This is a genomic window from Bradyrhizobium sp. SZCCHNS1050, from assembly GCF_032484785.1.
Classification (GTDB): domain Bacteria; phylum Pseudomonadota; class Alphaproteobacteria; order Rhizobiales; family Xanthobacteraceae; genus Bradyrhizobium.
Window position 1 is genome coordinate 455862 of record NZ_JAUETR010000002.1, and the last position, 57372, is coordinate 513233.

At 65.6% G+C, this 57372-nt stretch carries 50 protein-coding genes, 1 tRNA gene and 2 pseudogenes (2 of these 53 running past the window's edge); 29 read left to right on the forward strand and 24 right to left on the reverse strand.

The window, feature by feature from the left end; translation table 11 throughout:
• Positions 1-59, reverse strand: the beginning of a protein-coding gene (gene nthA / locus QX094_RS26445; RefSeq protein WP_316167989.1) for a nitrile hydratase subunit alpha. Its footprint begins 589 nt before the window's first position; the window shows 59 of its 648 coding nt (coding positions 1-59); the start codon lies at positions 57-59; its stop codon lies off the left edge, out of view.
• Between the two features lie 278 nt (positions 60-337).
• Here nthA and QX094_RS26450 point away from each other — a divergent pair, with 278 nt between their 5' ends.
• Positions 338-1798, forward strand: coding sequence for a GH1 family beta-glucosidase (locus tag QX094_RS26450; RefSeq protein ID WP_315711917.1), 1461 nt, complete (start codon positions 338-340; stop codon positions 1796-1798).
• Positions 1799-2040: 242 nt separating this feature from the next.
• The gene (locus tag QX094_RS26455; RefSeq protein ID WP_316188345.1) at positions 2041-2982 is read left to right on the forward strand and encodes a hypothetical protein; all 942 of its coding nucleotides are present in this window, start codon (positions 2041-2043) and stop codon (positions 2980-2982) included.
• Between the two features lie 82 nt (positions 2983-3064).
• On the opposite strand, the gene QX094_RS26460 is transcribed toward QX094_RS26455, so the two are convergent.
• The gene (locus QX094_RS26460) at positions 3065-3886 is read right to left on the reverse strand and encodes a hypothetical protein (RefSeq protein WP_315711919.1); all 822 of its coding nucleotides are present in this window, start codon (positions 3884-3886) and stop codon (positions 3065-3067) included.
• 323 nt (positions 3887-4209) lie between these two features.
• On the opposite strand from QX094_RS26460, the gene QX094_RS26465 reads away from it, so the two are divergent.
• From QX094_RS26465 to QX094_RS26490, 6 genes are all read left to right on the forward strand, one after another.
• The gene (locus tag QX094_RS26465) at positions 4210-5064 is read left to right on the forward strand and encodes a DUF2167 domain-containing protein (RefSeq protein WP_315711920.1); all 855 of its coding nucleotides are present in this window, start codon (positions 4210-4212) and stop codon (positions 5062-5064) included.
• A complete protein-coding gene (locus QX094_RS26470) occupies positions 5061-5786 on the forward strand; it encodes a site-2 protease family protein (protein WP_315827605.1) in 726 nt (241 codons plus the stop codon). The genes QX094_RS26465 and QX094_RS26470 overlap by 4 nt, the downstream gene beginning before the upstream one ends.
• Positions 5787-6096: 310 nt before the next feature.
• The gene (locus QX094_RS26475; protein ID WP_316188346.1) at positions 6097-7329 is read left to right on the forward strand and encodes an ABC transporter substrate-binding protein; all 1233 of its coding nucleotides are present in this window, start codon (positions 6097-6099) and stop codon (positions 7327-7329) included.
• A gap of 75 nt (positions 7330-7404) precedes the next feature.
• The gene (locus QX094_RS26480; protein ID WP_316167986.1) at positions 7405-8280 is read left to right on the forward strand and encodes a branched-chain amino acid ABC transporter permease; all 876 of its coding nucleotides are present in this window, start codon (positions 7405-7407) and stop codon (positions 8278-8280) included.
• Positions 8281-8282: 2 nt separating this feature from the next.
• Positions 8283-9212 carry a branched-chain amino acid ABC transporter permease gene (locus QX094_RS26485; protein ID WP_316167985.1) on the forward strand — a complete coding sequence of 310 codons (930 nt, stop codon included), beginning with the start codon at positions 8283-8285 and terminating at the stop codon, positions 9210-9212.
• An 8-nt stretch (positions 9213-9220) separates the two neighbouring features.
• Positions 9221-10690 (forward strand): ATP-binding cassette domain-containing protein, encoded by a 1470-nt coding sequence (locus tag QX094_RS26490; RefSeq protein ID WP_316167984.1) that lies wholly within the window; start codon positions 9221-9223, stop codon positions 10688-10690.
• A 56-nt stretch (positions 10691-10746) separates the two neighbouring features.
• On the opposite strand, the gene QX094_RS26495 is transcribed toward QX094_RS26490, so the two are convergent.
• Positions 10747-11475, reverse strand: coding sequence for a hypothetical protein (locus tag QX094_RS26495; RefSeq protein WP_316185064.1), 729 nt, complete (start codon positions 11473-11475; stop codon positions 10747-10749).
• 558 nt (positions 11476-12033) lie between these two features.
• Between QX094_RS26495 and QX094_RS26500 the strand changes: the two genes are divergently transcribed.
• From QX094_RS26500 to QX094_RS26510, 3 genes are all read left to right on the forward strand, one after another.
• Positions 12034-13062: a TRAP transporter substrate-binding protein gene (locus tag QX094_RS26500; protein ID WP_316185062.1), complete on the forward strand. Its 1029-nt coding sequence runs from the start codon at positions 12034-12036 to the stop codon at positions 13060-13062.
• 75 nt (positions 13063-13137) lie between these two features.
• Positions 13138-15024 (forward strand): TRAP transporter large permease subunit, encoded by a 1887-nt coding sequence (locus QX094_RS26505; RefSeq protein WP_316185061.1) that lies wholly within the window; start codon positions 13138-13140, stop codon positions 15022-15024.
• 28 nt (positions 15025-15052) lie between these two features.
• On the forward strand, positions 15053-16696 hold the full coding sequence (locus tag QX094_RS26510) for an acyl-CoA synthetase (protein ID WP_316185059.1): 1644 nt from the start codon (positions 15053-15055) through the stop codon (positions 16694-16696).
• A 130-nt stretch (positions 16697-16826) separates the two neighbouring features.
• Here QX094_RS26510 and QX094_RS26515 read toward each other — a convergent pair whose 3' ends face one another.
• Positions 16827-17456 carry an antibiotic biosynthesis monooxygenase family protein gene (locus QX094_RS26515; protein ID WP_316185058.1) on the reverse strand — a complete coding sequence of 210 codons (630 nt, stop codon included), beginning with the start codon at positions 17454-17456 and terminating at the stop codon, positions 16827-16829.
• Between the two features lie 179 nt (positions 17457-17635).
• Here QX094_RS26515 and QX094_RS26520 point away from each other — a divergent pair, with 179 nt between their 5' ends.
• Positions 17636-18793: an IS481 family transposase gene (locus QX094_RS26520; protein WP_315759740.1), complete on the forward strand. Its 1158-nt coding sequence runs from the start codon at positions 17636-17638 to the stop codon at positions 18791-18793.
• 115 nt (positions 18794-18908) lie between these two features.
• Here the strand turns inward: QX094_RS26520 and QX094_RS26525 are convergent, their stop codons facing one another.
• From QX094_RS26525 to QX094_RS26550, 6 genes are all read right to left on the reverse strand, one after another.
• Positions 18909-19706 carry an MBL fold metallo-hydrolase gene (locus QX094_RS26525; RefSeq protein ID WP_315751560.1) on the reverse strand — a complete coding sequence of 266 codons (798 nt, stop codon included), beginning with the start codon at positions 19704-19706 and terminating at the stop codon, positions 18909-18911.
• Positions 19703-20494: a TatD family hydrolase gene (locus QX094_RS26530; RefSeq protein ID WP_315827614.1), complete on the reverse strand. Its 792-nt coding sequence runs from the start codon at positions 20492-20494 to the stop codon at positions 19703-19705. Before QX094_RS26530 ends, QX094_RS26525 begins: the two co-directional genes overlap by 4 nt.
• Positions 20494-22569, reverse strand: coding sequence for a methionine--tRNA ligase (metG, locus tag QX094_RS26535; RefSeq protein WP_316175406.1), 2076 nt, complete (start codon positions 22567-22569; stop codon positions 20494-20496). Before metG ends, QX094_RS26530 begins: the two co-directional genes overlap by 1 nt.
• Positions 22570-22639: 70 nt before the next feature.
• Positions 22640-23680, reverse strand: a complete 1041-nt coding sequence (locus QX094_RS26540; protein ID WP_316175408.1) for a DNA polymerase III subunit delta' — start codon at positions 23678-23680, stop codon at positions 22640-22642.
• Complete coding sequence (gene tmk / locus QX094_RS26545) at positions 23677-24357, reverse strand: dTMP kinase (protein WP_315827617.1); 681 nt, start codon at positions 24355-24357, stop codon at positions 23677-23679. Before tmk ends, QX094_RS26540 begins: the two co-directional genes overlap by 4 nt.
• 4 nt (positions 24358-24361) lie before the next feature.
• Complete coding sequence (locus QX094_RS26550) at positions 24362-25621, reverse strand: D-alanyl-D-alanine carboxypeptidase family protein (protein ID WP_316175409.1); 1260 nt, start codon at positions 25619-25621, stop codon at positions 24362-24364.
• A 179-nt stretch (positions 25622-25800) separates the two neighbouring features.
• Between QX094_RS26550 and QX094_RS26555 the strand changes: the two are divergent.
• Positions 25801-26749: pseudogene (locus QX094_RS26555) on the forward strand (alpha/beta fold hydrolase).
• Here QX094_RS26555 and QX094_RS26560 read toward each other — a convergent pair.
• The 4 genes from QX094_RS26560 to QX094_RS26575 all read right to left on the reverse strand — a co-directional run bounded on the left by QX094_RS26560 (position 26746) and on the right by QX094_RS26575 (position 29088).
• Positions 26746-27222, reverse strand: a complete 477-nt coding sequence (locus QX094_RS26560) for a GNAT family N-acetyltransferase (protein ID WP_315711946.1) — start codon at positions 27220-27222, stop codon at positions 26746-26748. The pseudogene QX094_RS26555 and the gene QX094_RS26560 sit on opposite strands and share 4 nt — an antisense overlap.
• A 55-nt stretch (positions 27223-27277) precedes the next feature.
• The gene (locus QX094_RS26565) at positions 27278-27826 is read right to left on the reverse strand and encodes a phage tail protein (protein WP_315711947.1); all 549 of its coding nucleotides are present in this window, start codon (positions 27824-27826) and stop codon (positions 27278-27280) included.
• A 62-nt stretch (positions 27827-27888) separates the two neighbouring features.
• The gene (locus QX094_RS26570; RefSeq protein ID WP_315711949.1) at positions 27889-28416 is read right to left on the reverse strand and encodes a phage tail protein; all 528 of its coding nucleotides are present in this window, start codon (positions 28414-28416) and stop codon (positions 27889-27891) included.
• Positions 28417-28545: 129 nt separating this feature from the next.
• Positions 28546-29088: a phage tail protein gene (locus QX094_RS26575; RefSeq protein WP_315711950.1), complete on the reverse strand. Its 543-nt coding sequence runs from the start codon at positions 29086-29088 to the stop codon at positions 28546-28548.
• A 1002-nt stretch (positions 29089-30090) separates the two neighbouring features.
• Here QX094_RS26575 and QX094_RS26580 point away from each other — a divergent pair.
• Entirely contained in the window at positions 30091-34521 is a 4431-nt protein-coding gene (locus tag QX094_RS26580) for an IPT/TIG domain-containing protein (protein ID WP_315711951.1), read from the forward strand.
• Positions 34522-34721: 200 nt separating this feature from the next.
• Complete coding sequence (locus tag QX094_RS34615; protein ID WP_409977884.1) at positions 34722-34808, forward strand: LEPR-XLL domain-containing protein; 87 nt, start codon at positions 34722-34724, stop codon at positions 34806-34808.
• Between the two features lie 149 nt (positions 34809-34957).
• Here the strand turns inward: QX094_RS34615 and QX094_RS34620 are convergent.
• Together QX094_RS34620 and QX094_RS26590 are read right to left on the reverse strand one after the other, a co-directional pair.
• Positions 34958-35518: pseudogene (locus QX094_RS34620) on the reverse strand (septal ring lytic transglycosylase RlpA family protein); the annotation flags it as partial.
• Between the two features lie 333 nt (positions 35519-35851).
• A complete protein-coding gene (locus tag QX094_RS26590) occupies positions 35852-36106 on the reverse strand; it encodes a hypothetical protein (RefSeq protein ID WP_315711953.1) in 255 nt (84 codons plus the stop codon).
• Between the two features lie 339 nt (positions 36107-36445).
• Here QX094_RS26590 and QX094_RS26595 point away from each other — a divergent pair.
• Positions 36446-36535, forward strand: a tRNA-Ser gene (locus QX094_RS26595).
• A 603-nt stretch (positions 36536-37138) separates the two neighbouring features.
• Here the strand turns inward: QX094_RS26595 and QX094_RS26600 are convergent.
• Entirely contained in the window at positions 37139-38470 is a 1332-nt protein-coding gene (locus QX094_RS26600; RefSeq protein WP_315711954.1) for a hypothetical protein, read from the reverse strand.
• A 357-nt stretch (positions 38471-38827) separates the two neighbouring features.
• Complete coding sequence (locus QX094_RS26605) at positions 38828-39472, reverse strand: Spy/CpxP family protein refolding chaperone (RefSeq protein WP_315712622.1); 645 nt, start codon at positions 39470-39472, stop codon at positions 38828-38830.
• A gap of 469 nt (positions 39473-39941) precedes the next feature.
• Between QX094_RS26605 and QX094_RS26610 the strand changes: the two genes are divergently transcribed.
• The 6 genes from QX094_RS26610 to QX094_RS26635 all read left to right on the forward strand — a co-directional run bounded on the left by QX094_RS26610 (position 39942) and on the right by QX094_RS26635 (position 45980).
• Positions 39942-41282 carry an ABC transporter substrate-binding protein gene (locus QX094_RS26610; RefSeq protein ID WP_315711956.1) on the forward strand — a complete coding sequence of 447 codons (1341 nt, stop codon included), beginning with the start codon at positions 39942-39944 and terminating at the stop codon, positions 41280-41282.
• 124 nt (positions 41283-41406) lie between these two features.
• Positions 41407-42342, forward strand: coding sequence for a sugar ABC transporter permease (locus QX094_RS26615; RefSeq protein WP_315711958.1), 936 nt, complete (start codon positions 41407-41409; stop codon positions 42340-42342).
• On the forward strand, positions 42342-43253 hold the full coding sequence (locus QX094_RS26620; protein ID WP_315711960.1) for a carbohydrate ABC transporter permease: 912 nt from the start codon (positions 42342-42344) through the stop codon (positions 43251-43253). The genes QX094_RS26615 and QX094_RS26620 overlap by 1 nt, the downstream gene beginning before the upstream one ends.
• A gap of 19 nt (positions 43254-43272) precedes the next feature.
• Positions 43273-44373, forward strand: coding sequence for a sn-glycerol-3-phosphate ABC transporter ATP-binding protein UgpC (locus tag QX094_RS26625; protein ID WP_315711961.1), 1101 nt, complete (start codon positions 43273-43275; stop codon positions 44371-44373).
• 28 nt (positions 44374-44401) lie between these two features.
• The gene (locus tag QX094_RS26630) at positions 44402-45400 is read left to right on the forward strand and encodes a hydroxyacid dehydrogenase (protein WP_315711963.1); all 999 of its coding nucleotides are present in this window, start codon (positions 44402-44404) and stop codon (positions 45398-45400) included.
• 193 nt (positions 45401-45593) lie between these two features.
• The gene (locus QX094_RS26635) at positions 45594-45980 is read left to right on the forward strand and encodes a hypothetical protein (RefSeq protein ID WP_315711965.1); all 387 of its coding nucleotides are present in this window, start codon (positions 45594-45596) and stop codon (positions 45978-45980) included.
• A 124-nt stretch (positions 45981-46104) separates the two neighbouring features.
• Here the strand turns inward: QX094_RS26635 and QX094_RS26640 are convergent, their stop codons facing one another.
• Positions 46105-46620 (reverse strand): DUF1993 domain-containing protein, encoded by a 516-nt coding sequence (locus QX094_RS26640; RefSeq protein ID WP_315711967.1) that lies wholly within the window; start codon positions 46618-46620, stop codon positions 46105-46107.
• A gap of 84 nt (positions 46621-46704) precedes the next feature.
• On the opposite strand from QX094_RS26640, the gene QX094_RS26645 reads away from it, so the two are divergent.
• Together QX094_RS26645 and QX094_RS26650 are read left to right on the forward strand one after the other, a co-directional pair.
• Entirely contained in the window at positions 46705-47496 is a 792-nt protein-coding gene (locus tag QX094_RS26645; protein WP_315711968.1) for a transporter substrate-binding domain-containing protein, read from the forward strand.
• Positions 47497-47568: 72 nt separating this feature from the next.
• Complete coding sequence (locus tag QX094_RS26650; protein WP_315712623.1) at positions 47569-47961, forward strand: hypothetical protein; 393 nt, start codon at positions 47569-47571, stop codon at positions 47959-47961.
• A gap of 908 nt (positions 47962-48869) precedes the next feature.
• On the opposite strand, the gene QX094_RS26655 is transcribed toward QX094_RS26650, so the two are convergent.
• Entirely contained in the window at positions 48870-49889 is a 1020-nt protein-coding gene (locus QX094_RS26655) for a 1-aminocyclopropane-1-carboxylate deaminase (protein ID WP_315711969.1), read from the reverse strand.
• A gap of 145 nt (positions 49890-50034) precedes the next feature.
• On the opposite strand from QX094_RS26655, the gene QX094_RS26660 reads away from it, so the two are divergent.
• Together QX094_RS26660 and QX094_RS26665 are read left to right on the forward strand one after the other, a co-directional pair.
• Entirely contained in the window at positions 50035-50511 is a 477-nt protein-coding gene (locus QX094_RS26660) for an Lrp/AsnC family transcriptional regulator (protein ID WP_315711971.1), read from the forward strand.
• A 91-nt stretch (positions 50512-50602) separates the two neighbouring features.
• Positions 50603-51475 (forward strand): DUF2147 domain-containing protein, encoded by an 873-nt coding sequence (locus QX094_RS26665; protein ID WP_316188347.1) that lies wholly within the window; start codon positions 50603-50605, stop codon positions 51473-51475.
• A gap of 77 nt (positions 51476-51552) precedes the next feature.
• On the opposite strand, the gene QX094_RS26670 is transcribed toward QX094_RS26665, so the two are convergent.
• Together QX094_RS26670 and QX094_RS26675 are read right to left on the reverse strand one after the other, a co-directional pair.
• The gene (locus QX094_RS26670; protein ID WP_008965351.1) at positions 51553-51960 is read right to left on the reverse strand and encodes a cupin domain-containing protein; all 408 of its coding nucleotides are present in this window, start codon (positions 51958-51960) and stop codon (positions 51553-51555) included.
• Positions 51961-52008: 48 nt separating this feature from the next.
• Positions 52009-52707 carry a ribonuclease activity regulator RraA gene (locus QX094_RS26675; RefSeq protein WP_257164758.1) on the reverse strand — a complete coding sequence of 233 codons (699 nt, stop codon included), beginning with the start codon at positions 52705-52707 and terminating at the stop codon, positions 52009-52011.
• A gap of 247 nt (positions 52708-52954) precedes the next feature.
• On the opposite strand from QX094_RS26675, the gene pxpB reads away from it, so the two are divergent.
• The 3 genes from pxpB to QX094_RS26690 are packed head-to-tail and all read left to right on the forward strand — an operon-like array spanning position 52955 to position 55535.
• On the forward strand, positions 52955-53686 hold the full coding sequence (pxpB, locus tag QX094_RS26680; protein WP_316188443.1) for a 5-oxoprolinase subunit PxpB: 732 nt from the start codon (positions 52955-52957) through the stop codon (positions 53684-53686).
• A complete protein-coding gene (locus QX094_RS26685) occupies positions 53683-54717 on the forward strand; it encodes a biotin-dependent carboxyltransferase family protein (protein WP_316188348.1) in 1035 nt (344 codons plus the stop codon). The genes pxpB and QX094_RS26685 overlap by 4 nt, the downstream gene beginning before the upstream one ends.
• Before the next feature lie 50 nt (positions 54718-54767).
• On the forward strand, positions 54768-55535 hold the full coding sequence (locus tag QX094_RS26690; RefSeq protein WP_316188349.1) for a 5-oxoprolinase subunit PxpA: 768 nt from the start codon (positions 54768-54770) through the stop codon (positions 55533-55535).
• Between the two features lie 6 nt (positions 55536-55541).
• On the opposite strand, the gene QX094_RS26695 is transcribed toward QX094_RS26690, so the two are convergent.
• Complete coding sequence (locus QX094_RS26695; RefSeq protein WP_316188350.1) at positions 55542-55691, reverse strand: hypothetical protein; 150 nt, start codon at positions 55689-55691, stop codon at positions 55542-55544.
• A 159-nt stretch (positions 55692-55850) separates the two neighbouring features.
• On the reverse strand, positions 55851-57372 hold the 3' portion of the coding sequence (locus QX094_RS26700; RefSeq protein WP_316188351.1) for a sulfite reductase subunit alpha. The gene runs 80 nt beyond the window's last position; the window shows 1522 of its 1602 coding nt (coding positions 81-1602); its start codon lies off the right edge, out of view — the gene reads right to left on this strand; the stop codon is at positions 55851-55853.

Sequence of the window (57372 nt, forward strand, 5' to 3'; positions counted from 1 at the left end):
TCCGAGTGATCGTGCGGATGGTCGTGATGGTGGTCGTGATGGTGGTCGTGATCCGTCATGGCACAACCATAGGCGTAATCCGGCACCGCTGTCGAGCCGAGGACGTTACAAACCGACGGTGCGAGCAGTCGCGTTTCAACGCCGCCGCAGCCGTGCGGCGGTCACAATGCCGAGCGCGGCGCCGTCGGTCATTGACGCGCCGATTCCGGACGCAGATGTGATCGAGGCCGCTCCCTTGCCGCCACCTCGGGCTGTTCAAATCGGAGCGCAGATATGGTTCGTAATGCTTTCGCCGTCCCGATCGGGCACGATAGCAACAGAGGTTTGAGGTTCATCAATGCCGAACGACGTCTCCCGCCGTGATCTTGCAAAGCTGGCCGGGCTGGCCGCCCTCGGGGCGGCCAATGGCCCGGCGCAAGCGGAGGAGGGCGCGGTGAAGGAGGATGCCGGGCGGCGGTTTCCCGCCGATTTCGTGTGGGGGACGGCGACGTCGTCGTACCAGATCGAGGGCGGGGCCACGGCCGATGGCCGTGGGCCGTCGATCTGGGACGTGTTCACGCATTTGCAGGGCAACATCGAGGACGGCAGCACCGGCGACGTCGCCTGCGATCACTACAACCGCTACAAGGACGACGTGCGGCTGATCAAGGAGCTCGGCTGCCGGGCCTATCGGTTCTCGATCGCCTGGCCCCGGCTGTTTCCCGACGGGGGGCTGACTCCCAATCCGAAGGGCCTCGACTTCTACAACCGCCTCGTCGACGAGCTCCTGGCCAACGGCATCACGCCGTACGCAACGCTGTATCATTGGGATCTGCCGCAGGCGCTGCAGGACCGGGTCGGCGGCTGGCTCTCGGTCGACACGGCCAGGGCCTTTGCGCACTATGCGGGCTACGTCGCCGAGCATCTCGGCGACCGTGTGAAGACCATCTTCACCATCAACGAATGCGGCCGCTTCGTTCCGTTCGGCTATGGCCTCGGCGTCGACGCGCCCGGGCTGAAGCTGCCGCAGCAGCAGGTCAACCAGGCGCGCCATCACGTGGCGCTGGCGCACGGTCTCGCCGTCCAGGCCATCCGCTCCGGCGGACGCGCCGGCATGCGCGTCGGCATGGCCGAGAACATCACGGCCTGCCTGCCGGCGATCGACACGCCGGAGAACATCCGCGCCGCCGAGATCGCGACGCGCGAATTGAATGCCGGCTTCCTCAACGTCATCCTCGAGGGGCGCTACACGGAGGGTTTCCTGGCGTGGTCCGGCAAGGATGCGCCGAAATTCACCGCCGACGAACTGAAGATCATTTCGGCGCCGGTCGATTTCGTCGGCCTCAACATCTACGCGCCGCAAGCCTATGTCGTCGCGTCGGACCGCGCGGCCGGATTCGACGTGCTGCCGATGCCGTCCTCGTTCCCGCACATGAGCTCACCCTGGCTGCTGGTCGGTCCGGAGACGGCCTATTGGGTGCCGAAGCTCGCCGCCAAGATCTGGAATCTCCAGACCATCTACATCACCGAGAACGGCACCTCCTCGGACGACAAGCTGACCGCCGATGGCAAGGTCCACGACCTCGACCGCGTGATGTATCTGCGCAACTATCTCGCCCAGCTGCAGCGCGCAACGTCCGAGGGCGTGCCCGTGAAGGGCTACTTCCTGTGGAGCCTGCTGGACAATTTCGAGTGGGTGTTCGGCTACAAGCAGCGCTTCGGCATCTATCACGTCGACTTCGACACCCAGGTGCGCACGCCCAAGCTCAGCGCGTCGTACTACCATCACGTGATCAGCCGCAACGCCGTGAGCGCGTGAAGCGCCGCGACGCCACCCGGGGTCCCGCCGGGCGCGGTCCGCGCCATTCAGGCGGCCGATGTGCCGTCGGCATCCGACGCATTGAGTGTCGGCGCGCCGGCCTTCACGTCGCGATTGCAAATCCATGATGCGGAAAGCACACCTCGTGCGACTCTTTTGCGCGCATGCCGTTTTCGTGGCGAAAGCTGGCTGCAGATGACGTAAACCGGCAATCTGCCGGCCCCTCAAGCGAGTTTTCCAGCATGCAAGTTTCCGTTGTTTGTCCGCCAGCCGTCCGCGCGGGCGTTCTGTTCTGCGTCCTCGGAGTGATCGCTGGCTCCAGCGCCTGGGCCCAGGGAGCCGCGAACGATGCGGCCAAGCCCGCCACGGAGCAGTCTGCCGCGCCGACGGCCGAAAAGCCCGCAGAGTCCGAGCCGAAACCCGCGGTTGCTGAAACCAGGCCCGCCGAGCAGCCCTCGGATGCCGCCGGCAAGCCTGCGGCCGAGCCCGAGAAGACGGCCGAGAAGCCCGGCGAGCCAGCCGCTGCGGACACCAAGCCCGTTCAGGCCACAGACAGCGCGAGCCAGCAGCGGGTGGACAAAGTATCAACCGAAAAAGCCGCGACGGATGCTGCGGCCGAGAGCAAGCCAGCCGAGGCCAAATCCGAGACCAAGGTCGAACCGAACTCCGGCGCCGACGTCGGCCAGAAGCCGGCCGTGACCGAGTCGAAACCGGCAGAGCCCGCTCCGGCCGTTCAGCCCGCCGCCGTCGCCAAGGACGCGCCCGCGCCGGAGAAAGCCGAAGAGAAGGCTGCGGAGAGCAAGCCCGCAGCCGCTGCGCCCGCCGAAAAGCCGGCTGCCGCCGCCGAGGTGAAGCCCGCGGTTGCGCCGGCCGAGCCCAAGACATCCGCGCCGCCGGCCGCAGCTTCTTCCGCGGCCACGCCGGGGAAGGCGGCTGCGAAGCAGGACACCGCGTCCCCGTCGGCCAAGCCCGGACGGCACGGCCACGCGCATGCCCAACATGCCGAGGACGACACCAAGCCCGCCAAGCGCGAGCAACGCGTCCGCAAGCCCAAGAGCGAACAGAAGAGCGAAATGAAGCGGGAGGCGAAGAGGCGGGGTGTGAACTGCAAGAGCTTCCGCACCTATGACGCGGAGAAGGGCATCTACCGCGGCTACGACGGGCGCGTTCACACCTGCTCGTAACGGACCGATAAGGGGCCGATCGGCAAGCGCGCGGATCGGCGGCGGCCAAGACCGCCAACGGTGAGCACGGCCGATCACACCATCAACGCGGCATCGGCGGCTGAATGCCCGAGGTGTTGCGGGTAAAGAGTGTCCCGAACGTCGAGCCCTGCGGCTGCGCCGGCTGCGGCCGGGCCATTCCCGTGGTGGTCCGCTGCTGCGGCGTCACGATGATCTGCTGGGGCGGGCCTGGGGGGACCGTGCCGCGTGCCTGCACCGACTGGTTGGACATTCGTGACACCAGACGCATCAGCTGATCCTGGCCGGCTTGTAGCTGCTCGATGGCGCGGGTGTGATCGCGGCTGGCCTGATCCTGCGTCGACTTGATCTGTTCGATGCCCTGCTGCAGATCGGCGATGTCACGCGCCATCCTCTGCATCAACGTCGCGGGCTCGCGGGGGCCGGTGGTGTCTTCCGCTCCCCTCAGCGAGGCATTCGACATCATGGCATCCTCGCTACCCTGCTGGGCTGACGCCTCGTCCTGCGGAGCTTCGCTGGCGCCCGGCATCCAACGGTCCATCAGCGAGGTGCCGGCGTCGCGCTGCGACCAGGCGACCGAGCCACCGACCAGCACGACCAGCAGAGCGAGACCCACGGCGTTGCGCCCGCGCAGCCTGCCGAGCGGTGCCTTCATCCGCGCCCAGCGGCTGGCCCCGGCGTCTGCCGCCCCGCTCGTGCTCGCTGCCGCCGCGGCATCCGCCGCCACGCCGGGCCTCTCGATCGCCGCGAGCCGCGTATCGATCCGGGTCAGCACCTCACGCAGGACCCGCCGGTACAGTTGATCATAGCTTGTCTTCTCGGGCTTCCCAGGGGCGAGGCCGATCTCGCTCTGATCAATCTGTTGCACGTTCTGTGTGGACTGCATTGCTGATCCCCAAACCCTTGGCCCGCCGCCGACGCCGATGTTCTCTTTGAATTTTCAAACGTGACTCGACCCGCCGCTTTGGCCGAAAGCAAGACAGCGTCGTGACGAGGAGGGGGCCTTTTCGGACCATCTCTCCCTCGCTGCAGCGCCAGTCGATCGCTTCGAGAGGCCTGAATCGCCCTCTTGTTGCGCGCTGCCGAGCCTCCGAGGTACTATCCGACCGATGTTCTTGGGGGGGGGTGGGGCCGGTGCAAAGCTTGATTGTCATTGCGCGCGCAATGTTGTGCGCAGCGTTCGTCGTCCTGTCCGCTCACGCGCAGGCCGTGCCTCTGGATGAGGCCACGCGCAAGGCTGAACTGATGGCGGCCTGGCAGGCGGCGAGCCAAGCGGGCACCGACGGACCAAGCGACATCGTGCTGATCGACCAGGGCACGCTGAAGCTGCCGGCCGACTACTTCTACGTCCCGAAGAACGAAGGCCTGCGGGTCCTTCGCGCGCTCGGCAACGTCGTCAACGACGCGACCTTCGTCGGGCTGGTCGTCGGCAGACGCCAGAACGACGACTGGATGGTGGTGATCAAGCACATCAAGGAAGGCTACATCAAAGACGACGACGCCAAGAGCTGGAACGCGGACGATCTGCTGAGCAACCTCCGCGCCGGCGCCGACGAGGCGAACAAGGACCGTGCGGCGCGCGGATTTCCGGAAATGGCCGTGGTCGGCTGGGTCGAGCCGCCGGCCTACGACGCCACGACGCATCGTCTCGTCTGGTCGCTGCTCGCCAAGGAGAAGGGCCAGCCCGACGATGCGCCGAAGAACGTCAACTACAACACCTACGCACTCGGGCGTGACGGCTATTTCAGCCTGAACCTCCTGTCCGGCTCGGAGCGGATCGCGGGCGACAAGGCGGTGGCGCACGAGCTGCTGTCCGATCTCTCCTACAATGCCGGCAAGCGTTATGAGGATTTCAGCGCCAGCACGGATCGGATCGCCGAATATGGATTGCTGGCGCTGGTCGGCGGCGTTGCCGCGAAGAAGCTCGGGCTGCTGGCGCTGGCCGGTGCGTTCGTCCTGAAGTTCGCCAAGATCATCATCTTCGCCGTCGTCGGCGCCGGGGCCGCTGTCATGAACTTCCTGCGCCGCAAGCCGCGCGGCGACAACGCGGGCGGGCCGACGTGAAGGCTCTCCTGCTGATCCTGTTCTCCGGCCTGAAATGGGGGAAGCTCGCCATGAGCGGCGGCACGATGCTGCTGTCGCTGGTCGTCTATGCCGGCATCTGGGGCTGGCGCTATGCGGCCGGCTTCATTGCGCTCCTGTTTGCCCATGAGATGGGACACTACGTCGCCGCACGTCAGCGCGGCCTCGACGTCGGCGCTCCCGCCTTCATCCCGTTCGTCGGCGCCTGGATCGCGCTCAAGGAGCAGCCGGTCGACGTCGAGACGGAGGCCTATGTGGCACTCGCCGGTCCGCTAGTCGGGACCGCGGCCGCGCTTGCGGTCTATCTGTGGGCGCGATCGGACGACAGCAATCTGCTGCTTGCGATCGCCTATTCCGGCCTGTTCCTCAACCTGTTCAACCTGCTGCCGATCTCGCCGCTGGACGGCGGCCGCGTCACCAGCGTGCTGAGTCCGCGCATCTGGCTGCTTGGCGTTCCCATGCTGCTGGCCTTGATGCTCTATCGGCCGAGCCCGATGCTGATCATCATCGCCATCCTCGCAGCCCCGCAACTGATGAAGGCCTGGCGCTACGATCCCGGCGCGCCCGAGAACGTCGCCTATTATGGCACGACGCTGCAGACGAAGCTCGAATATGCCGGGACTTATCTCGCGCTCGCGGCGCTTCTCGCCGTCATGACCTACGACGTGCACGAGATGCTTGGGCACGTGCGTCAGTTTGGCTGAGTTGAGGTTGCCGCTTCAGTCGAGAAGCTTCATGTAGGTCAAAGGGCACCGCCTCGTCGTAAGGGATCGCCTCGTCGTAAGGACGTGGCCCTCTTCAACTCGGAATATCCGCTGCTGCAATGCAGCGGATATATTTGGGCGGCGCGCAGGAACCATGCAGTCCTGTAAGACATTCCGTGAGCCATGAGCGCGGCGCGCTATCACAATGCGCTGAGCGCAGAGCACGTCTCGGGATGTTCCCTTGCTCACTGGCATGTGGGAGACCAAAGTCGAGCCTGCCCGTCAGAGGCATAAGGATTCGGGAGGTTTCATGATTTCGCTCAAGTCCATCTTGCTTGCGAGCTGCGCAACTGCGCTCGTCTCCTCGGCCGCCTGGGCCGCAGACCCGATCAGGATCGGTGTCATCTCCGAGGCACAGGCCGTCGCCGGCTCGTCGATCGCACCCGCAGCGCAATTGGCCGCCGAGGAGATCAACGCCAAGGGCGGCATCGACGGGCGCAAGATCGAGATCGTCGTCTACGACAATCACTCCTCCTCGGCGGAATCGGTGCGGGCCTTCCAGCGCGCCGTCAGCGAGGACAAGGTCAACGCGGTCATCGCGAGCTACATCTCCGAGGTCGTGCTGGCGCTGGAGCCGTGGGCAGGGCGCCTCAAGACGCTGATGATCACGCCCGGTGCCGCGTCCGACGTCATCACCCAGAACATCGCCAAGAACTACGACCAGCTCAAATACACCTTCCACGGCTATCTGACCTCGACCTCGTTGGCCGGCCTCGTCTGCGACGCGGCCAAGGACCTGCTGGTCGAGCCCTACAAGATGAAGACCGCGGTGATCATGAGCGAGGACGCGGCGTGGACGACGCCGCTCGACGCCGGCTACGAGAAATGCCTGCCGGAGATCGGGCTCAAGGTCGTCGACCACATCCGCATGTCGCCTGACACCACCGACTTCACGCCGATCTTCAACAAGATCGAGGGCCTGAAGCCGGACGTCATGATCACCGGCATCTCGCATGTCGGCACCCAGCCGACCGTGCAGTGGAAGAGCCAGCAGGTGCCGATCCCGATGTTCGGCATTTCTTCGCAGGCGACCAACTCGACCTTCTGGAAAGACACCAACGGCGCCGTCGAGGGCGTCATGTACAATGCCGTGTCGGGACCGGGCGTCGCGGTGACGCCAAAGACGCTGCCGTTCGTGGAGGCCTATCAGAAGAAGTTCGGAAACTTCCCGTCCTATGCCGGCTACACCTCCTATGACGACGTCTACATGATCGCGGATGCGATCCATCGGGCCGGCGGCACCGATCCCGACAAGATGGTCGAGGCGATGGAAGCGACCGACTATGCCGGGACGATCGGCCGCATCGCCTTCAAGCCGAAGGGCGACCCGAACCCGCACGCGCTGCGGACCGGGAAAGGCTACATCACCGGGCTGATGCTGCAATGGCAGAACGGCAAGCAGGTCAACGTCTGGCCCAAGGAGCTCGCCGCCGGCACCGCCACCTGGCCGTCCTTCATCAAGCTCAAGGCGGCCAGCAACTGACGCATCGCGGGCCGCTCCTTCAAGGAGCGGCCCATTTTCTTGGTGCCTCAGTCTGACGTTGCAGGTCGATTTTCGATGCTTTTCTGGCAGATCTTGATCGATGGCTTTGCCATCAGCGCGCTGTATGCCCTCGGCGCGACCGGCTTCACACTGATCTTCGGTGTCTCGGGCGTGCTCAACCTTTCCCACGGCGCCATCATGGTCGGCGCCGCGGTTGCAGCCTGGGCTGCCGCCAGCGAATTCGGTGTCGGGCCCTACACCGGCGCGCTGATCGGAATCCTCGCCGGCTTCATTTTGGCCTTCGCCACCTACTTCATCGCCGTCAGGCCGATCCAGCGCTCCAAGGTGATTGCTGAATCGGAGAAGGAGATCTTCATCCTGACCGCGACGCTGCTGTGGGGCATCATCATCCAGGAGGCGATCGCATATTTCTTCACCAACAATGCCAAGACCGTGCTGCCGATCGTCGAGGGCGTCACTACGGTGTTCGGCGTGCGCACGCCACGCAACGAATACTTCACCGCCGTGATCTGCTGGGTCGCCATCGGGCTGTTGTGGTTCCTGGTCAACCGCACCAGGCGCGGCAAGGCTGTCATGGCGGCGTCGATGAATCCGCGCGGCGTCACCTTGCTGGGCATCGAACTATCGTCGATCTACCTCACCGTCTGGGCCATCTACGGCCTGCTGGCGGGGGTGGCCGGCATCCTGCTCGGCATGTTCTTGGGGGTCAGCTCCTACAGCGTCGGGCCGCTGACGGCGAGCGCGTTCTCGATCGTCGTGCTCGGCGGCCTCGGCAGCGTGTCGGGCTCGCTGATCGCGGCCTATGTGGTCGGCTATCTCGAGACCGGAACGGCCTATCTGATCTCGCCGGCCTACCGGACGATTCCGGCGCTGCTGCTGCTCGTCGTCGTCATGTATCTGCGCCCGCAAGGGCTGTTCGGACGGAGGTGAGCATGCCTGCATTCGGTACGTCGCGGCTGTTCTGGATCGCGCTCCTGACCGTGATCGTGGCTCTGGTCCTGCCGACCTACGTCTCAGGCTACGTCCTCGGGCTGCTGACGGTCGCGTACTACACGGCCGTGTTCGCGATGTCCTGGGACCTGCTGTTCGGCTTCGCCGGCGAGGTCAATTTCGGACCGACCTTCCTGATCGGCGTCGGTGCCTATACGGCCGGCATTCTCGATGCGCACTTCTCGCCGGGCCTGTCGATCTGGCTGTGCATCGCCGCCGGCGCCCTGGCGGCGGTCGTCGGCGGCGTCGTGCTGGCGCTGCCGGCGCTGCGCGTCAGCGGGCCGTATTTCGGCCTGACGACGCTGGTCGCCGTGCTGATGCTGCAGAACTTCATCGTCGTCGCCGCGGGGCTGACCGGCGGCGAGATCGGCCTCGCCGTGCCGGACGTGATCTCGATCGATGCCAAGACCAACTACTGGATCGCGCTCGGCTTCATGCTGGTGAGCGGTGCGATCCTGTTCGGCTTGTCGCGCAGCGCCATCGGGCTGATCCTGCAGGCGAGCGGGCAGGACAAGATCCAGGCCGGCGCGCTCGGCTTCAATGTCACCAAGCACAAGCTCGCCGCCTTCGTCGTCAGCGCGTTCTTCTCCGGGCTCGCCGGCGCACTGATGGTGTTCTACATGGGCACCGCCTCGGTCTCGACCTTTGTCGATGTCGGCGTCGGCGTGCAGATCATCATCGCCGCGGTGCTCGGCGGCCGCCGCACCGTCATCGGCGCCGCGATCGGCGCGATCTTCCTGATCGGCATGGGCGAGCTGCTGCGGCCGCTCGGCGAGCTCGCAACCCTGATCGTCTCGGTGATCGCGCTCGTGGTCATCCTGTTCTTCCCCGACGGCTTCCTCGGCATGATCAGGGGAGGGGCCAAGGCATGACGCAAGGCATGAGCAGCGCTCCGATGCTGGAAGTCAGCGGCCTCACCAAGCGCTTCGGCGGCCTCGTCGCCGTCAAGAATCTCAGCTTCTCGATCCATCCCGGCGAGATCCTCGGCCTGATTGGGCCGAACGGCTCGGGGAAGTCGACCGCAATGAAGAGCGTCATGGGCGTCGAGCGGCCGACCGCGGGCTCGGTCAGGCTCGACGGCATCGAGCTCGCCGGCCTGCCGTCGCACCGCATCGCGCGCATGGGCGTGGGGCTGGTGTTCCAGCATTCGCGGCCGCTGGCGCGCCAGACCGTGCTGGAGAACATCAAGGTCGCGCTGCTGCCGGACAAGCTGACGCGGCTGTTCGCCGACAAGGACGTCGATGCGCGCGCACGCGCGATCGCCGAGCGCGTCGGCCTCGGCAGCGTCATCGACCGGCGGCCGCCGACGCTGGCATTTGCCGACCTGCGCCGGCTCGAGCTCGCCAAGGCTGTCGCGCGCAGCCCGAAGCTGGTGCTGGTCGACGAGCCTTTCGCCGGCCTCACGGCGTCCGAGGTCGCCGACTTCTCCGAGCTCATCCGCGAATTCCGCGACGACGGCCACGCGGTGCTGCTGGTCGACCACAACGTCAAGAGCGTGTCGGCGCTGGTCGACCGCGTGCTGGCGATGTATCTCGGCGAGAAGATCGCCGAGGGCAGGGCGACCGAGGTGATGCAGGACGAGACCGTCCGCCGGGTCTATCTCGGCGGCGCGCTGGTCTCGACCGCGCGGCCGGAGGCGAGCTTCAAGGACGTCACGCCGGCGCTGCAGGTCGACAAGGTCGGCGTGCTCTACGGCAAGGCGCAGGCGCTGCAGGACGTTTCGCTGCACGTCCATGAGGGCGAGTTCGTCTCGGTCGTCGGCCTCAACGGCGCCGGCAAGACGACGCTGTTCAACGCGATCTCGGGCCTAGTGCCGTATTCGGGCGACGTGAAGTGGGCAGGGCGCAGCCTTGCCGGCGGCACGGCGGCGCAGATCGCCCGCTCAGGCATCGTGCAGTGTCCGGAAACGCGCGAATTGTTCGGCGACATGAGCGTGCGCGAAAATCTCGAGCTCGGCGGCAATGCGCTGTCCGACGCCGAGCGTGCCGAGCGGCTCGAATGGCTGTTCGGGCTGTTTCCGATCCTCAAGTCGCGGCAGCCGCAGCTGGCGCGCACGCTGTCCGGCGGCGAGCAGCAGATGCTGGCGATCGCGCGCGCACTGATGATGAAGCCGAAGCTCCTGATCCTCGACGAGCCGACGCTCGGACTTGCACCGGTGATCCTGGAGACCTTGTCGAAGGCGCTCGATCGACTGCGCGAGACCACCAAGATCACGGTGCTGCTCGGCGAACAGAACGTCACCTTCGCGCTCCCGCACGCCGACCGCGTCTACGTGCTGGATCATGCCAAGATCGTCTGGGAAGGCCCGCCGGATCGGTTCGAGGCCGAAGCCGCGGCGAACTATCTGTGAGGGGCAGGGAGCAGGGGCATCCCTGCTCCCTGCCCGGATCTCTCATGAGTTCGGAGCTACGGGAAACGAGGCGGGCGCGCCTGTGGCGGCCGGGGCGCTAGGCGCGCCGCGGCGCCGACGGTCGTCGGCTCGGTCTTCGCTGCGCGGAACGCGCGAGCGAGCTGGTCCTGGCTGGCCTGCAGCTGTTCGATCGCCCTGGCGTGATCGCGGTTGGCCTGTTCCTGGCCGGACTTGAACTCCTGAAACCCGCTCTGCAGTTCGGCCAAGTCATGCGCGATCTTGTCGATCAGCGGCGCGACGTCCCGGTCGGGAGCAGACGGCACGTCATGCTCCGGCGTAGCCTCCGCCATTGCGGAGGATGGATCGCTGGCGCGCGTTGAAGTCGATGATGACGTCTCCGGTGTTGGTGAAACGGCTGGTGATGGTGAGGCAGGGGCCGTCTCGGCCGCACTCGATCCGTTCGCCGCCGTCTCCAGTGCCACCGGCGGATTCGCCGCCTGAGCGTTCTCACGCCGGATGGATTGAACCGCCGCTTCGATCCGGTCGGTGACGGAGGTGATGGTCTCGGTATGGTCCCGCGCCAGGGTGATGGCAGCGCCGATGAGCCCGGCCGAGGCCATCAGCGTGATCATGGCCCGCAATACGGGCCGGCGCCGGGCCGGAGGAGGCGTTTCCACGTGCTCGCTGCCTGCAGCGGGTTCGACAGCCTCGACCGCATCAGCAGCGGCCTGGGCCTCGATGTCGGCGATCCGCTGATCGATACGTGCGCGCACCTCGGCCAGCACCCGCTGATAGATCTCCTCGCAGACAGCGTCGTCAGGCGGCAGCGCGACATCACCCGGATCAACTTCCTTCGACGTCGACTGAACTGGCATGTCTTCGGATCCCATTCACGATACGCCCGTGCCCAATCCTGAAGGATGCGGTTTTGACCTCTGGGCTTTGACCAAACGAAGACTGCGGGGTGACGAGGCGGGGGCGATTTCGCACAGGCGCCGACGTGCGCTGGGCGGGCCGATGTGCGGCTTCCACCGTCCATGGCCAATTCGCATAAGGTATATTATGGAATATTTATATGCATAGGGAGTTCAATGACTTGGCGCCAAATCCTCGAATTTGCGGCAGCCGCGGGCCCTTCAGAACCCCCGGCCAGCCCGAGCTGACGGGCCGTTCGCCGTGGCCGAGACTCGCGCTGCGCATGACCTGCTGCGAACGCCGATATTGCTGCTGCGGCCCATCGCTGCAATAAGCGCAGATGACGTCGCTGATGTCGCTGGATTCGTCTGGCGATGCTTGCGGCGGCGCGATGCAACAAGAAGAAGCTTCTCCAGGGAGAAACGAGCATGAGCCTGTCACGACGCGCGCTGTTGAAGGCCTCCGCGGCGACAGCCGTACTGGGTGGAATTGGCACCGTCGCAGCGCCGCATGTGGCGCGTGCGCAGAGCGCCGAGTTCACCTACAAATACGCCAACAACCTGCCCGACTCCCATCCGCTCAACGTCCGCGCCAAGGAGATGGCGGCGGCGATCAAGGCCGAGACCGCCGGCAAGTTCGACCTGCAGATCTTCCCGAACAACCAGCTCGGTTCCGACACGGACATGCTGAGTCAGATTCGCTCCGGCGGCGTCGAGTTCTTCACGCTGTCCGGCCTGATCCTGGCGACCCTGGTGCCGGCCGCGTCGATCAACGGCATCGGCTTCGCGTTCCCGGACTACGACACGGTCTGGAAGGCCATGGACGGCGATCTCGGCGCTTACGTGCGCGGCCAGATCAACAAGGCCGGCCTGGTGGTCATGGACAAGATCTGGGACAACGGCTTCCGTCAGACGACGTCGTCGACCAAGCCGATCAATGGGCCCGACGACCTCAAGGGCTTCAAGATCCGCGTGCCGGTGTCGCCGCTGTGGACCTCGATGTTCAAGGCGTTCGAGGCCGCGCCCGCCTCGATCAATTTCAGCGAGGTCTATTCGGCGCTGCAGACCAAGGTGGTCGAGGGCCAGGAAAACCCGCTGGCGATCATCTCGACCGCCAAGCTCTACGAGGTGCAGAAATACTGCTCGCTGACCAACCACATGTGGGACGGCTTCTGGTTCCTGGCGAACCGCCGCGCCTGGGAGGCCGTGCCGGTCGACATGCGCACGATCGTCGCCAAGCACATCAACGCGGCCGCCGTGAAGGAGCGTGAGGACGTCGCCAAGCTCAATGCCGGCCTGCAAGCAGAGCTCGCGTCGAAGGGCCTGACCTTCAATCAGCCCAACGTCGCGCCGTTCCGCGACAAGCTGCGTACCGCCGGCTTCTATGCCGAGTGGAAGGGCAAGTATGGCGACGAGGCCTGGGCGCTCCTGGAAAAGGCCGTCGGCAAGCTGTCGTAACCTCGAGCGTGGTCCGGAAGCGTGGGACCGGTCATGCTCAAAACAAGAATGACGTAGACGCGTTCGGGTGACGTCATGGCGCATGCCGAGTTCACGGAAATTGCGATCAGCGAGGTGGTCATCGAGATCCCTCGCCGCCGGTCCTGGCTCGATGGCTTGGACGCCCTGCTGGGTCTCCTGGTCGAGATCCCAGCCGCGCTGCTGGTCGTGGCCGAGATCGTCATCCTGTTCGCGGGCGTCGTGGCGCGCTACGTGCTGCACCGGCCGCTGATCTGGTCGGACGAGCTGGCCTCGATCCTGTTCCTGTGGCTCGCGATGCTCGGCGCTGCGGTTGCGTTCCGCCGCGGCGAGCACATGCGGATGACGGCAATGGTGGCGCGCGCCAGCCCCGGCTTGCGCGCCTATCTCGATCTGGTCGCGACGAGCGCGGCGCTGGCGTTCCTGGTCATGATCGCCTGGCCGTCCTGGGAGTACGCCTACGAGGAAAGCTTCATCACGACGCCGGCGCTGCAGATCGAAAACATCTGGCGCGCCGCCGCGCTGCCGGTCGGTATCGGACTGATGGCGCTGTTCGCCCTCATCCGTCTCGCCCGCACGGCCAGCGTCAGGACGATGCTGCTGGCCGTCGTCTCCGTCGCAGCCATCATCGCGCTGTTCTGGGTGGCACAGCCGCTGCTGAAGCCGCTCGGCAACATCAACCTCGTGATCTTCTTCGTCGGCGTGGTCGGCTTGTGCGTCTTCGCCGGCGTGCCAATCGCGTTCGCCTTCGGGCTCGCGATCTTCGGTTATCTGGCGCTGACGACGCGCACGCCGCTGATGGTGCTGGTCGGGCGCATGGACGAGGGCATGAGCCATCTCATCCTGCTGTCGGTGCCGCTGTTCGTCTTTCTCGGATTGCTGATCGAAATGACCGGCATGGCCCGCGCCATGGTCGCGTTCCTGGCGAGCCTCTTGGGTCACGTCCGCGGCGGGCTGCATTACGTGCTGGTCGGCGCGATGTATCTCGTCTCGGGCATTTCCGGCGCCAAGGCGGCCGACATGGCGGCGGTCGCGCCGGTGCTGTTTCCGGAGATGAAGGCGCGCGGCGCCAAGCCCGGCGATCTCGTCGCCCTGCTCGCCGCCACCGGCGCACAGACCGAGACCATTCCGCCGAGCCTGGTTCTGATCACGATCGGCTCCGTCACGGGCGTGTCGATTGCGGCGCTGTTCACCGGCGGCCTGCTGCCGGGCGTGGTGCTGGCGATCACGCTGTGCGCGCTGGTGTGGTGGCGTTACCGCAACGAGGACATGAGCGGTGTCCGCCGCGCGACCGGAGCCGAGATCGGCAAGGCCTTCATCGTCTCGCTCCCTGCCCTGGCCCTGCCCTTCGTGATCCGCGCCGCCGTCGTCGAGGGCGTCGCGACGGCGACGGAGGTTTCGACCATCGGCATCGTCTATGGCGTGCTGGCGGGCCTGCTGGTCTATCGCCGCTTCGACTGGCGCCGGCTGATGCCGATGCTGATCGAAACGGCGGCGCTGTCCGGCGCCATCCTGCTGATCATCGGGACGGCGACCGGCATGGCCTGGGGCCTGACGCAGTCCGGCTTCTCACACGCGCTGGCGGCGGCGATGACCGGGCTGCCGGGCGGCCCGGCGACGTTCATCGCGGTCTCGATCGTCGCCTTCACGATCCTGGGCAGCGTGCTCGAGGGCATCCCGGCGATCGTGCTGTTCGGCCCGCTGCTGTTTCCGATCGCGCGTGCCGTCGGCGTGCACGAGGTGCATTATGCCATGGTGATCATCCTGGCGATGGGCATCGGCCTGTTCGCACCGCCGTTCGGGGTCGGATATTACGCCGCCTGCGCGATCGGCCGGGTCGATCCCGCGGAGGGCATCCGCCCGATCTGGGGCTACCTGCTGGCGCTTCTCATCGGCCTCGTCATCGTTGCGATTTTTCCGTGGATTTCGATCGGGTTCCTGTAAACTCCTCACATCGCAAGGGAGGGTGGTGATGAGCACGAACCAGTATCAGCTCGGTCTGGGCAAGACGCCGGCCAACTACGTGCCGCTGACCCCGCTCAGCTTCCTGGCGCGCAGCGCGGCCGTCTATCCCGACCACGTCAGCACGGTCTATGAAGGCCGCAGCTTCACCTGGCGCCAAACCTATGACCGCTGCCGGCGCTTCGCGTCGTACCTCGCGGGCCGCGGCATCGGCGTTGGCGACACGGTGGCGGCGATGCTGCCGAACATCCCGGCGATGAACGAGGCGCATTTTGCCGTGCCGATGGCCGGCGCCGTGCTCAACACGCTCAACATCCGCCTCGACGCGCCGTCGATCGCGTTCCAGCTCGATCACGGCCAGGCCAGGATCATCCTGGTCGATCCGGAGTTCTCCGGCGTGATCAGCGAGGCGCTCAAGCTGATGAGCGGCCCCAAGCCGTTCGTGATCGACGTCGACGACGCTTCCTATGACGGCGGCAGCCGCATCGGCGAGATCGAGTACGAAGCCGCCGTCGCCTCGGGCGATCCGCTGTTCGCGCCGCGCCGTCCGGCGGACGAATGGGACGCGATCGCGATGAGCTACACCTCGGGCACCACAGGCAATCCCAAGGGCGTCGTCACCCATCACCGCGGTGCCTATCTGAACGCCGTCAGCAACATTCTCGCCGGTGGGCTCGGCCAGCATCCGGTCTATCTGTGGACGCTGCCGATGTTCCACTGCAACGGCTGGTGCTTCCCCTGGACCATGGCGGCTGCGGCCGGCGTCAACGTCTGCCTGCGCAAGGTCGAGCCGACCAGGATCTTCGAGCTGATCAAGACCCACGGCGTCACCCACATGTGCGGCGCGCCGATCGTCTACAACGTGCTGATCAATGCGCCCGACGCGCCCAAGGGCAAGCGCGACAAGCCGGTGGTGGGGCTGATCGCGGGCGCCGCGCCGCCGGTCGCCGTGCTCGAAGGTGCCGAGAGCATCGGCATCAAGCTGACGCATGTCTACGGCCTGACCGAGGTCTACGGCCCCGCCTCCGTCTGCGCCGAGCAGCCGGGCTGGGACGACCTGCCGGCCCCCGAGCGCGCCCGGCTGAAGCGGCGCCAGGGCGTGCCCTATCCGTTACAGGAAGCCGTCACCGTGCTCGATCCGGAGACGATGCAGGAGGTGCCGCGCGACGGCGAGACCATCGGCGAGGTGATGTTCCGCGGCAACATCGTCATGAAGGGCTATCTCAAGAACGAGAAGGCGACGCAGGAGGCCTTTGCCGGCGGCTGGTTCCACACCGGCGACCTCGGCGTGCTCGACGAGCACGGCTACGTCATCATCAAGGACCGCTCCAAGGACATCATCATCTCCGGCGGCGAGAACATCTCCTCGGTCGAGGTCGAGGACATCCTCTACAAGCACCCGGCCGTGCTGTTCGCCGCCGTCGTCGCCAAGCCCGATCCGAAATGGGGCGAGGTGCCCTGCGCCTTCATCGAGCTGAAGGACGGCGCGCAGGCGACGGAAGCGGAGATCATCGCCTATTGCCGCAGCCACATGTCCGGATTCAAGACGCCGAAGGTGGTCGTGTTCGGCCCGATCCCGAAGACGTCGACGGGCAAGATCCAGAAATTCCTGCTGCGCAACGAGGTGAACTCGGCGAACGCGATCTCGGCGTAGGTGCCCATGAGTAGCCCATGAGTAGGGCGGGTTAGCGCCTTGGCGCGTAACCCGCCGTCCATGACGCCAGAATGGCGGATTACGTTCCGCTAATCCGCCCTACGCACTGCGCTCGCAATGACGAAAATGATCACGAGCCCCTGCTCTTCTCCGGATAATATTGCGGCGCTTCGCGGCGGTCGTACATGCCGTAGTCGCGGGTGACTTCGACGACGCGGATGTTGTCGGCGCCGGGTTCGGTGAGCAGGCGCGTGCTCATGGCAATGCCCCTAGCTTCGTCCGGCAGTTCGATGAGATGCGCGAAGCGTCCTTCCCGGTAGACGCTGGAGAAGCTCGCGACCGGTAGGTCCTTCACGCCGCTCAATTGCGGGGCCGCCGTCTCGACGGCTAGCACATACGTCGGCGCCCGCCGCTTCGGATCATTGTAGGTGCCTCGCCGCTCCGGCTGCCAGGCGGCCTGCCCTGGCCTGATTTCGTGGACCAACTCGGCGATACGCAGGCGATAGTCCGAGAACACCTTGTCGCGGCCGAGGGTCTGGATGTCGTGATGATGGGCATGGACGCGCCAGGCGGTCATGGCGCCCTCGTCCTGCCAGATCTGGTAGGACAGGATCAGATTGTCGCGCGACAGGCTCCGGAAGCGGTCGAGGAACAGGCAGCCGCCGAGCGCATCGAGCTCGGGCCGCAGCGCCGCGGCGAGTTGCAGATACTGGTCGAGGCGGCCCGGCTTGACCTCGACCTCGAAGAACAGCGACAGCATGGCAGCGTCTCCGTGTTTTTGGACGTCGGCTGAACTTCAAACGCGGTGGCCATCGCAGCCGGCCGCGCACGGTGGTCATTGCGAGCGGAGTGTTCAGCCCGGAGACATAGCTGACGGGTGTTCGGGGAGATGGTTGACACTTCAAAATCGGCTCGATTCGTCAAGCAGAGGGGCGAGCGATGCCGTGGCGAGAGGTGTCTGTCATGGACCAGCGACGAGAGTTTGTGATGCTTGCCAAGCAGGAAGGGGCGAACCGGCGGGAGCTGTGTCGGCGGTTCGGCATCAGCCCTCAGACGGGCTACAAATGGATCCAGCGGCATGACGCTGGGGACACGGCGCTGGCGGATCGGTCGCGGCGGCCTCATCGAAGTCCGGAGCGCACCGCGGCTGCGACCGAGCAGCAGATCGTCGCATTGCGCGATGCTCACCCGGCCTGGGGCGCGCGCAAGCTCGCACGGTGTCTTGAGCGTGATGGTCAAGCTGTCCCGGCGATATCCACCGTGCACACCATCCTGCGCCGCTACGATCGAGTGGTCGAGCCTGCAGGCACGCCCGGACAGCCCTACACGCGGTTCGAGAAGGATGCGCCCAATCAGCTGTGGCAGATGGACTTCAAGGGGCACAGTGCGCTGGAGAACGGTGTGTCCTGTCATCCGCTGACAGCGTTGGACGATCACTCCCGCTTCTCGTTGTGCCTGGCGGCTTGTGACAACGAGCGCGGCTCTACGGTCAAAGGACATTTGGAGACGACGTTCCGCCGTTATGGACTGCCGGATGCGATGTTCGTCGACAATGGTGGCCCCTGGGGATTTACCCTCGAAGACCCCTGGACCGCGTTGACGGTCTGGCTTCTGAAGCTCGGCGTTCGAACGATCCACAGCCGGCCCTACCATCCTCAGAGCCGCGGCAAGAACGAACGCTTCCACCGTAGTCTGAAGGCCGAGGTGTTTGCCTTCAGGCGCTACCGTGATCTTCCCGATGTCCAGCGGGCACTCGACGGATGGCGCTCTGTCTACAATCTCGACCGGCCGCACGAGGCCTTGAACTTCGACGTGCCGGCAAGCCGCTATCAACCGAGCCAACGTGCGATGCCCGACCGGCTTCCGATCGTCGAATACGACGAGGGTGAGAGCATCCGTTCCGTGTCGAGCACGAAGGCCTACGTCAGTTTCGAGGGGCGGCTCTGGAAAGTCCCGCAAGCCTTCCGAGGTGAGCGGCTGGCTATCCGGCCACTCAGTGCCGACGGAAAGTTCGGAATTTTCTTTGCCGCACATCAGATCGCAGCGATTGATCTGCGCGACCCCAAAACTGTCAACTATGTCCCCGAACAGGTGTAAGCTATGTCTCCGGGCTGAACAGGAGCGAAGCAATCCAGAGTCATTCCGACGACTCTGGATTGCTTCGTCGCCTTCGGCTCCTCGCAATGACGGCCTTGGCCGACGGACGAATGCCCTACCCGAGCTCCAGCCGCATCCCGTCATAGGCCGGCACCACGCCCGCCGGCAGGCTCTGGCGCAGCACCTCGTAGTCGAGATCGGCGGTCATGTTGGTGATGACGGCGCGCTTCGGCTTGAAGCGCTCGATCCAGGCGAGAGCGTCGTTGACCGAGAAATGGCTCGGATGCGAGGCAGGGCGCAGGCCGTCGACGATCCAGAGGTCGAGATCCTCCAGCGCGCCCCAGCTCTCCTCGGGGATGTCGTTGAGGTCCGGCGTGTAGGCGGCATCGCCGATGCGATAGCCGAGCGCGGGGATGTTGCCGTGCTGGACCAGGAACGCCGTCAGCTTCAGCTCGCCGCCCTTGCCTTCCACCGCCTGGGTCTCGCCCGCCTCGATCGCGTGCTGGGTCAGGATCGGCGGATAGTCGCTTCCCGGTGGCGAGATGAAGCAATAGGAGAACCGGTGCATGATGTCTTTCGCGGTCGACTGGTTCAGGTAGACCGGAATGCGCCGGCGCTGATGCATCACCACCGAGCGCAGATCGTCGATGCCATGGGTCTGGTCGGCATGCTCGTGCGTCAGGAATACCGCGTCGATGTGATCGACGTTGGTGTCGATCAACTGCTCGCGCAGATCCGGCGACGTGTCGATCACGACCCGCGTGACGCCATGGGCTCCGCGGCGCTCAGCCAGAAGCGAGCAGCGCCTGCGGCGGTTCTTCGGGTTGTTGGGATCGCAGGCGCCCCACCCCAGCGCCGGGCGCGGCACGCCGGCCGAGGAGCCGCAGCCGAGGATGGTGAGCGTCAGCGTCATGCAGCCTCCTTTGGCCGCGGCACCTTGGAGAACAGCTTGAAGAAGGTCTCGGTGGTCTGGCGCGAGAATTCCTCGAACGAGACGCCGCGGGTCTCCGCCAGCACCTTCGCCGTCTCGACGACGTAGGCCGGCTCGTTGCGCTTGCCGCGGAACTTGCCGGGCGCGAGATACGGCGCGTCGGTCTCGACCATGATGCGGTCGGCCGGCACCTCGGCGGCCAGCGCGCGAAGTGCGTCCGACTTCTTGAACGTCACGATGCCCGTGAACGAGATGTGCAGTCCGAGGTCGATCGCCTTCATCGCCAGCTCACGCCCGCCGGTGTAGCAATGCAGCACGGCTTGGAAAGGTCCGCGCGCCATCTCCTCCTCGAGGATGCGGCTGCACTGCTCGTCCGCTTCGCGGGTGTGGATCACCAGCGGCAGGCCGGTTTCGCGGGCGGCTGCGATATGCGCGCGGAACCCGCGCTCCTGGGCGTCCTTCGAGCCGTGATCATAGAAGTTGTCGAGTCCGGCCTCGCCGAGCGCAACCACCTTGGGGTGATCGGTCAGCGCGATCAGCTCCTCGGCCGGAATGCCGTCCTCCTCGTCCGCATTGTGCGGATGGGTGCCGACCGAGCAGAACACGTTCTCGAACCGCTCGGCGATGGCGAGCAGCTCAGGAAGCCGGCGCACCCGCGTCGAGATCGTCACCATGCGGCCGACGCCGGCGGCGGCGGCACGCGTGACGATGCCATCCAGATCCTCGGCGAAATCCGGAAAATCCAGATGGCAATGGCTGTCGACCAGCATCACGCCGCCGTCGGCTCGATATAGCGCGGGAACACCGCCTGCGGCGCCGGCAGCTGCGTGCCAGCCGCAATCCGGACGTCGCCGCCGAGTCGCGCAAAATTCCGTTCGTCCTCGGGAATGCCGAGGCTGTCGAGCAGCTTTGCCGACGCGGCCGGCATCACCGGCTGGGTCAGGATCGCGACCTGACGGATCACCTCGGCGGTGACATAGAGCACCGTATGCTGGCGCTGCGGATCGGTCTTCGCCAGCGCCCACGGCGCCTCGCCCGCGAAATAGCGGTTGGCCTCGGCCACGACCGACCAGACCGCATTGAGCCATTGGTGGATCTGCTGCGTCGCCATGGCCTTGCGCGCCGCGCCGATCATCGCATCGGCCTCCGCCAGGATCGCCTTGTCATTGGCCGAGAACTCGCCGGGCTCCGGCAGCACGCCGCCGAGCTGCTTTGCGATCATCGACAGCGAGCGCTGTGCGAGGTTGCCGAGGTCGTTGGCGAGATCGGCGTTGATGCGCGCGACGATCGCCTCGTGATTGTAGTTGCCGTCCTGGCCGAACGGCACTTCGCGCAGGAAGAAATAGCGCAGCTGGTCGACGCCATACTGGTCGGCGAGATTGAACGGATCGACGACGTTGCCGACCGATTTCGACATCTTCTCGCCCCTGTTGAACAGGAAGCCGTGAGCATAGACCCGCTTCGGCACGGGCACGCCGGCCGACATCAGGAACGCCGGCCAGTACACCGCATGGAAGCGGATGATGTCCTTGCCGATGACGTGCACGTCGGCCGGCCAGTACTTCCAATTGGCATCGTCCTCGTCGGGGAAGCCGACGCCGGTGATGTAGTTGGTCAGCGCGTCGACCCAGACATACATCACGTGCTCCTCGTCGTGAGGCACACGGACGCCCCAGTCGAAGGTGGTGCGCGAGATCGAAAGGTCCTTCAACCCGCCCCTGACGAAGCTGATGATCTCGTTACGGCGCGCATCCGGCCCGATGAAGTCGGGCTGGCTCTCATAGAGCGCGAGCAGCTTCTCCTGATAGGCCGACAGCCGGAAGAAATAGCTCTTCTCCTCGACCCACTCCACCGGCGTGCCCTGCGGTCCGCGGCGGACGTTGTCCTCGCCGACGACGGTCTCATCCTCGGCGTAATACGCCTCGTCGCGTACCGAGTACCAACCCGCATAGCTGTCGGCATAGATGTCGCCATTCTCGCGCATGCGGTTCCAGATCGCCTGGACGGAGCGATGATGCGCGGGCTCGGTGGTGCGGATGAAGCGGTCGAACGAGACGTTCAGCCGCTCGTCCATCTCGCGGAACCGGCCGGCATTGCGGGTCGCGAGTTCGGACGGCGTCATGCCCTCGTTCTGCGCGGTCTGCACCATCTTCAGACCGTGCTCGTCGGTGCCGGTCAGGAAGTACACGTCCTTGCCGTCGAGCCGCGCAAAGCGCGCGATGGCGTCGGTCGCGATCGCCTCATAGGCGTGGCCGATATGCGGGTTGCCGTTGGGATAGGCGATCGCTGTCGTGACGTAGAAGGTGTTCTTGTCGACGGGAGCTGCGGCGACCTGCGCTACGATCTCGTCGATCTCGACGACCACGGCCTCGACCTTCGGCTTGCGGGGTGCCTTCGGCTTCGCGGCGCGTGGCGGCTTCGGCGCTTCAACGATGGCCGGCGCGACCTTCTTCGGTGCAGCCGGCTGTTTCGGAGCGGCGGGCTTTCTCGCGGCCGAAGGCTTGTTCGTTGCTGCCGCGGGCTTGGCGGCCGTCTTCTTGACCGGCGCTGTGGCGGGCTTTGCCACGGCCTTCTTGGCCGGAGCCTTCACAGCTTTCTTGACCGCTTTCTTGGCGGCGCTCTTCGACGCTTTCTTGGCCGCGCTCGCCGCCGGGGCTTTGCCCTTGGCTTTCGCGGGCGCCGTCTTGGATTTGGCGGTCTTTTTCTTGGCGTCCTTGTCCTTCGCCGCCTTCGCCTTGGCCGCGCTGGCCTTGCCCTTCGCGGGCGCCTTGGCGGCAGCCTTCTTCGCGCCGCTCTTGCTCGCGGGCTTGCCCTTCTTCACGGTTGTCTTGCTGGCCTTGGCCACGGCAGATTCCTCTTTGACGACGTCGGTCGACGGATTGATCCTGATGATCCCGGGATGATGGTCGGCGCGGTTACCGCGTGGCTTCGGCGAGCATCCCGAACACCGAGAAAACCAGCGGTTTTCGCTCCAGATTATAGGATTCGGTGTCGCGCGCGGCGCGGACGATCTTTTCCCATACCTCCGCCAGCCGTGCAAGGCGCGGCAGTTCCGCGTTGGGATCTGCGGCGCGCAGCCGCTCCGCCACCCAGCGCTCGATGCTGTCGAGGAAGCTCGCCAGCGCGACGCGGTCGCTGGTGCCGAGCGCATCGCCCAGGGCATGCAGCTCGCCCGGGTCGATCCGAGGCAGGCTCGCGAGCAGCGCGGCGGTCCGGGTCTGCAGCTGCAGCCCGTCGCCGCCCAACAGCATGAGGGTCCGGGCGACGCTGCCCTCGGAGGCCCTGGCGGCCTCGCGCAGCGCCGGATCGGCTCCGTCCATTCCGGTGGCCTCGGCCGCGGCGCTGACGACGTCGTCGGTGGACAACGCCCGCAGCGCCAGCCGGCGGCAGCGCGACTTGATGGTGGCGAGCACCCGCGCCGGGGCGTTGCTGACCAGCAGGAACAGCGACTGCTGCGGCGGCTCCTCGAGGATCTTGAGCAGCGCGTTGGCGGCGTTCGGATTGAGCTCGTCGACGGTGTCGACGATGCACACCCGCCAGCCCTCGACCGCCGCCGTCGATCCGAAGAACGAGATCGTCTCACGGGTCTCGTCCACGGTGATGACGGTGCGCAGCACGCCCTTGTCGTTGGCCGAGCGCTCCAAGGTGAGCAGCCCGCCATGAGCCTCCGAGGCGATCAGGCGCGCGACGTGGTCCTCCGCGTCGACGTACAACGAATCGGCACCGCGCACCGCGTCCGAGGCAGGATCGCGGTGGGCCAGCACGAAGCGCGCCATGCGGTAGGCCAAGGTGGCCTTGCCGATGCCTTGTGGGCCGCCGATCAGCCAGGCATGCGCCATCCGTCCGCTGCGGTAGGCGGACAGCAGCGCCGCCTCGGCGTCGCGATGCCCGAACAAGGCGGTGGTTTCGCGTGGATGGCGGACCGCGATCTCCGGCTCGACCTTGCGTGCGCTCATGACGCCGCCGCCACTTCCGTGAACAGGCGCTCGCGCACGGCGTCCCAAACGAGCTGCGAGACCGTTTCCGCGCTCGCCGTAGCGTCGATCAGCACGCAGCGCCGGGGATCCTCGGCCGCGATCTTGTGAAAGGCGTCGCGCAGCCCCTTGTGGAACTTGATGTCTTCGCCTTCGAACCGGTCCGGGGTTCCGGCGCCGCGCCGCGCCCCGGCACGCTGCAGACCGATCTCGACGGGAACATCGAGGATGAGGGTCAGATCCGGCTTGAGGTCGCCGATCGTGACCCGCTGCATCGCATTGAGCACGTCCGGCGCGACCTTCCCCTGGCTGCCCTGGTAGGCCCGGGTCGAATCGAAGAAGCGATCGCACAGCACCCAGCTGCCCTGGTTCAGCGCCGGCAGAATCACGTTGCGGACATGGTCGTCCCGCGCGGCCGCGAACAGCAGCGTCTCGGCCTCCGGGCCCAGCAGCTTGCCCATGCCCGACAGCACGAGGTGGCGCATGATCTCCGCGCCCGGCGATCCCCCGGGCTCGCGGGTCAGCACCAGGCGCACACCCTCTTTCTGCAGATGGTCCGCCAGCATCTTGATCTGCGTCGATTTTCCGGCGCCCTCGCCACCCTCGAAGGTGACGAATCGGCCGCGGCCAGGACCACGTTTCAAAGCTGCTTCCGCCATGTCTCTAGAGCTTCTCGGCCCCGGCGCGGAACATCCCGATCACGAGCTCGCTGACCCCATCGATCGCACGCCGCATCGTGGATCCCCTGCTCACCGCCTCCGCAGCATAGACAGGGGCCTCCATGGCGATATTGGGGCCGCGCCAGACCCTGACAACCCCGACCTTCTGCCCGGGCTCGATGGGAGCCCTGACCGGGCCGCTGTAGACGATGCGGGCGATCAGCTTGTCGCCGCCGTTCTTCTGAACCATGACCTTGACCGGCACCGGGCTCGACAGCTTGACCGAGCGGCTCTCGCCGCCGAACACCTTGGCATAGCCGATCGGCTGCTCCGCGGCGAACAGGGTGCGGGTCTCGAAATTGCGGAAGCCCCATTCCAGCATCTTCTTGGCCTCGGTGGCGCGGTCCTCGGAATCCTCCAGGCCATTGACGACCACGATCAGCCGCGTGCCGTTCTGCACGGCCGAGCCGACCATGCCGTAGCCGCCTTCCTTGGTGAAACCGGTCTTGAGGCCGTCGGCGCCTTCCATCGCGTTCAAGAGCGGGTTGCGGTTCTGCTGGCGGATCTTGTTCCAGGTGAACTCCTTATCGCCGAAGATCTTATAGAACTCCGGGAAATCCAGGATGATGTGCCGGGCGAGCATGGCGAGCTCGCGCACCGTCATCTTGTTGCCGGGATCGGGCAGCCCGTTGGAATTGGCGAAGGTCGATTTGGTGAGGCCGAGCTCGCGCGCCCGCTTGGTCATGTAGTCGGCGGCGAAGATCTTCTCGTTGCCGGCCATGCCCTCGGCAAGCGCGATGCAGGCGTCGTTGCCGCTCTGGATGATCGCGCCATGCAGGAGGTCGCTCACCGACACCTTGCTGTTGAGCGCGGCGAACATCGTCGAGGTGCCGGAGGGCGCCCCGCCCCGGCGCCAGGCATTCTCGCTGATGCGGTATTCGTCGTTGAGCTTGATCGTGCCCTCCTTGACGGCGTTGAACACCACCTCGGCGGTCATCAGCTTCATCATGCTGGAGGGCGCCCGCAGCTCGTCCGCGTTCTTCTCGAACAGCACACTGCCGCTGTTGGCCTCGATCAGGATCGCGGTCGGCGCATCGCCGTCGAAGCCGCCATCCTCCTTGCGCGCGCCCTGGACGCTCTGGTTGGCGGCGTACAGCGCGCCGCACCAGCCGACGGCAACCGCCACCGTCAAGGCGATGAGCGCACGCGTCGCCCGTCCGGACGTGAAACCGGAGCGGCGCAGCGGTAAGGTCATGAAATTCATCGGCTAAGCTCTGGAGCGCACTGGGATTCTAGCAGTTGCAGGGGACGCAAACAACTCGGCAATCCCGCGGATGCGTCCGCTGTCCCGTGGATTTGCACGGCCCGTCGCGCGGTGCGATAGGTCGAGCGCCGGCAATCAACACGGCCAACTCGAAAATCGAGCGATCGAGGGTGGAAACAGTGTCATCGACGCGGATCATCAAGGCCAACGGAATCAAGCTGTTCGTGCGCGAACAGGGCGGAGGCCCCCTCGTGGTGCTGTGCCACGGCTGGCCCGAACTGTCTTATTCGTGGCGGCACCAGATCCCGGCCCTCGCCGCCGCCGGCTATCGCGTCGTGGCGCCCGACATGCGCGGGTTCGGCCGCTCGCAGGCGCCTGAGGATATCGGCGCCTATACCATCTTCGACACGGTCGGCGACATGGTCGGACTGGTCGGGGCGCTCGGCGAGCGTCAGGCCGTCATCATCGGCCACGACTGGGGCGCGCCGGTGGCCTGGCATGCGGCGCTGTTCCGTCCGGACGTGTTCACGGCCGTCGCGGGCTTGAGCGTCCCTCCCCCGTTTCGCGGTCGCGCCCGGCCGCTCGACACGCTCAGTGCCGGCGGCATCGAGAACTTCTACTGGCAGTATTTTCAAACGCCCGGCGTGGCGGAGACGGAGCTCGAGCGTGACGTGGCGCTGACGATGCGCACGATGCTGGCGCGCGGATTCTCCGATCCGCAGTCGCTGTTCGTCGCACCGGACAAAGGCTTTCTCGGCGACGTCGCCCCCGATCTGCCTTTGCCTGCGTGGCTGAGCTAGGACGATCTGGCCGAGTTCGTCGCGGCTTACGGCGCCTCCGGCTTTCGCGGTGGCCTGAACTGGTACCGCAACATCGATCGCAACTGGGAGCTCACCGCGCCGTGGCAGGACGCGCAGATCCGCCAGCCGTCGCTGTTCATCGCCGGCAGCGCGGACGCCGTCGTCACCGGGCTGATCGGCGCCAAGCCAGGACATGGCGCGAGTTCTGCCGGATCTGCGGCGCAAGCTGATCATCGAGGGGGCCGGGCACTGGATCCAGCAGGAACGCTCTGCCGAGGTGAATGCGGCGCTGATCGCGTTCCTGCGCGAGGTGGCTCCTGCTCGCTAGCGCGCGAGCGGCAGCTCCATCATGCGATGCGACGCCATCGCCTCGTCCGCCACATCGCGGAACCCCAGCCGCACGTAGAACCGGATCGCGTCCTCATTCGTCGTCGCGACCGCGAGCGAGAGCACGTCGGCGCCCTGCTCCCGTGCCGCCGTTGCGACCGCCTGCATGATCTCGCGTCCGACACCGGCGTTGCGCGCGCCCGGCAGCAGCGCGAGATCGACCACGTGCCATCGCGACGCCGCGCGGTCGAGCAGCAGCCGCCCGACCGGCGCGGCATCGCGGAGAATGATCAGCGACTGCGCTGCCGGACATTGCGCCGCGTGGCCCGCGACCTGGGCGCGATATTGCTGCGCCAGCACGAGATCGAGCATCGCCGGCGGCAGACCGGCCGCGGCGAGCTGCGCACCTCTGACGGAGCCAAATAGGTCGCGCAGGAACGGCTCGTCGGCGGTCTCGGCGGGCCGCAGCCGCAAGCGAACATCCCGCGAGACGAGCTCGCTCCCGGTCGTCACTCCGAGCCTGCTCGGCTCAGGAGTTGTTGAACGACGGGAAGATACCCGCATAGCAGATGCACCAGATCAGTGCCTGGGTCGGCTGCATGTTGTCGTGCGGGATGCTCTGCCCGGTCAACGCCATGGCGTTCGGTGCGAGCGTGGTGGTGCTCGGCAGCGGCACGAAACCATTGAAGATGGGATCGATGGCGGCCATGGTCCCGGCCGTTCCCGGACCAGGCGCCGCATTTGCGGCCGTCTTGCTCCCCAACTGCAGACCGTGGGTGTGCGCCGCCATCTCACTAGTGATCAGGCCGACCGTGCTGCTCCCGATCGATTCGCCGATCACGCGTGGCTGAAGGCCCGGACCGTCGCCTTGACTGTTGGTGATGCAGCCGCTGAGGTTGGGGAGTTGAAAATTGCTGGTCCCATTGCCGCCGAAGGCGGTGCCGATCAACGCGAACAGGGGTGTGAATCGCTGGATCGGCACCAACTGGCCGAAGCATGGCAGCCAAGCCTGGTTGAAGCCCTGAGCAGCAAAGGTAAACGGGAAGGCCTGGATTTCGCCGATATACGGGTCCGACACGTGGTCTCTCCTCAAATCCAGTGAAGCGTGAAATCTGCCGACGCGCGTAGGACGAGGCGCGATCAGCCCGATGACGGAAAGATGCCGGCGAAGCAGATGCAGTAGTTGCCCACGACCGTTGGCATGATGTTGTTGTGCGGCAAACTGTTGCCTGCAAGCGCGACGCCGGCCGCCATCGTCTCATACGGCGCGGCGTCTGCTGCCGGCGCGTACAGATTTCCGGCCGACGCCGTCGCCAGGTGGACGGTCGCACCCGGCGTCTGCGTTTCCGCCGTGACGGTCGACGACATCAGCGCGTGGCTATGCGCGGGCATCTCGTTCTCGATGAGAACGTGTCCGTCCTCTCCGGCGATCTCGCCGAGCACATAGAGCGGCAGAGCCGGTCCCTGCCCCTGGCCAATCGGCACCCGGCCGCGCAGATCGGGCGCATTGAAGGTCTGCACGCCATCGCCGCCATAGGTAGTGCCGATGATGGCATAGAGCGTATCGTATTGTGCGATCGCCAGGCTTTGTCCATTGCAGGCCAGCCAGCCATCCGGCACCCGTGGAAACCCGAACAGCCGGATTTCGCCGATAAAGGGGTCTGACATCGCCGAAGTCCCTTTCAAGTATCGATTGCAAATCAATGTCGGGAACGTGTCGCCTCTCACGAAGCGCAGTTCGGAAAAGCTCAATCATGGAAGCGGTTTGCTGGAGCTGAACGCTTCGCGGTCGAAGTCTCAGTCGCGAGACGGAAAGACGCCGTTGAGCGCAATCATGTAGTTGATGACCAGGTACGGCTGCATGTTGTTATGAGCTTGATTGCCGCCTTCATTGAGGACATTCGTGCCCGGCGCCAGCGGCACCTCGCCGCTGCCTGCGGTCACGAAAATAGACTTTGGGCCGGACGGCGGAATCGTGTTGGTGCCGAACAGATTGTTGGTCGCCGAAGCGCCTCGTCCGGTTCCCTGCGCCGTCGATGCCAAAACGATGTGGTTATGGCTTGGAAGCTGCTGTGCGTTCAGGGTCACCGAAACCGTGCCGCTGGTCATGCCGGCAGGAAAGGTGCCGCTGCCGCCGGTGGATCCGAGAATCGCACGGCCGCGCAAGTCGGGCAGCGCGAACGTTCTGACGCCATCACCACCGTAGTAGGTCCCGAGCAATGAAAATAGCGCCTGATTGGTCTGGATTGCCAGCAGGGCGCCGTTGCACAGCGCCCACCCTCTCGGCACCGTCGTGCCGGCAAAGGGCATGATCTGACCCAAGATGGGCTCTAACGGCATGCTCCCCCCTCTTGCAGCAGGCGATGGATCGCCTTGTCATTGAAGCGCGGAATATCGACGCGCGATGGGTCAAAAACGCAGTGCGTCACGACGCATATGCTCGCAAAGATTGTTAGTGGGCGGAACCGGCGCAGTCAAGCCCGCACGCGCAGTCATAGATAGCAACAACTTCTGGCGGTGTCGCTCGGAACGAGCAGCGCTAAGTCAGCTGCCGCGCAAGATGTGCTGCCGCGGAAGGCGCGGCGGACTTAGGCGGTTCCACCACACACTGCCCTGTTGCCGAGCTGCAACTGACGGTCGAAAAGTGCTCGCAATGGCTGGGTTTTGCCGGGAACAATCGTCTGCCTGCTTGCTCGCCGCGCACCGTCACGGCCTAATGCACGTAAACGACCTAATACACACGATAACAGTCGAATTTTTAATCAAAGATTTTGCAGCGGCATCGTCCAGCTCGAGGACGGGCCGCGAGGGGGCGTCGTGAATCTCACTGCCGGGATCTGGATGGTGGTCCGTGCCATGGGGTACGCAATCGCCCACGCTTTCGGCTTCTCGCTCGACAGACCGCCGGCACGCCCGTCCTCCCATGCGACAGCCTCTGCTAGCAAAGCAGGCGCGCGGTGCTACGCCGTTGTCTCGGCAGTCGTGGGCCTCGTATCCTTTTCTGCAAGTGATGCCTGGGCCGCCAATTGCGGAGCTGTGTCAGCATTGACGGTTTCGACCAGCATTGCGCTGAACTCGCAGATCACGTTCAGCGTCAATGGCGCCACCGGTCCCGGCGCGACGCTCGTGCCGAAAACGGGCACACAATACAATCGAATCGCCAACAGCGGCCTGTACAATGCGTGCGGAACCGACACAAATACTGGTTTCCCGATTACGGGGGCCGGATCCGACACATCCGCATCGATCGCTGGTTCGAATGGGGGCGTCTACACGATCACGCCGATAGAGACGATTGATCCCAATAACGGCAATGCCTACTACGTAACTTATAATCTGACGATGACGACGGCGCCGCCGACGACCTCAGACACGATCGTGCTGAACTATTCGTCGACGACTGATGTTGGCACTGGCACGTTCGGCACCACCGATAGTGGCCTGACCATCTCGCTCACGAACGTCACGCCCAGCCTCTCCGTCACCGCATTGTCACCGAATTCCGGGCCGACCGCGGGCGGCAACTCGGTCGTCATCACCGGCACCGGATTCACGGGGACCACGGGCGCCGGCGGCGTGAAGTTCGGTTCGAACAATGCGACGAGCTACGTGGTCAACTCCAGCACCCAGATCACGGCGGTCGCGCCGGTCGGGTCGGCGGGCACCGTCAATGTGACGGTCACCAATGGCGCCCCCTCCCAGGCGGCGCCGGCGAATCAATACACCTATGTGGCCGCGCCCACGGTATCGTCGATCGCGCCGACATCAGGCCCCGGCTCCGGCGGTACATCTGTCGTCATCACCGGCACCGGCTTCACCGGCGCGACCGCGGTCAATTTCGGCGCCACGTCTGCGACCGGATTCACGGTCAACTCGGCCACCCAGATCACCGCGACGTCGCCGGCCGGGACCGGCACCGTCGATGTGACCGTCACTACTGTGGGCGGAACATCGGCAACGTCTGCCGCCGATCAGTTCACCTACATTCCCGCACCGACCGTGACCTCGATCTCGCCGACCTCGGGCCCCGGCGCCGGCGGCACCACGGTGACCATCACCGGCACAAACTTCAGCGGAGCCACCGCGGTCAATTTCGGCGCCACGCCGGCGACCGGCTTCACGGTCGACTCGGCGACCTCGATCACCGCGACTTCGCCAGCGGGAACGGGCACAGTCGACGTCCGCATCACGACCGCCGGTGGCACCTCGGCCACCTCGGCGGCCGACCAGTTCACCTACATCCCCGCACCGACCGTCACCTCGATCTCGCCGACCTCGGGGCCGGTGGCCGGCGGCACGACGGTCACCATCACCGGCACGAACTTCACCGGCGCCACCGCGGTCAATTTCGGCGCGACGCCTGCGACCGGCTTCACGGTCAATTCGGCCACCTCGATCACCGCGACATCGCCCGCTGGGACCGGTACGGTCGATGTCCGGGTGACGATTCCGATAGGCGGCACCTCGGCCACATCGGCGTCGGATCAATTCACCTATGTCGCGGTACCGACCGTGACCTCGATCTCGCCGACCGCAGGTCCGACAACCGGTGGCACGTCAGTCACGATCACCGGCACCGGCTTCAGCGGAGCGACGGCGGTCAATTTCGGCGCGACGCCGGCGACCGGCTTCACGGTCAACTCGGCAACCTCGATCACGGCAACGTCGCCGGCCGGGACCGGCACGGTCGACGTGACCGTCACAACCGCCGGCGGAACGTCGGCAACCAGTGCCGCTGACCAGTTCACCTATGTAGCCGCACCGACGGTGACCTCGATCTCGCCGACATCGGGCCCTGGTGCCGGCGGCACCGCGGTGACGATCACCGGCACCGGCCTCAGCGGCGCAACGGCAGTGAATTTCGGCGCCACGCCCGCGACCGGCTTCACAGTCAACTCGGCGACCTCGATCACCGCGACCTCGCCGGCCGGCACCGGCACTGTCGACGTGCGCGTCACGACCGCCGGCGGCACCTCGGCGACCTCTGCGGCCGACCAGTTCACCTACATCCCCGCACCGACCGTCACCTCGATCTCGCCGACGTCAGGTCCGGCGGCTGGCGGCACCACGGTGACCGTCACAGGCACGAACTTCACCGGCGCCACCGCGGTCAATTTCGGCGCGACGCCTGCGACCGGCTTCACGGTCAACTCGGCCACCTCGATCACCGCGACCTCGCCCGCTGGGACCGGCACGGTGGACGTCCGCGTCACCACCGCGGGCGGCACCTCGGCGACGTCGGCAGCGGATCAGTTCACCTTCATCGGCCCGCCGACCGTGACATCGATTTCGCCGACATCCGGGCCTGTCGCCGGCGGCACCTCCGTGACCATCACCGGCACCAGCTTCACCGGGGCGACCGCGGTCAATTTCGGCGCCACGCCAGCGACCGGCTTCACGGTCAATTCCGCCACCTCGATCACGGCGACCTCTCCGGCGGGGACCGGCACCGTCGACGTCCGCGTGACCACCCCGAGCGGCACCTCGGCGACGTCGGCGGCCGACCAGTTTACCTACTCGCCGGTACCGACCGTGACGTCTATCGCGCCGACTGCCGGGCCGTTGGCGGGGGGCACTTCCGTGACCCTCACCGGCACCGGCTTCACGGGAGCCACGGCGGTTAATTTCGGTGCGACGCCGGCGACCGGCTTCACGGTCAACTCGGCCACCTCGATCACCGCGACCGCGCCCGCCGGCACCGGCACGGTCGATGTGAGGGTGACCACCGCGGGCGGCACTTCGGCCACCTCTGCGGCCGATCAATTCACCTATACGACAGCTCCGACCGTCACCTCGGTCGCACCAACCTCCGGACCTGGGATCGGCGGCACCTCGGTCACCATCACCGGCACCGGCTTCACCGGGGCGACCGCGGTGAATTTCGGCGCCATCGCCGCGACCGGCTTCACGGTCAACTCGGCCACATCGATCACCGCGACATCGCCAGCGGGGACCGGCACCGTCGACATCAGGGTCACCACCGCCGGCGGCACCTCGGCGGCCTCGGCGGCTGACCAGTTCACCTATATCGGCGCGCCCACCGTGACATCGATCTCGCCGACGTCAGGCCCCGCAGCCGGCGGCACCACGGTCACCATCACCGGCACCGGCTTCGCCGGCACCACCGGCGCGGGAGGCGTGAAGTTCGGCGCCGTCAATGCGGCGAGCTACACCGTCAATTCCGCGACCTCGATGACGGCCACCTCGCCCCCCGGCACCGGGGCGGTCGATGTGACCGTGACCAACAACGGGCAGGCGTCCGCGACCTCAGTCGCGGACCGGTTCACCTATTTGTCGGCGACGACGCAGACAACCCTGAGCTCGTCGCAGAACCCGAGCCAGGGCGGTCAACCCGTGACGTTCACGGCAACGGTCACAGGGTCTGGTGGAACGCCGGCGGGCACGGTCACGTTCAGCGACAACGGCACGCCGATCGGGACCGCGACGCTGAGCGGCGGCGTTGCGGCCTTCACCACATCCGCGCTTGCGGTGGGCAGCCACACCATCATCGCAAGCTATACCGGCAGCCCAACCTTTGCGGCGAGCACCTCGCCCGGCCTTGCGCAGACCGTGAACGTTCCGCTCGACAGCGTCAGGCTTCGCGCGTTGCAGCTCAACGTCACCAAGATGGTGGCTCAGAACTCAGGCCAGGCCATTTCCGGGGCGATCGACGATGCCATCGCTGATGGCTTCAATGATGGCGGCGCGTTCGTGACGCCCAGCAACGGCCGCATGCGCTTCAACTTCTCGGCTGACCCGCGGGACCAGGACGACGCCGCGGCGGCCCCGAGCTCTGCCAATCCGGGCAGCGATGCCTTTACAGACCGTGGCGGAAACCCCGGCCCGGATGGCAGATCCGCCCGTGGCCGGTCGCGCATCGACAATGCGTTCGCAGCGATCGACCAGCAGACACCGAAGAAGGCGTTGCGAAAATGGCACGAGGACAAGCAATGGCTGCTCTGGGCCGATGTGCGTGGCACGAACATCGACCGTTGGAGCACGACGAGCACGTTCGGCGTCACTCAGGCAAGCCAAACCTCGCTCTACGGCCAGCAGATCAACGCGCTGATGGGGTTGACCTACAAGGCGACGCCAAATGTCCTGATCGGCGTGCTCGGCGGCTATGAGACCTTCAGCTATACCGAGCAGGATATCAACGGGAAGCTCAAGGGAGACGGCTGGACGGTTGGCGCCTATCTCGGCTGGAAGATCTTGCCGACACTCCGCTACGATGCGACGGTCGCTTATTCCGGCATCGGCTATAACGGCACGGCCGGGACGGCGCAGGGCAATTTCAACGGCGAGCGCTGGATGGCGTCGACGGGACTGACGGGCATGTACAAGGCCTACGGCTTCCTGCTCGAGCCCTCGGCCAAGGTCTACGCGCTGTGGGAGCACCAGAATGCGTATACCGATTCGCTCGGTACCCGGCAGGGCACCAATGACTTCGCCAGCGGCCGCGCCTCCGGTGGCCTGAGAGCCGCCTACCCGGTGGCCTGGTTCGACAGCGGCATCGTGCTGACGCCCTTTGTCGGCATGTATGGCGACTATTACTTCAACAAGCAGGATGCCAACACGCTCGCCGACGGCGGCACCGGTCTGGCATCGACCCCGCTGCTGCAGGGCTGGTCGGCCCGCGCCACGGGCGGTCTCGGCATCAGGACTCAGGGCGGCGCCAGTCTCGGGCTCGGCGCCGAGTTGGGCGGCATCGGCGGCAGCACCCGCGTCTGGACCTACTCGGCGAGAGCGCGCGTGCCGTTCTCGGCCCAATAGAGCTGTGTTGATCGCCGGAATCAAAACCGCCCCGGCATGGGGGCGGTTCACGTGAACAAGCCGTGCTTGGCGGAGTTCAGTACAGGCCGCGGCCGCTCATGATGTCGCGCGCCTCGTTGGCGCCGTCGTTCGGCTCTGCCCTGCCTTGCGAGACGTAGCGGCCGTCCTGGTCATAGGACACGGCGCGCGGGTTCTCGAGGTTGCGGCCCCGTGTCCTGCTCGACGCCGACATTTCCGAGGTCGCCGCCATCGAAGCCATGTCGGCCGAACCGTTGCCGAGCGTGTAGGGACGCCCCTCGGGCAGCGGGACCTCGCCGCGAATCGGGCGGCCTGAGCCGATCTCGGGAACGAACGGCCGGGCGGAGGCGACGCGGACGAGAGAAGGCGCCGGCGCCGGGATGCCGGTGCGCAGGGTTGCCATCAGTTGGGTATCGTCGGACCCTTCGAGAGGGGCGCGGCCGACATATTCGACGCGGACGCGGGCGACGCCGTTGCCCTTGAACTCGAGCAGATCGGCCGCCTTGTTGGAGACGTCGATCAGCCGGTTGCCGTGGTACGGGCCGCGATCATTGATGCGGACGATGAGCGATTTGCCGTTGGCGAGATTGGTGACGCGGGCGTAGCTCGGCAGCGGCAGCGTCGGATGGGCGGCCGTCAGCGACGTCATGTCGAAGACCTCGCCATTGGCTGTCAGCCGGCCGTGAAAATCATCGCCATACCAGGAGGCCATGCCCTCGGCGCGATAGTTGGTGTCCTCCTCGGGAACATAGGTCTTGCCGGCGACGGTATAGGGCTTGCCGATGCGGTAGACGCCACCGCCCTTCGGCACCGGCTCGCCGAATCCGACGACGCGCGGGCTCGACGACACGCCGTATTTCGGATCGACCTTGCTGGCGAACTTGTTGGACGAGGCGCAGTTCGCGACCATCAGGCAGGCGAGGACGGCGACGGCACTGCGCACCGCTCTCTCGACCGGATCTGTTTGACCAATCCCCATCGACCCCAATTACCAATGTGCCGGTCGCAGCCGAGCCATCCCGTCAGGCCCGCGCGTCCCGGCTTGTCCCCGAGTCGCATCCCCGCAACTCAATGCACAAGGATAACGCAACCCGAAGACGGCGGAAATGGGGTGGGCCCCGCCGTGGTTAACCGGAGCTTTCCTGCGGTTGTGACGTGGACGGTGGCCGCCCAGGCGTGCACCTCCGCTGTGCCTCCGTGTTGCGAGTGCACCTTTTTGGACACATATGTTGCGTGAAATCCTCACCTACGAGTGTTCTCATTTCCCGGGACCTGAATCATTTTGACTGTGCAGGGCTGCACGTCGTTTGCTTCACGTGGGGCGCAACAGGGTGTGTTCGCTATGATCGAAGCAATGACGGCAGTGATGGGCTTGGTTGGCGCCGGGATCTTCCTTGCTCATGCGTTTGAAGGCGTCCGCTCGCGGGCCTGAGTCCGGACGGATCGGACAGCCGACGCCATGGTCGGCTCTCGTCCGCGTCGATGTTTGCGTCCGCTTCAATAACGACACTTCAGGAGCATCCCTGAAGCTGGCAGTTTCGACCAGCAGATCATCCAGACCGCTCATCGCCCGGCCCTCGGTTTTCTCCGGCCGGTGCGAGATCGGACCGGTAGCGCAGCCGCAGCAGGTGGCCCATGCGACACCAAGATTTACGACATCAAGCGTTGCGACACCAAGACTTGCTCTCGGGGAGCTTTCTCGCCCTGGCAGCGCTGAGCACGGCAATCTTGTGCTCCGGCCTGATGGCTTTTGCGCTCAGGTGAGCGCGGGCTTTGAGCTGAGGCCGTCCGGGCAGGCGTGAATGCGCCGTTGACGAGCCGCAAGCCCGCACCCTAAACAAGGATCGCGTCGATACCGCGCCGCCGTGGCGTGGACGTCACCGACGTCCCGGACACGACGCCGGATGGAAGGGTGGCCGAGTGGTTTAAGGCACCGGTCTTGAAAACCGGCGTGCCCGCAAGGGTACCGTGGGTTCGAATCCCACCCCTTCCGCCAAGACATCAATAAAATCAATAATTTGCAGAGCGCTTAGGCTTCCAGCGCGCAATCCAAGGCACAATGCGCTCAGGATTGCTTTCGGCCTTGTCCTGCTGACTGCCCTGCTCTGGCTGTCCTTGTGCTTGGCGGTCCTGTCGAGGGCAAAGGCTCGCGCTCGGCCATTCCTTGAAGCTGTCCGGATGCCAAGCGCGATGCTTTGACCGGGTGCGTTGTTGCCGATTGCATAAGGGGATGCACTCGCCCCCGCGGCCCAACCATGGGCTTCGAGAGGAGGTGAGTTGGCATGACACAATGCGAAGCTTGCGCGGGCAAAGGCTATCACGTGGAAATGCGGCCGGTTCGATGGGGCAAGAAAAACGAGCCCTATCGTGAGTGTCCAAAGTGCGAAGGGACTGGAAAAACCAAACCAGAGGCGTTCGACTAGGGCGTAGTCCGGGCCAAACACTAAACCCGCCGGTGCGGAGCCGGCGGGTCGTTCTCAGATCAGCTTTGCGACGATCTCGTCCTCTTCCACGTCCCCGAACTTGTTGCTGATCGCAGTGCGTGCGATGGACCGGCTGGCTGCGCAACGCTGGCGAGGCGCCCGCCGCCTCCCCGTGCTCAGAGCCGGGCGCCTGGCCAACGACCAGGGTGCGCTCCAGGGCTTGCCTGCGGCGCGCGGTGGCCGTTCACAGCGCCGGCGGTCTCGGGCGTCACGCCGACCCGCTCCATCAGTTCGCGAACGTCGCGGATGCGGCTGTCGAGAAGGCCGTGCATCTCAGTCAGCGTCCAGCGCAGCTCATCCACCGCGCCCGGCGCCGCGTCGGGAAAATGCGAGAGATGATAGATCATCTCGTTGAGCACCTGCCGCAGCCCGTACAGGTCGTCATGGGCGAGCTTCTGGACGTCGAGCTGGCCGAGGAGCCGCTGCACGAAGCTGCGGCGATCGGGCGGTACATGGCGCAGATCGACGAACCGGTTGACGTGGAAGGCGCGCGGCGCCTCGGCACTGCCGGCCGCTTGGGCCAGCGCGAGGCGCACGCTGTCCGCGTTGAGGTCCTCGGTATCGACGGAGAGCGTGTTCGGGAACAGGCTCTTGTAGCGTTCGATCAAGGCGTGGGTCTTGTCGTAGTACCAGCCGAACTTCTCGGCCAGCGACAGATCCATCCATTGCTGCTTCGACATCTCTCCGAAGTGGAAAGCGGTCGGACGCTTGCGCTGCGCGGCCGGCGAGTCGGCGTAGTAGAGGTGGTTCTGCGGCGACAGCTCGGCATTCTCCACCAGACTTGCGATGCATGCCGCGCGGTCACGCCGGCGCAGATGCACCAGCGTGACCTGATCGCCGAGGAGCTCGGCGATGATCGGCAGCACGGCCGCGTAGCCGTTGCCGACGACGCAAGCATGGGGGCAATCGAGGATCGTCTGACGAATCTGATCCGCGAAGCTGGGATCGTTGGTTTCCTTGAGCTGGCAGAACAGCTCATTGAGCTCGCTCGACGCCCATTCGTGCACGGCCCTGTCGCCGTTGCCCTGGTTGTCGAACACCTCCTGCATCATCCGCGTCAGCGACGTCGTGCCGTCCCGGCCGGTGCCGACGCACAGCACCCGCAGCGTGGAAGGCGGAGAATTCCTCAGGGCCGCGTCGCGGCCATTGCCGGAGGGGCGCGTCGCTCCATTGTCCGAGACCACGGCCAGGCGCTTACGCGCCAGCCGGCGAAGCTCCGCGGACGCCGCCTCCCACTCCAGCCTATAGCCGTCGCGCTCGTCGCGCAGGCGGCCCATGATCACGCCCCTTTCTTCCGTGATGCGCCTGTACCGCTCGGACTCGTCCTTCGCGGCGATCAACTCCGCTTGCAGCGCATCGACGAAGCGTTTCACATCCGCATCGAGGCGGCTTTCGGTGCTGGCGGTGTCAATCCCCAACCGGTTCTCGATCCACCGGCGCAGTCGCACTCTCGACAACAATAATCCTCCAAGAAATCGAGCCGAACGGCCTGCTGATCGTTAGCCGCCCGATCGCTGCTGCGATTCAGCACGCCTGCGAAGACCGCCCTGCCGGCTCCGGCTCTCCATGTAATACAATTGCAATGTACATCAAACTGCATCGCAATTCGGTTGCAGAGGCAGCGATGTTGGCCGGCACGTTGCGCGAGCCGCGCCCGCTCGTGCCCGAAAAATGTGCATGCCGCGCGACCAATGGCCATTTGAGGGTATTAATACACCGCGATGCGGCGCGAGTGCGGTGGTCATGCGTCACGGCACGCCGCTGCTGCCAACGGGCACGGCCGCGACGACGCCAACTCCGTTGAGCTAGTCCAGCCCGCGCTCGCGACTCAGGCGCACCATCTCGTCGATGAAGATCTGCTTCTGCTTGTCGTCGAGGCTGGTGAACAGCGGTTCCGATGTGTCGGCCACCGCGCGCTGGTCGGCGGCGCGATCGACCAGGAACTGAGCCTCGTTGCGCATCTGCTCGACGATGTCGTCCGGCGGATCGCGCTTCGACCGCGCGATGCGCAGCTCGAGTCGATCCGCGCCGTTGCGGCCGAGCGCGTGCATCGCGTTGGCGAACGGACCCCAGTTCTTCGCCTGCTCTTCCGTCAGGTTCAGCCCGGTCTTCAGGCGCTCGATATTGCTATCGCTGTTGGCGACGATCTGGTCGGCCGTGAGTTGCGGGGCGCCCGGCTGCGTCAGCATCGGCGTCGCCTTGGCGACCTTGCTCGTCTTCGTCGCCTTGGAAGGCTTCGCCTTCCTGCCCTCGGCCGGCGGCGCCTCGGGCTGCGCACTCTGCTGGCCGCTGTTGCCGGTGAACGCCCCGGTCACGCCGGTGACCACGCCGACGACACCGCCGATCGCGCCGCCGAGCACACCGCCGACCGGGCCCGCCGCCCTGTTGCCTTCGCGCGCACCCTGCTCGACGCCCTTGAACAGGCCCTGCGCGGCAGGCTGACGCGGCAGGCCCACAAGGCCAATGAGGCCTATTGACACTCCTATTGCGATGCACCGGAAAGACCGGCGCCAGATGCCGGGGCTCATCATCATCAGTTCAGGCTCCGTGCGCAGTCGCTGGTCGTGACGACCATGATTCCAACGAATTCTACCGTTGCCGCAACGCGCAAGTCCATCTGCCGCACGCGGCGCGATGCATCGGACGTGCCCAGCTGCACTGGTTCCTCTCGGCTTCCTGCTCGGCCGAGACGCGCTTTGCACTGCAACGCTCAGCACTGCGATGCAATCAGTTGCGGAACCTGCGACGAAATGTGCACGCCATTAGTTCTAGGATTCGCCTCACCGGCTTTCTCGACAGCCGCTCGCAATTCTGCTCTGATTGCATCCAAGCGAAATCCATGCGCGCATGACGCGACGCAACAACTAACAAATCGGATTCGCATCGACAGAATGCTTGGCTCACCAGGGAGGGAACGCCATGTCACGGAGGAAGCTGAACCGCCGACAATTCGTTGCTGCGACCGCTGCCACCTCGGCGGTCATGATTGCCGCGCCCTATGTGCGTGGCGCCCACGCCGCCGGCAAGCTCTCGATCGGCTTCTGGGACCATTGGGTTCCGGGCGCCAACCAGGCTTCGACCGATCTCGTCAACGAGTGGGCCGCCAAGGAGAAGGTCGAGGTTCAGATCGACTACATCACCAGCCAGGGCAAGAAGATCGAGCTGACGATCGCCGCCGAGGGCGCCGCGAAGTCCGGCCACGATCTGATCGCCATGCCGACCTGGTGGCCGCATGCGCATGCGGAACTGCTGGAGCCGGTCAACGACATCATGGAGCCGATCATCCAGGAGAACGGCGAGGTCAACGGCACCGTCAAATATCTCGGACAGTCCGGCGGCAAATGGCTCGCCGTGCCGGCCTGCGTCGGCAGTCAGATCAAGGGTCCCTGCTCCCGCATCGATCTGATGAAGAAGCATGCGGGCATCGACGTGCAGGAGATGTATCCGGCCGGATCTCCACCGAAGGCCGACAATTGGACCACGGAGACCTTCCTGAAAGCGGCGGAGGCCTGCCATAAGGCTGGCGTGCCGTTCGGCATCGGGCTTGGCGAAACCACCGACAGCGTGGACTCCGCCGGCGCGTTCTTCCAGGCGTTCGGCGCGGATCTCGTCAACGCCAAGGGCGATGTCACGGTGAAGACGGATGCCGTGCGCCAGGCGCTCGAGTTCTACAAGCGGCTGATCGCGGCGCTGCCGCCGGATGTCGCCTCGTGGGACGACGCATCGAACAACAAATGGCTGGTCTCGGGCAGGGGCGCGATGATCATGAATCCGCCGAGCGCCTGGGCGGTGGCCAAGCGCGACGCGCCGCAGATCGCCGAGCAGTGCTGGACTCACGGCTTCCCGGCCGGCCCCAAGGGCCGCTTCGCGCCGTTCCTGCCCTACTTCTGGAGCATCTGGTCGTTCTCCAAGAACAAGGAGGCGGCCAAGAGCCTGATCGTGCACCTGTCGAAGCCGTCATCGATCGAGAAGATGGTGGTGGCGAGCGGCGGCTACGATCTGCCGGCCTATCAGAAGCTGACGACGCTCAAGGTGTGGCAGGAGGAGGGACCGCCGAAGGGGACCCTCTATCACTATCCCAACCCCTATAATCACCAGACGCTGTCGATCGCAGCCTCCCCTGCTCCGCCCAAGATCGCGCAGCAGATCTATGCGCAGGCGACGATGACCAAGATGTGCCTGCGCTACGCCCAGGGCGAGAAGATGGAATCGACCCTCGCCTGGGCCGAAGGCGAGTGCGAGGGCTTCATGCGCAGCTGAGGCATGCTCGAAGCAACGCCGGCGGTCCGCTTCAGCAGGCGGGCCGCCCCCTTTCACCTTGTCAGTGTTTCCCATCCAGTGAGGACCCCGCTGTCGCAGGGGACATCACGAGGAGCCTTTTCTCATGGTTGATGCCGCCATCGGTGAAAACGCCGTCGCCCGCCCTCGCGCGGCCCGCCGCAATGGTCTGCACAGGGCGTTGAAGCGGAAATCGACCGCCGCTTTCCTGATGACGCTGCCGCTGATCCTGCTGATCGTGCTCCTGGTCGTCTATCCCGCCCTGTATTCGGTGCATCTGGCGACCCTGAACAAGTCGATGCAGCGCTTCGTCGGCTTCGGCAATTTCGAGTTCCTGTTCAAGCGCGACACGTTCTGGCTGGTCGTCAAGCAATCCTGCATCTTCGCCATCACGGCCGTCGTGTTCAAGGCGCTGATCGGCTTCATCGTCGCTCATTTCGTCCACAACATCCCCGCCAAGGGGCAGCGCAAATGGCGCGGCATGCTGCTGGTACCCTGGGTGATCCCGCCGGCGATGAGCACGCTGGCCTGGCTGTGGCTGTTCGACCCGTCCTACAGCGCTTTCAACTACACGCTCGCCTTCTTCGGCATCGGCCCGATCCCGTGGACCGGGGATGCCGCCTGGGCGCGGTTCTCGGTGATCCTGGTCAACATCTGGTACGGCGCGCCGTTCTTCATGATCATGTACCTGGCCTCGCTGAAATCTGTCCCGGATCAGCTCTATGAGGCCGCGGCGATCGACGGCGCCAATTGGTGGCAGCGGATCTGGTACGTGACCCTGCCGATGATGCGCAACATCATCGCGATCACGACGCTGTTCTCTCTGATCGTGACGTTCGCCAATTTCGACATCGTGCGCATCCTCACCGCCGGCGGCCCGCTCGACAAGACGCACATCTTCGCGACCTGGGCGTTCCGCGTCGGCATCGAGGGCAGCGACATTCCGCTCGGCGCCAGCGTCTCGCTGTTCATGGTGCCGATCCTGGCGGTCGCCGCCATCTTCATCCTGCGCGACGTCAACAAGCGGGGGAACGAGTCCTGATGAGCACCGTCACGATCGACAAGGCCGGCCCGACCCGTACCGTCAAATATGGCTCGATGAGCCGCGACCGCGCCTGGGCGCTGCGCTGGTCGTATTTCTTCCTGACGCTGTTCGCGATCTTCTCGCTGGTGCCGCCGCTCTACATGCTGATCACCTCGCTGAAGGGCAGCGCGGAGATCTCCGCGGCGACCAATCCGTGGTGGGTGTTCCATCCGACGCTGGAGAACTATGTCGAGCTGCTCACCTCGAACCAGTTTCAGCGTTTCTTCTTCAACTCGGCCATGGTCTCGATCGTCGTGGTGATCATCACCATGCTGATCAGCATCCCCGCCGCATTCGCGCTGTCGCGGATGAAGTTCTGGGGCTCGGCGACGCTGGCGACCGGCGTATTCCTGACCTATCTGATCCCGGACAGCCTGCTGTTCATTCCGCTGTTCAAGATGTTCGCGCTGATCGGCGACGTCACCGGCATCCAGTTGATCAATCGCTGGTACGTGCTGCTGTTCATCTATCCGACCCTGACGGTGCCGTTCTGCACCTGGATCATGATCGGCTATTTCGCCTCGATCCCGAAGGAGCTCGACGAGGCCGCGATCATCGACGGCGCCTCCTGGCTGCAGACGCTGACGCGGATCTTCATTCCCGTCGCCCTGCCCGGTCTGATCGCCGCGACGATCTTCGCCTTCACCGTCTCCTGGGCGCAGTTCCTGTATCCGCTGGTGTTCACGACCTCGACCGACCAACTGGTGCTGCCGGTCGGCATCGTCACGAGCCTGATCAAGGGCGACGTCTTCAACTGGGGACAGATCATGACCGGCGCGCTGCTGGGCGCGGCGCCGCCGCTGATCATCTACGCGTTCCTGATGGACTATTACATTGCCGGGCTCACCGCCGGCGCGACCAAAGGCTGATGACGGGGGTTGATCACAGATGGCTGAAGTGAGCTTGCGCAAGGTCGTGAAGCGTTACGACGACGTCGAGGCGGTCAGGGGCATCGATCTCGATATCGCCGACCACGAGTTCGTCGTGCTGGTCGGCCCGTCCGGCTGCGGCAAGTCGACGACATTGCGGATGATCGCAGGGCTCGAGGACATCTCCGACGGCGACATCACCATCGGCGGCGACGTCGTCAACGACGTGCCGCCGAAGGATCGCGACATCGCCATGGTGTTCCAGAACTACGCCCTCTACCCGCACATGACGGTGGCCGAGAACATGTCGTTCGGGCTGCGGCTGAAGCACTACCCGAAGGCCGAGATCAAGAGCCGCGTGGCGGAGGCCGCGCGCATGCTGGACATCGCCGACCTCGTCGACCGCAAGCCCAAGCAGCTCTCCGGCGGCCAGCGCCAGCGCGTCGCGATGGGCCGTGCGATCGTGCGCAATCCCAAGGTGTTCCTGTTCGACGAGCCGCTGTCCAACCTCGACGCCAAGTTGCGCGTGCAGATGCGCATCGAGATCAAGAAGGTGCACCAGAAGGTCCGCACCACGACGGTCTACGTCACCCACGACCAGGTCGAGGCGATGACCCTGGCCGATCGTGTCGTGGTCATGAACAAGGGCCGCATCGAGCAGATCGGCACGCCGAACGAGCTGTACCACAATCCGGCGACACGCTTCGTCGCCGGCTTCATCGGCTCGCCCGCAATGAACTTCGTGCCGTGCCGGCTCGAGGAGGCCAATGGCCGGCTCCACATCCGCCTCACCGACCGGATCGCCTTTCCGCTGCCGCCGGCGCGCGCCGCGCGCTATCAATCCGTGTCGCGGAACGAGCCGCTGCTGCTCGGCATCCGGCCCGAGCACATCGCCGAGACCAAGCCGCATGCGGAGCCTGGGATTGAGCCGTTCGAGGCGCTGCTCGACGTCACCGAGCCGATGGGCATGGAGACGCTTGTCTACTTCACCCTCAACGAGACGCCGGTCTGCGGGCGGGTCAACCCCAACGCCGGCGCGCGGGATGGCAGCCCTCTGCGCATGGCAATGGACCTCAACAACATGCACCTGCTAAATGAGGCTTCAGGCCTCGTCATCTGACGAGCATAAGAAGCTTCAAGGGCAGGACATGACCACCAGGACGGCAACCAACAAGAACAAGATCCTCGTCACGGAATCCTTCTCGGCCAAGGGCCGCGCGCTGCTGGCGGCGCGCGATGATGTCGAGATGATCGAGTTCCCCAACATGATCTCGGCGGTGGATTTTTCCGACCTGCTGAAGTCCCACGCGCCGGTGCACGGCGTCGCGCTCGGCGCCACGCGCTTCGGAGAGCCGGAGCTGATCGCGGCCGGCGACATGAAAGTCGTCACCCGAATCGGCGTCGGCTTCGACGCGGTCGATGTGCCCGCGCTCTCCAGGCACAAGGTGCCGCTGATGGTCGCGGGCACGGCGAACTCGCCCTCGGTTGCCGAGCAGGCGCTGTTCATGATGCTGACGCTGGCCAAGCGCGCCAACGAGATGCATGCGATGGTCAAGGACGGCACCTGGGGCGCGCGCCTCGGCGTGCTGCCGTTCGATCTCTACGGCAAGACCGTGCTGATCATCGGCTTCGGCCGCATCGGCACCCGCACCGCCAAGCGCTGCCTCGCGATGGAGATGCAGGTCCTGGTCTACGATCCCTACAAGCCCGCAGCCGACATCACCGCCGCGGGCTGCGAGCCCGTTGCCGATCTCGACACTGCGCTCCCGCGCGCCGACTTCGTCAGCATCCACTGCCCGAAGACCCCGGAGACCATCGGCCTGTTCAACGCCGCGCGCCTGCGGCTGATGAAGCCTTCCGCCTACCTGATCAACACCGCGCGCGGCGGCCTGATCGACGAGGCCGCGCTGTACGACGCACTGGTGTCCGGCCGCCTCGCCGGCGCTGGCCTCGACGTGTTCGAGCAGGAGCCGCCGCCGGTCGGCCACGCACTGCATGCGCTGCCCAACGTGATCATGGCTCCGCACGTCGCCGGCGTGACGCGAGAGGCGGTCGATCGCATGAGCGAGCAGACGGCGCGCAACATTCTCAGCGTGCTCGATGGCGATCCGATTCGGCAGAACGTGATCAATCAGGACGTCTTGTAGTCGTCCGGCCGATGTAATGGTCCTGTCCCGTCGGCGACGAGGCAGGACCCGCTCTCATCACGCGGATGTCAGGACCTTTCTCCACCGCTTTGGCGCCCAACTTTCAACGCATTCTTGCAACTTGGCCAAATCCAGCTACAACTGTGACTATCGGCGCCGGATTTTGCGCGCGCCGGTGGGAACAGAGGCGGCCATGAGTGTTGCGACCGAGCACGCGCTCGCAACGATAGCGAGCATTCTCGATCAGCCTGAAGCGACGAGGTCGGCAGACAAGGCGGCGCCGTCGTCGAAGAAGGCTGCCGCGACTGTCGTCTCTCTCGATCAGGCCGACGGCTACACCAAGCTCGGACCTGGGCCGATTTCCGCGATCCGCTTCCGCTGGACGGCACGGCGGGGCGAGGACGGCTACTATGTCGACGAGACCGTCGGGCCGACCTCGATCGCCGTGAGCAGCGGACCGATGACCGCCGAAGCTGCCGTCAAGACGGTCGACACCCGCGCGCGAGAGGCGATCGAGCGCTTCGAGGCGCTGAAGAACGAGATGACCGGCAAGGGCCCGGTTGCGCCCAGCGAGAGGTAGCGCTCCGGCCGCCCGGACCACTCCGTCTTCGTTGCGATGTCTCCAAATCCCATGGCCGGGTTCCATCCTGGCCATTCGTATTTTGTGGACCTCGAGGCCGCCTGCCGTTCCGCCCCGGAAGCGCCTACCTCCGCGCGCCCAGATAGTCCGGCTTCGCCAGCGGCACGCCGGCGTGACGCAGGATGTCGTAGGCCGTGGTGACGTGAAAGAAGAACTGCGGCAGGCTGAACGTGAGCAGCAATGAGCGGCCATCGTCGAAGCCGCGCGTCGCACCGTTGCGGAAGGTGAAGCTGACCTCCCGCTTCGCGCCCTCCTCGATCGCCGCAGGTGGCACGCTGCGCACATCGTCGATCGCGGTTGCAATCCGCGCCTTCAACCCGGCCATATCCGTGTCGCTGTCGGCAACGGTCGGCTGCGCGCGGCCGGCGAGCAGCGCGCAAGCAATGGTGGCGTGGCGGTTGGCTTCGCAGACCTGCCGGATCAGGTTGTACATGTCAGGCGCCAGCCGGGCCTGCAGCAGGTCGGCCGGATCGATGCGGCGCGCCTCGGCAAAGGCAGCGGCCTTGTCGAGCACCCCCGAGAGGTTGTGAAGATAAGGCACGAACACCTCGACCGACGCCTGCACCAAGGAAATGCTCATCAACCAACCTTCCTGCTTGCCCCTCGTCGCGCGTGGCGACCTCCGCTATGAATAGCGCGGCCACATCATGCGAGGTGATTCAATATGGGATTTTTCAACCGGACCGTCGCCGCCGTGACCGCAGCCGTGCTGGCCTGCGGTCTCGCCACTGCCGCACTCGCCGACCAGCCCTCGCGCCTCGACGAGATCGTGCAGCGCGGCAGCTTACGGGTCGGAATGACCGGCGACTACAAGCCCTTCACCTATCTCGACAAGGCGACCGGAAAATTCTCCGGCTTCGACGTCGACATGGCCGAGGCGCTCGGCAAGGCGCTCGGCGTCAAGGTCGAGTTCGTGCCGACGAGCTGGCCGCAGCTCATGAAGGATTTCGAGGCCGACAAGTTCGACGTCGCGATGGGCGGCGTATCGATCACGCTCGACCGCCAGAAGAAGGGCTTGTTCTCGACGCCGATCATGCGCGAGGGCAAGACCCCGATCGCGCGCTGCACCGACACCTCGAAGTACCAGACGCTGTCCGACATCGACAAGCCCGGCACCCGGGTCGTGGTCAATCCGGGCGGCACCAACGAGCGCTTCGCCCGCGCCAACATCAAGTCAGCCGACATCCGCGTCCACCCCGACAACGTCACCATCTTCGACGAGATCGCCAAGGGCGACGCCGACCTGATGATGACCGACGCCTCCGAGACGCGCTATCAGCAGAAGCTGCATCCCGGCGTGCTCTGCGCCGTGCACCCGGAGAAGCCGTTCGATTTCTCCGAGAAAGCCTACTGGCTGCAGCGCGACGTGGCGCTCAAAGCGTTCGTGGACCAGTGGCTGCATATCTCGACCGAGAACGGCAGCTACCAGGCGATCTACAAGAATTGGTTCGAGTAACATGTCCGCGGTCTTCCGTCGGGCAATGATGACCGGATGATCTTCTGGCCCGCCAGCAAAGGACGACATGCGATGAAGTGTCTTCGGATCTACGCAACGCCCGACGGCGAGTCCCGCTTCGGTGAAGTGGATATCCCGACGGCGGCGGCTGTGACCGTCGCCCCCGGCGCCAAGCCGTTTCAAGTTTCCAAGCGCTATATCGCCTCAAGCGTCGAGTTTACGCAGATCCCCGCCGGTATGCGCCAGGTTGACTGGCACACCGTTCCGGGGCGGGTGTTGACCGTCAGACTGAGCGGGGCGGTCGAATACGAGACGAGCGACGGCGAGGTGCGGCGCGTCTCCGCAGGCGAGTTTGTGCTGGTGGAGGACACGCACGGAAAGGGTCATCTGTCGCGTCACTCCGCGGACGCGCAAACCGTCCTGTGGATCAGGCTGCCTGACGGCCTCGATTTGCCGAGTGCATAGTCCCTGGAAGTCGCTGCCGTCTGCCGGCACCTGAGGAGAACCCGCAAGGAAGAGCTGCGCCGAAACAAAATGTTCTTTCGCAATTTCAGTAGGAAGACCCCTGTCCAGTCCCCGGGCGAAAAATATTCGACTTTCGTTTTTCAGAAAAATATGGTTCACTGCCGCCATCCCGCCTCATCGAAGAGGGGCGTCGCGCGCAATCGTCACGACACGCGAGGTGGGGAGGCGATGGCCGCGAGATGCCGAAAGCGTGCTTGCACGCGGACGAACGGCAGCTTGCGGACGTGAAGTCGCAGGGTCCTGACACCCCGACGCTGGTGTCACGTTCGCGGCGGCGCTAACGCGCCGCGCGGACCATGGTGGCCAACAAGCCCGGCGCACCAGGGAGACTGCGTATAAGCGTTAAGACCGTCGCGCAGGGAATGCCGGTTGATCGGCAGCACCTGTGGTACCTGCCGCCTGCATTTTTTTCGCAGGCGGGCCATGGGTGAGGCCCTCACCCGGCATTCCCTGCGCCCTCTTCTGATTGAGAGGGTTCGACTGATGGATCACTCGGACGCCATGCGTCGCGAGAACGCCAGCTCATGTGTAGCGATGTCATGCAAGCGAAAGTCTGTCAGCACACTCGCTGTCATTCCGGGCGCGCGCAGCGGAGCCCGGAATCCATACTCCGAAGCGGACTTTGTTGGAACGAGATGGAGCAGCCGGCGTGCCCAACACGTCCACGTGTGGTTATGGATTCCGGGCTCGCGCTGCGCGCGCCCCGGAATGACGACGTCATGTGTGGATGGCTCGCGACGACACCACGGCCGGTGCTTATGAGTCCCGGCTCGGAGGCCGGGACGACAGCGGAGTGTGGCGTGGGAGCCCGGCTCACCGCGACGCTGCGAGGGACGATGAAGCCGCCCTCACCCGTTGCGATACGTGTAGCTGTAGCCGTTGATCGCCGGGGCGCCGCCGAGATGCGCATAGAGCACCTTCGACCCTTCCGGGAAGTAGCCCTTCTTGACCAGGTCGATCATGCCCTGCATCGACTTGCCCTCATAGACCGGGTCGGTGATCATCGCCTCGGTGCGGGCGGCCAGGCGAATGGCCTCGTTGGTCTCGGCGCTCGGCACGCCATAGGCCGGATAGGCGTAGTCGTTGAGGATCACGATCTCGTCGTCGCGGACCTTGCGGCCGAGCTCGACGAGCTCAGCGGTGTTGTCGACGATCTGCCGCACCTGGCTGCGGGTCTGCTGCGGCGTGCCGGAGGCGTCAATGCCGATGACGCGGTCGGCGCGGCCGTCGGCAGCGAAGCCGACGATCATGCCGGCCTGGGTCGAGCCGGTGACGACGCAGACGATGATGTAGTCGAACTTGATGCCCATCTCGGCTTCCTGCGCCCTCACCTCCTCGGCGAAGCCGACATAGCCGAGACCGCCGAACTTGTGCACGGAGGCGCCGGCCGGAATGCCGTAGGGCTTGCCGCCGGCATCCTTGACCGACTGGATCGCATCTTCCCAGCTCTTGCGGATGCCGATGTCGAAACCGTCCTCGACGATGCGGCTGTCGGCGCCCATCAGGCGCGTCATCAGGATGTTGCCGACCCGGTCATAGACGGCGTCCTCGTGCGGCACCCAGCTCTCCTGCACGACGACGCACTTCATGCCGATCTTGGCCGCGGTCGCCGCCACCATGCGGGTATGGTTCGACTGCACGCCGCCGATCGAGACCAGGGTGTCGGCATTCGATTCGATCGCATCGGGCACGATGTATTCGAGCTTGCGCAGCTTGTTGCCGCCCATCGCGAGACCGGAATTGCAGTCGTCGCGCTTGGCATAGATCTGCACCTTGCCGCCGAGCGCCGCGGTCAGCCGCGGCAGATGCTCGATCGGGGTGGCACCGAAGGTGAGCGGATACTTCTTGAACTTGTCGAGCCGAAGCACGGGTCTCTCCGTGGGTGGATGAAAGGGCCGGCCGAAACATACGAAAAAGGCGGGGAAAGGTGCTCTCTTTATTGCCCTGCATTTTCGTGCTTACGTCCGCAAGAATTGACCCCGGCAAGAGATATGTTCGCATATGACGGAAAAAATGAGAGAATCTTCCACCGCCGATCTCGACCGGGTCGATCGGCGCATCCTGCAACTGCTGCAGAAGGACGGCCGGATGAGCAATGCCGAGCTTGCCGCCACCGTTCATGTCAGTCCGGCCACCTGCCATCGCCGCACCCAGCGCCTGTTCGAGGAGGGCTACATCAAGGGCGTGCGCGCCCAGATCGCGCCGGAGAAGGTCGAGCGCAGCGCACTGGTGCTGGTCGGCGTCGTGCTCGATCGCTCGACGCCGGAGAGCTTTCGCACCTTCGAGGCGGCGATCCGCAAACTGAAATTCGTGCTCGATTGCCATCTCGTCGCCGGCGATTTCGACTTCTTCCTGAAGATCCGCGTTCGCGACATGCACGACTTCAACCGGATGCATGGCGACCAGCTGATCTCGCTGCCGGGCGTGCGGCAGACGCGCACCTTCTTTGTGATGAAGGAGGTGGTCGACAATGCGCCGCTCGATTTCTGAGCAGGCCGGGCATTGAACCGGTGGCGCCGCATCGGCGACTTACCAGCGCGTGAGCTCGCTCACATCAGCAACCGACATCGCGGAGACACGGATGAAGAGGCTGTTGGCCGTCGCGGCTTTGGTTCTGGCCAGCAGTGCCGCCGAGGCGCAATACGTCATCGAGTATGGCGGCAAGACGATCCGCATCGATCCCGACCGCGGCACCGTGCAGATCCCCGGCGTCTACGACAATACTGAGCAGAAGAAGACCAAGCGCACCAAGCGCGACCAGGACAATACGGCCAAGCCGCCTCCGGCGCCCACCGAGGCGGCGGTCACGCCGGCCCCGCCCGCGCAGGCTCCGGCTGCGACCGCGCCCCCTGCTCCCGTCCCTGCGGCGCCCGCTCCGACGGCAGCCGCACCAGCGAGCCCGCCGGCGGTGCCTCCTGCCGTCCAGGCGGCCGCGCCACCGGCGCCGCTGCCGCCACCTCCGGCGGCCCCAGCCGCCAACGCCACGGCACCGGTTGCGCCGCCAGCCGCTGCAACGGCCACTGCCGCTCCTGCTGCCGCCCCGGCTCCCGCCGCCGCGCCGCCGCCACCGCGGCCAGCCCAGACGCCTGCCGTGACCACGGCAGCCGCGCCGCCCGCCGCGGCGCAGACCGCCGGTCGCGATCCCAGCTCGCCGGTCGGCATCTGGTTGACCGAGGAGAAGGAGGGCCAGATTCGCATCGAGCCCTGCGGCACCAATCTCTGCGGCTACGCCGTGGATGCGAAGACCAAGCAGAACGGCGAGCAGATCCTGATCAACATGCGGCCGAGCGACAAGGCCCAGGAGAAGAAGTGGACCGGCCGCATCTTCGATCCGAACAGCGGCAGCACCTACGATTCGACCATCGCGCTGAAGGGCTCGGACAGTCTGCGCGTGCAGGGCTGCGCCTTCGGCGGCATGTTCTGCGGCGGCCAGACCTGGACGCGGGTGAACTGAGCCCGGCGCGCGACGCGCCTTCAAACGCAAAGCGCGCGGCCCTGCGACCGCGCGCTCGCACCGTTCTCAGTGATGTATCAGCCGACCGGGGTGGCGTATTCCTCGTCGGTGACGTGCTCCATCCAGGTCACGTGCTCGCCATTGAGCGATTCATGCATCGCGACGTGGACCATGCCGGTGGTCGGCGCGGCGCCATGCCAATGCTTCTCGCCCGGCGGGATCCAGACGACGTCGCCGGCCTTGATTTCGCGCACCGGCCCGCCCTTGGCCTGCACCCGGCCGACGCCCTGGATGACATAGAGCGTCTGGCCGAGCGGATGGGTGTGCCAGGCCGTGCGCGCGCCCGGCTCGAACGCGACGCGCGCCGAGGCGACGCGGGCTGGAGCCTGCGGCGTGATGATCGGGTCCTGCCAGACCGTGCCCGTAAAGCTTTCCGCAGCTGCGCGGCGCGTGGGACGCGAGCCCGCGAGATAAACATCGACCATTGTTCTGCCTTTCCTGAAGCTGTGTCGTTGATCAATCGGCGCCGTGAACTACTTCTTCGACGCGGCGTAGCGCGCCTTGGTCTCGGCGTTCATCGGATAGAGACCCGGCAGCACCGCGCCCTTGTTCACCTCATCGACGATCCAGGCTTCCATGCGCTCCTGCTCGGGACCTTCCGCGAGCACGTGATCGAGCATCGCCTGCGGGATCAGCACGGCGCCATCCTGGTCGGCGACGATGACGTCGTTCGGAAACACGGCAACACCGCCGCAGCCGATCGCCTCGCCCCAGCCGACGAAGGTGAGCCCTGCGACCGACGGCGGCGCGGCGTACCCATCGCACCACACGGGAAGGCCGGTGCCGAGCACGCCTTCGAGGTCGCGCACGACTCCATCGGTGATCAGCGCGGTGACGCCGCGTTTGACCATGCGGGCGCACAGGATGTCGCCGAAGATGCCGGCGTCCTTGACGCCCATCGCATCGACCACGGCGATGCAGCCTTCGGGCATGGCCTCGATCGCGGTGCGGGTCGAGATCGGCGACGACCAGGATTCCGGGGTCGCCAGATCCTCGCGCGCAGGCACGAAGCGCAGCGTGAAGGCGGGACCGACCAGCCGCTTCTGTCCCGGGCGCAGCGGCTTGGCGCCGCGCAGCCAGACATTGCGCAACCCCTTCTTCAGCAGGACCGTGGTGATGGTCGCGGTGGTGACTTGAGACAGGGTGGCGATGGCTTCGGGAGTGAGGGACATCTTGAGACTGGCGCTCCAAACGGGCTGGCTGAAAAAGCAGGCGCATCTTGCGAGCGACGAAGGCGGCGTCAAGGGCATGCGCGGTGCGTCCGGCGCATGCGGGGCTTGCGTGCACCCGATAAGGCCTCCTTATCGCAAGACATCCGATTAATTTATTGAATTTTCGAGACTTTTTGCCTTGGACCCAATTCCACTGGCGCATGAAAACAGCTAGATGAGGAACACCAACGCGGATCACTTCGGACTCATGGCCGATCCTTTTCCACCTCCTCGCCTGCTGCCCAGCGGCGACAGCGCCGTCACCGTCGAGTTCAGCCGGACGATCGACGAGACCGCCAACCGCCGCGTCCTGGCGCTCGACCATGCGGTGGCAGCGGCCGGGATCGAGGGCATCACGGAGACGGTGCCGACCTATCGCTCGCTGCTGGTGCACTATGATGCAGGTGTGATCGACCACGACACCCTTGGAGCAAAGCTGTTGGCGCTGTCGGCCGGGTCGCTCGCGCCGGAAAGTGAGGTCAGGCGCTGGCGGGTTCCAGTCTGCTATGGCGGAGAGAATGGCATCGACCTCGAGGATGTCGCCAAGGCGTTGAGCCTCACGCCGGACGAAGTCGTCGCACGCCATATCGCCAGCACTTATCGCGTCGCAATGATCGGCTTCACGCCGGGCTGGTCCTATTTGTCCGGTCTCGATCCCACGCTGCAGATGTCGCGCCGCCAGAATCCGCGGCTCTGGACACCGGCCGGCATCATCGCCATCGGCGGCATCCAGACCGGCATCCAATGCCTTGCCGGCCCGTGCGGCTGGCACCTGCTTGGCCGCACCGCGATGCGGACATTTCAACTGCATCGCGAGCCGACCTTTCTGCTCGAGCCCGGCGACGAGGTCAGCTTCTATGCCGTTGACGTCAAGACCTTCGCCGAGCAGGAGCGCGCCGCCGAGGGCGGCGAGCTCATCGCCGAGCGGATCGCCACATGAGCACGCTCGTCGTCTCACAGATCGGCCCGGCAAGCTCGGTCCAGGATGGCGGGCGTTTCGGCGCGCAGCGCTACGGGCTGACGCCGTCCGGCGCGATGGACAAGCTGGCGCTGGCGGCAGCCAACAGCCTCGTCGGCAATGCGCTGATGGCGGCTGCGATCGAGATCGGCCCGTTCGGCGCGACGTTCGCGGCGAAGGGCGGCGCGGTGCGCGTGGCGCTCGCCGGCGCGCAACGGCCGGCGGATGTCGCCAAGCGGCAGGTCGAGATCAACACGTCGGTGACGCTGAACGACGGAGAGCAGCTCACGCTCGGCTTTGCGCGCGGCGGCTCGTTCACCTATCTCGCCATCGCAGGTGGCATCGCCGGCGAACCGATGTTCAACAGTCTCTCGGTGAATGCGCGCGCCGGGCTCGGCAGCCCCTACCCGCGCCCGCTTCAGGCCGGCGACGTGTTCGAGGTCGCGCCCGCCGGCGATGCGCCGGAACTGCGGATCGATCTGCCGAAAGCCGGCGGCGCGATTCGCGTCGTCATGGGACCGCAGGACGACGAGTTCAGCGAGGAGATGAAAGCGCTATTCCTCGGCAGCGACTGGATGGTCTCGGCGACCAGCGACCGCATGGGCTATCGCCTCGAGGGGCCGCAGATGCGCCACCTGCACGGTCACAACATCGTCTCGGACGGCACTGTGGACGGTAGCATCCAGGTGCCCGGCAACGGTTCGCCGATCGTGCTGATGTCGGACCGCGGCACCAGCGGCGGCTATCCGAAGATCGCGACCGTCATCACGGCCGATTTCGGACGCCTGGCGCAGACGCCGGCCGGCACGCCGTTCCGCTTCAAGGCCGTGAGCATGGCCGAGGCGCAGGCCGAACTGCGTCGTTACAAGGATCTGCTGCGCAGCTTGCCCGGCCGCGTCACCCAGCTTGCGAGCAGCGACTTCAACGTCGATGCGCTGTTCACGGCCAATGTGGCCGGTCATGCCGTCAGCGCAACCGACGCCACCACCTGGCCCGGAGTCACTCCCGATTAGTTTGATCACATCTCACGTTGCTTCGGACCCATCAACGAGCGGACCCTGACATGACCAGCACCGTCGATCTGAACTGCGACCTCGGAGAGAGTTTTGGCCCGTGGGAAATGGGCAATGACGCCGCCATGATCGAGCTGGCGACATCGGTCAACGTCGCCTGCGGCTTTCATGCCGGTGACGCCGACATCATGCGGCGGACGGTCGAGATGGCGAAGGCCAAAGGCGTCAGCGTCGGCGCGCATCCCGGCTATCGCGATCTGCATGGTTTCGGTCGGCGTCCGATGCCGGGGCTGAAATCATCGGAGATCGAGAACCTCGTCGCCTATCAGATCGGCGCCCTGCAGGCGATCGCCACTGCGGCCGGTCACAAGGTCACGCATGTGAAGGCACACGGCGCGTTGTCCAATGTCGCCTGCGAGGACGACATGACGGCGAACGCCATCGCCAAGGCGATCAAGGCCGTCGATCCGAGCCTGATCTTCGTCGTGCTCGCCAACTCCAAGCTGGTGACCGCTGGCGAGAAGGCCAATCTGAGGATGGCTCACGAGGTGTTTGCCGATCGCGCCTATGGCGACGATGGACTCCTGGTGTCGCGCAGCAAGCCCGGCGCCGTGCTGCACGATCCCAAGCTCATCGCCGATCGCGTCGTGCGCATGGTTCAGGACGGCGCGGTGATTTCGGTGACTGGCAAGGTGATGAAGATGCGGACCGACACCGTCTGCATCCATGGCGACACCGCCGGAGCGGTCGAGATTGCGCGCGAGGTCCGCAAGGCGCTCGACGCGGCCGCCATCACGGTCGCGCCGTTCAAGAGGTGATGAGAATCAGAACGGATGCGTGAAAGACGTGCCCAGGGTGATCGCGGCAATCAGCGCCATCGCGCTGTAGAAGGCAACCAGCGCGACGGTTGCGCCGCGCTCGCGAATGGCGCGGGCCTGGGGCATCCGTCGCAGGGGCGTCGATATCGTGCGCATGGCCGGTCTCCTGAAGTTCCGGCCATGAGAAAAGCGCTCTCGCGAGCCGGTGCAAGGTAACCGGCGAAATAACGACAAGCCCCCTGTTTCGGGTCCGCTTGGAACCAAAAAATTCTCGGCCGATGTTGCGACCGAGAATATTCTCCGCCGGGTTCCAGCTCAGTAGACGTCGAGCTGGAACCGGCCCTTCTTCTTGAGGTCCGCGACGAAACTCACCGCCTCGTCCGTCGAACGCGCGCCGAACTGGGCGACGATGTCGACCAGGGCGCGCTCGACGTCCTTGGCCATGCGCTTGGCGTCGCCGCAGATGTAGAGATGGGCGCCGTCGGCGAGCCAGGTCCACACCTCGCGGCCGACCTCGCGCATGCGGTCCTGGACGTAGAATTTCTTGTCGCCGTCGCGCGACCACGCCAGCGACAGCCGCGTCAAGAGGCCGGCAGTCTTCATGGCGTTGAGCTCGTCGGCGTAGAAGAAGTCGCAGTCGCTGCGCTGATGGCCGAAGAACAACCAGTTCTTGCCCGGTGCGCCGGTCGCCCTGCGGTCGTGCAGGAACGCGCGGAACGGCGCAACGCCGGTGCCGGGGCCGACCATGATGATCGGCGTCTTCGGATCGGCCGGCAGCGCGAAGCCATGCGCCTTCTGCACATAGACGCGCAGCTTGTCGCCGGGATTGATCCGCTCGGCCAGGAACGTCGAGGCAAGTCCCAGCCGCTTGCGCTTGCCAACGACGTAGCGGACGCAGTCAACCGTCAGCGACAGCTTGCCGGGCGTGGCATTGTGCGACGACGAGATCGAGTAGAGCCGCGGTTGCAGCGGCTCCAGCGCCTCGACGAAGGCCTCGGGATGCGGCCGGACGCCGGAGAACTTCTGCAGCACCGCCATCACATCGAGCGTTGCCGCGTCGCCATCGGGATCCTCGCCCTGCGCCAGTTGCCGCGCCTTCTCGCGGGTCGCGCCGCCGGTGATGAAGGAGATCAGCTCGAACAGCGAATCCGGCGCCGGCGCCAGCGAGACGTCTTCGAGCAGGCACTGCCGCAGCGGCTTGCCGTTCACCTCGGTCATGTGCGAGGCGCCGAGCAGCGCGATGATCTGATCGACGAGGCCGAGATCGTTCTTGGCGAAGATGCCGAAGGAATCGCCGACGACGTAGTCGAGCCCGCTCTCTCCGAGATCGAACTCGATGTGCCAGGTCTCCTTCTCCGAGCCCGGCTTGTTGAGCAGACGCCGCGACAGGAACGTCGCCTCGACCGGATTGTCGCGCGAGCGACCGGGCTCGCTGACGACGACGGAGACGGTGGCCGGCGCAGCCGCAGCGGGCTTGGCCGCGGCCGGAGCCTTGTCGATCTCCTCGTAGAGCGCCTTGAGCATCCGCGCGGTTTCCTTGCCGCCGGGGACGCACAGGTTGAGCCGCGCCTCGCTGCGATCGGCAATCGCATCCGAATAGTCGCTGCAATTATAGCCGCATTGGCCGCAGTCCTGCTGCGCCATGGCCGCCATCATGCGCCGGCGCAGCGGACGGCCCTCGGCGAGCTTCATGCGCTCGCCGATTGGCATGGTCTGATCGTGCCATGGTGCCTCGCCGTCATCACGGTCGCCCGCGGGCGCGAGCACGGCGCCGTTCTGCGCCGGCGACAATGCCGTCGCGCCGTCGAGACCGAGCGCTCCGGCCAGGAAGCCGTTG

Bases quoted from the DNA above. Each gene is read 5' to 3' on its own strand.
- QX094_RS26660 (WP_315711971.1), top strand. From the start codon at position 50,035: ATGAGAGAATCTTCCACCGCCGATCTCGACCGGGTCGATCGGCGCATC.
- QX094_RS26670 (WP_008965351.1), bottom strand. From the start codon at position 51,960: ATGGTCGATGTTTATCTCGCGGGCTCGCGTCCCACGCGCCGCGCAGCT.
- QX094_RS26665 (WP_316188347.1), top strand. From the start codon at position 50,603: ATGAAGAGGCTGTTGGCCGTCGCGGCTTTGGTTCTGGCCAGCAGTGCC.
- QX094_RS26455 (WP_316188345.1), top strand. From the start codon at position 2,041: ATGCAAGTTTCCGTTGTTTGTCCGCCAGCCGTCCGCGCGGGCGTTCTG.
- QX094_RS26575 (WP_315711950.1), bottom strand. From the start codon at position 29,088: ATGCCGTTAGAGCCCATCTTGGGTCAGATCATGCCCTTTGCCGGCACG.
- QX094_RS26675 (WP_257164758.1), bottom strand. From the start codon at position 52,707: ATGTCCCTCACTCCCGAAGCCATCGCCACCCTGTCTCAAGTCACCACC.
- QX094_RS26460 (WP_315711919.1), bottom strand. From the start codon at position 3,886: ATGCAGTCCACACAGAACGTGCAACAGATTGATCAGAGCGAGATCGGC.
- QX094_RS26500 (WP_316185062.1), top strand. From the start codon at position 12,034: ATGAGCCTGTCACGACGCGCGCTGTTGAAGGCCTCCGCGGCGACAGCC.
- QX094_RS26520 (WP_315759740.1), top strand. From the start codon at position 17,636: ATGCCGTGGCGAGAGGTGTCTGTCATGGACCAGCGACGAGAGTTTGTG.
- QX094_RS26645 (WP_315711968.1), top strand. From the start codon at position 46,705: ATGGGATTTTTCAACCGGACCGTCGCCGCCGTGACCGCAGCCGTGCTG.
- QX094_RS26635 (WP_315711965.1), top strand. From the start codon at position 45,594: ATGAGTGTTGCGACCGAGCACGCGCTCGCAACGATAGCGAGCATTCTC.
- QX094_RS26615 (WP_315711958.1), top strand. From the start codon at position 41,407: ATGGTTGATGCCGCCATCGGTGAAAACGCCGTCGCCCGCCCTCGCGCG.
- QX094_RS26580 (WP_315711951.1), top strand. From the start codon at position 30,091: ATGACGACGGCGCCGCCGACGACCTCAGACACGATCGTGCTGAACTAT.
- QX094_RS26550 (WP_316175409.1), bottom strand. From the start codon at position 25,621: ATGAATTTCATGACCTTACCGCTGCGCCGCTCCGGTTTCACGTCCGGA.
- QX094_RS26490 (WP_316167984.1), top strand. From the start codon at position 9,221: ATGAGCAGCGCTCCGATGCTGGAAGTCAGCGGCCTCACCAAGCGCTTC.
- QX094_RS26475 (WP_316188346.1), top strand. From the start codon at position 6,097: ATGATTTCGCTCAAGTCCATCTTGCTTGCGAGCTGCGCAACTGCGCTC.
- QX094_RS26630 (WP_315711963.1), top strand. From the start codon at position 44,402: ATGACCACCAGGACGGCAACCAACAAGAACAAGATCCTCGTCACGGAA.
- QX094_RS26620 (WP_315711960.1), top strand. From the start codon at position 42,342: ATGAGCACCGTCACGATCGACAAGGCCGGCCCGACCCGTACCGTCAAA.
- QX094_RS26610 (WP_315711956.1), top strand. From the start codon at position 39,942: ATGTCACGGAGGAAGCTGAACCGCCGACAATTCGTTGCTGCGACCGCT.
- pxpB (WP_316188443.1), top strand. From the start codon at position 52,955: ATGGCCGATCCTTTTCCACCTCCTCGCCTGCTGCCCAGCGGCGACAGC.
- QX094_RS26505 (WP_316185061.1), top strand. From the start codon at position 13,138: ATGGCGCATGCCGAGTTCACGGAAATTGCGATCAGCGAGGTGGTCATC.
- tmk (WP_315827617.1), bottom strand. From the start codon at position 24,357: ATGGCGGAAGCAGCTTTGAAACGTGGTCCTGGCCGCGGCCGATTCGTC.
- QX094_RS26530 (WP_315827614.1), bottom strand. From the start codon at position 20,494: ATGCTGGTCGACAGCCATTGCCATCTGGATTTTCCGGATTTCGCCGAG.
- QX094_RS26625 (WP_315711961.1), top strand. From the start codon at position 43,273: ATGGCTGAAGTGAGCTTGCGCAAGGTCGTGAAGCGTTACGACGACGTC.
- QX094_RS26570 (WP_315711949.1), bottom strand. From the start codon at position 28,416: ATGTCAGACCCCTTTATCGGCGAAATCCGGCTGTTCGGGTTTCCACGG.
- QX094_RS26690 (WP_316188349.1), top strand. From the start codon at position 54,768: ATGACCAGCACCGTCGATCTGAACTGCGACCTCGGAGAGAGTTTTGGC.
- QX094_RS26525 (WP_315751560.1), bottom strand. From the start codon at position 19,706: ATGACGCTGACGCTCACCATCCTCGGCTGCGGCTCCTCGGCCGGCGTG.
- QX094_RS26450 (WP_315711917.1), top strand. From the start codon at position 338: ATGCCGAACGACGTCTCCCGCCGTGATCTTGCAAAGCTGGCCGGGCTG.
- QX094_RS26510 (WP_316185059.1), top strand. From the start codon at position 15,053: ATGAGCACGAACCAGTATCAGCTCGGTCTGGGCAAGACGCCGGCCAAC.
- QX094_RS26480 (WP_316167986.1), top strand. From the start codon at position 7,405: ATGCTTTTCTGGCAGATCTTGATCGATGGCTTTGCCATCAGCGCGCTG.
- QX094_RS26650 (WP_315712623.1), top strand. From the start codon at position 47,569: ATGAAGTGTCTTCGGATCTACGCAACGCCCGACGGCGAGTCCCGCTTC.
- QX094_RS26540 (WP_316175408.1), bottom strand. From the start codon at position 23,680: ATGAGCGCACGCAAGGTCGAGCCGGAGATCGCGGTCCGCCATCCACGC.
- QX094_RS26515 (WP_316185058.1), bottom strand. From the start codon at position 17,456: ATGCTGTCGCTGTTCTTCGAGGTCGAGGTCAAGCCGGGCCGCCTCGAC.
- QX094_RS26590 (WP_315711953.1), bottom strand. From the start codon at position 36,106: ATGAGCGGTCTGGATGATCTGCTGGTCGAAACTGCCAGCTTCAGGGAT.
- QX094_RS26695 (WP_316188350.1), bottom strand. From the start codon at position 55,691: ATGCGCACGATATCGACGCCCCTGCGACGGATGCCCCAGGCCCGCGCC.
- QX094_RS26640 (WP_315711967.1), bottom strand. From the start codon at position 46,620: ATGAGCATTTCCTTGGTGCAGGCGTCGGTCGAGGTGTTCGTGCCTTAT.
- QX094_RS26485 (WP_316167985.1), top strand. From the start codon at position 8,283: ATGCCTGCATTCGGTACGTCGCGGCTGTTCTGGATCGCGCTCCTGACC.
- QX094_RS26685 (WP_316188348.1), top strand. From the start codon at position 53,683: ATGAGCACGCTCGTCGTCTCACAGATCGGCCCGGCAAGCTCGGTCCAG.